The 57,671-nt window shown below is 44.1% G+C and carries 45 protein-coding genes and 1 tRNA gene (2 of these 46 running past the window's edge); 21 read left to right on the top strand and 25 right to left on the bottom strand.

The features are described 5' to 3' along the window. From MHB56_RS15625 to MHB56_RS15645, 5 genes are all read left to right on the top strand, one after another. A tRNA-Leu gene (locus MHB56_RS15625) sits at nucleotides 1-26 on the top strand (it extends 58 nt beyond the left edge of the window). Nucleotides 27-144: 118 nt separating this feature from the next. Further along, a complete protein-coding gene (locus MHB56_RS15630) occupies nucleotides 145-1,539 on the top strand; it encodes an MATE family efflux transporter (RefSeq protein ID WP_076218289.1) in 1,395 nt (464 codons plus the stop codon). A gap of 165 nt (nucleotides 1,540-1,704) precedes the next feature. After that, nucleotides 1,705-2,805, top strand: a complete 1,101-nt coding sequence (locus tag MHB56_RS15635; protein ID WP_076101108.1) for a glycerol dehydrogenase — start codon at nucleotides 1,705-1,707, stop codon at nucleotides 2,803-2,805. 216 nt (nucleotides 2,806-3,021) lie between these two features. Further along, nucleotides 3,022-3,366: a hypothetical protein gene (locus MHB56_RS15640; protein WP_076179139.1), complete on the top strand. Its 345-nt coding sequence runs from the start codon at nucleotides 3,022-3,024 to the stop codon at nucleotides 3,364-3,366. Nucleotides 3,367-3,762: 396 nt separating this feature from the next. After that, a complete protein-coding gene (locus MHB56_RS15645; protein WP_341143732.1) occupies nucleotides 3,763-8,046 on the top strand; it encodes a glycosyl hydrolase in 4,284 nt (1,427 codons plus the stop codon). A 99-nt stretch (nucleotides 8,047-8,145) separates the two neighbouring features. Here the strand turns inward: MHB56_RS15645 and MHB56_RS15650 are convergent, their stop codons facing one another. The 3 genes from MHB56_RS15650 to MHB56_RS15660 all read right to left on the bottom strand — a co-directional run bounded on the left by MHB56_RS15650 (nucleotide 8,146) and on the right by MHB56_RS15660 (nucleotide 11,694). Further along, nucleotides 8,146-8,901: an SDR family NAD(P)-dependent oxidoreductase gene (locus tag MHB56_RS15650; RefSeq protein ID WP_339189136.1), complete on the bottom strand. Its 756-nt coding sequence runs from the start codon at nucleotides 8,899-8,901 to the stop codon at nucleotides 8,146-8,148. A gap of 725 nt (nucleotides 8,902-9,626) precedes the next feature. Beyond that, nucleotides 9,627-10,979, bottom strand: a complete 1,353-nt coding sequence (locus MHB56_RS15655) for a sensor histidine kinase (protein WP_076192593.1) — start codon at nucleotides 10,977-10,979, stop codon at nucleotides 9,627-9,629. Beyond that, nucleotides 10,957-11,694: a response regulator transcription factor gene (locus tag MHB56_RS15660; RefSeq protein ID WP_076126944.1), complete on the bottom strand. Its 738-nt coding sequence runs from the start codon at nucleotides 11,692-11,694 to the stop codon at nucleotides 10,957-10,959. The genes MHB56_RS15655 and MHB56_RS15660 overlap by 23 nt, the downstream gene beginning before the upstream one ends. A 160-nt stretch (nucleotides 11,695-11,854) precedes the next feature. On the opposite strand from MHB56_RS15660, the gene MHB56_RS15665 reads away from it, so the two are divergent. Then, nucleotides 11,855-12,502, top strand: a complete 648-nt coding sequence (locus tag MHB56_RS15665; RefSeq protein WP_312150771.1) for a hypothetical protein — start codon at nucleotides 11,855-11,857, stop codon at nucleotides 12,500-12,502. 96 nt (nucleotides 12,503-12,598) lie between these two features. On the opposite strand, the gene MHB56_RS15670 is transcribed toward MHB56_RS15665, so the two are convergent. Next, nucleotides 12,599-13,522: a DMT family transporter gene (locus MHB56_RS15670; protein WP_076303201.1), complete on the bottom strand. Its 924-nt coding sequence runs from the start codon at nucleotides 13,520-13,522 to the stop codon at nucleotides 12,599-12,601. A 142-nt stretch (nucleotides 13,523-13,664) separates the two neighbouring features. Between MHB56_RS15670 and MHB56_RS15675 the strand changes: the two genes are divergently transcribed. Further along, the gene (locus MHB56_RS15675) at nucleotides 13,665-15,005 is read left to right on the top strand and encodes an aminotransferase-like domain-containing protein (protein WP_248549185.1); all 1,341 of its coding nucleotides are present in this window, start codon (nucleotides 13,665-13,667) and stop codon (nucleotides 15,003-15,005) included. Between the two features lie 549 nt (nucleotides 15,006-15,554). On the opposite strand, the gene MHB56_RS15680 is transcribed toward MHB56_RS15675, so the two are convergent. From MHB56_RS15680 to MHB56_RS15705, 6 genes are all read right to left on the bottom strand, one after another. Next, a complete protein-coding gene (locus MHB56_RS15680; RefSeq protein WP_076186244.1) occupies nucleotides 15,555-16,865 on the bottom strand; it encodes a 6-phospho-beta-glucosidase in 1,311 nt (436 codons plus the stop codon). 6 nt (nucleotides 16,866-16,871) lie between these two features. Next, nucleotides 16,872-17,867 carry an N-acetylglucosamine kinase gene (locus tag MHB56_RS15685; protein WP_341143733.1) on the bottom strand — a complete coding sequence of 332 codons (996 nt, stop codon included), beginning with the start codon at nucleotides 17,865-17,867 and terminating at the stop codon, nucleotides 16,872-16,874. Nucleotides 17,868-17,897: 30 nt separating this feature from the next. Continuing rightward, complete coding sequence (locus tag MHB56_RS15690) at nucleotides 17,898-18,887, bottom strand: LacI family DNA-binding transcriptional regulator (protein ID WP_036687224.1); 990 nt, start codon at nucleotides 18,885-18,887, stop codon at nucleotides 17,898-17,900. 135 nt (nucleotides 18,888-19,022) lie between these two features. Continuing rightward, nucleotides 19,023-20,408, bottom strand: coding sequence for an ABC transporter substrate-binding protein (locus MHB56_RS15695; protein ID WP_341143734.1), 1,386 nt, complete (start codon nucleotides 20,406-20,408; stop codon nucleotides 19,023-19,025). 52 nt (nucleotides 20,409-20,460) lie between these two features. Further along, the gene (locus tag MHB56_RS15700) at nucleotides 20,461-21,339 is read right to left on the bottom strand and encodes a carbohydrate ABC transporter permease (protein WP_038568194.1); all 879 of its coding nucleotides are present in this window, start codon (nucleotides 21,337-21,339) and stop codon (nucleotides 20,461-20,463) included. Next, a complete protein-coding gene (locus MHB56_RS15705; RefSeq protein ID WP_036687229.1) occupies nucleotides 21,336-22,229 on the bottom strand; it encodes a carbohydrate ABC transporter permease in 894 nt (297 codons plus the stop codon). The genes MHB56_RS15700 and MHB56_RS15705 overlap by 4 nt, the downstream gene beginning before the upstream one ends. A gap of 362 nt (nucleotides 22,230-22,591) precedes the next feature. Here MHB56_RS15705 and MHB56_RS15710 point away from each other — a divergent pair, with 362 nt between their 5' ends. Continuing rightward, nucleotides 22,592-23,389, top strand: coding sequence for an ATP-grasp domain-containing protein (locus MHB56_RS15710; protein WP_076192579.1), 798 nt, complete (start codon nucleotides 22,592-22,594; stop codon nucleotides 23,387-23,389). On the opposite strand, the gene MHB56_RS15715 is transcribed toward MHB56_RS15710, so the two are convergent. The 3 genes from MHB56_RS15715 to MHB56_RS15725 are packed head-to-tail and all read right to left on the bottom strand — an operon-like array spanning nucleotide 23,384 to nucleotide 26,512. Further along, entirely contained in the window at nucleotides 23,384-24,733 is a 1,350-nt protein-coding gene (locus tag MHB56_RS15715) for a bifunctional folylpolyglutamate synthase/dihydrofolate synthase (protein ID WP_076192577.1), read from the bottom strand. The two genes, MHB56_RS15710 and MHB56_RS15715, sit on opposite strands and share 6 nt — an antisense overlap. A 14-nt stretch (nucleotides 24,734-24,747) precedes the next feature. Beyond that, nucleotides 24,748-25,896 (bottom strand): hypothetical protein, encoded by a 1,149-nt coding sequence (locus MHB56_RS15720; RefSeq protein WP_143762751.1) that lies wholly within the window; start codon nucleotides 25,894-25,896, stop codon nucleotides 24,748-24,750. Beyond that, nucleotides 25,862-26,512 carry an N-formylglutamate amidohydrolase gene (locus MHB56_RS15725; RefSeq protein WP_076192573.1) on the bottom strand — a complete coding sequence of 217 codons (651 nt, stop codon included), beginning with the start codon at nucleotides 26,510-26,512 and terminating at the stop codon, nucleotides 25,862-25,864. Before MHB56_RS15725 ends, MHB56_RS15720 begins: the two co-directional genes overlap by 35 nt. Nucleotides 26,513-26,845: 333 nt before the next feature. Here MHB56_RS15725 and MHB56_RS15730 point away from each other — a divergent pair, with 333 nt between their 5' ends. From MHB56_RS15730 to MHB56_RS29865, 5 genes are all read left to right on the top strand, one after another. Beyond that, a complete protein-coding gene (locus MHB56_RS15730; RefSeq protein WP_076186229.1) occupies nucleotides 26,846-28,228 on the top strand; it encodes an ABC transporter substrate-binding protein in 1,383 nt (460 codons plus the stop codon). 160 nt (nucleotides 28,229-28,388) lie between these two features. Beyond that, the gene (locus MHB56_RS15735; protein WP_036687240.1) at nucleotides 28,389-29,231 is read left to right on the top strand and encodes a carbohydrate ABC transporter permease; all 843 of its coding nucleotides are present in this window, start codon (nucleotides 28,389-28,391) and stop codon (nucleotides 29,229-29,231) included. Further along, nucleotides 29,231-30,064 (top strand): carbohydrate ABC transporter permease, encoded by an 834-nt coding sequence (locus tag MHB56_RS15740; RefSeq protein ID WP_076192570.1) that lies wholly within the window; start codon nucleotides 29,231-29,233, stop codon nucleotides 30,062-30,064. The genes MHB56_RS15735 and MHB56_RS15740 overlap by 1 nt, the downstream gene beginning before the upstream one ends. A 164-nt stretch (nucleotides 30,065-30,228) precedes the next feature. Beyond that, nucleotides 30,229-31,260 carry a LacI family DNA-binding transcriptional regulator gene (locus MHB56_RS15745; RefSeq protein ID WP_076126967.1) on the top strand — a complete coding sequence of 344 codons (1,032 nt, stop codon included), beginning with the start codon at nucleotides 30,229-30,231 and terminating at the stop codon, nucleotides 31,258-31,260. An 88-nt stretch (nucleotides 31,261-31,348) separates the two neighbouring features. Next, nucleotides 31,349-31,624 (top strand): ArsR/SmtB family transcription factor, encoded by a 276-nt coding sequence (locus tag MHB56_RS29865; RefSeq protein WP_367946839.1) that lies wholly within the window; start codon nucleotides 31,349-31,351, stop codon nucleotides 31,622-31,624. A gap of 30 nt (nucleotides 31,625-31,654) precedes the next feature. Here the strand turns inward: MHB56_RS29865 and MHB56_RS15750 are convergent, their stop codons facing one another. The 5 genes from MHB56_RS15750 to udk all read right to left on the bottom strand — a co-directional run bounded on the left by MHB56_RS15750 (nucleotide 31,655) and on the right by udk (nucleotide 36,838). Continuing rightward, the gene (locus MHB56_RS15750; RefSeq protein WP_256717203.1) at nucleotides 31,655-31,885 is read right to left on the bottom strand and encodes a hypothetical protein; all 231 of its coding nucleotides are present in this window, start codon (nucleotides 31,883-31,885) and stop codon (nucleotides 31,655-31,657) included. 176 nt (nucleotides 31,886-32,061) lie between these two features. Then, nucleotides 32,062-33,261: a Ger(x)C family spore germination protein gene (locus MHB56_RS15755; protein ID WP_280753365.1), complete on the bottom strand. Its 1,200-nt coding sequence runs from the start codon at nucleotides 33,259-33,261 to the stop codon at nucleotides 32,062-32,064. Nucleotides 33,262-33,311: 50 nt separating this feature from the next. Then, the gene (locus MHB56_RS15760) at nucleotides 33,312-34,424 is read right to left on the bottom strand and encodes a GerAB/ArcD/ProY family transporter (protein ID WP_341143735.1); all 1,113 of its coding nucleotides are present in this window, start codon (nucleotides 34,422-34,424) and stop codon (nucleotides 33,312-33,314) included. A gap of 48 nt (nucleotides 34,425-34,472) precedes the next feature. Further along, the gene (locus MHB56_RS15765) at nucleotides 34,473-36,065 is read right to left on the bottom strand and encodes a spore germination protein (RefSeq protein ID WP_076126974.1); all 1,593 of its coding nucleotides are present in this window, start codon (nucleotides 36,063-36,065) and stop codon (nucleotides 34,473-34,475) included. A gap of 146 nt (nucleotides 36,066-36,211) precedes the next feature. Continuing rightward, the gene (udk, locus tag MHB56_RS15770) at nucleotides 36,212-36,838 is read right to left on the bottom strand and encodes a uridine kinase (RefSeq protein WP_036687251.1); all 627 of its coding nucleotides are present in this window, start codon (nucleotides 36,836-36,838) and stop codon (nucleotides 36,212-36,214) included. A gap of 157 nt (nucleotides 36,839-36,995) precedes the next feature. Between udk and MHB56_RS15775 the strand changes: the two genes are divergently transcribed. Beyond that, nucleotides 36,996-38,096, top strand: a complete 1,101-nt coding sequence (locus tag MHB56_RS15775) for a threonine aldolase family protein (RefSeq protein WP_076305119.1) — start codon at nucleotides 36,996-36,998, stop codon at nucleotides 38,094-38,096. On the opposite strand, the gene MHB56_RS15780 is transcribed toward MHB56_RS15775, so the two are convergent. Genes MHB56_RS15780 through MHB56_RS15795 form a run of 4 tightly spaced genes read right to left on the bottom strand, consistent with a single transcriptional unit; the run spans nucleotide 38,082 to nucleotide 43,122 of the window. Then, a complete protein-coding gene (locus tag MHB56_RS15780) occupies nucleotides 38,082-39,398 on the bottom strand; it encodes a glycosyltransferase family 2 protein (protein WP_340394832.1) in 1,317 nt (438 codons plus the stop codon). The genes MHB56_RS15775 and MHB56_RS15780 overlap by 15 nt on opposite strands. 19 nt (nucleotides 39,399-39,417) lie before the next feature. Continuing rightward, the gene (locus tag MHB56_RS15785; protein ID WP_076126979.1) at nucleotides 39,418-40,965 is read right to left on the bottom strand and encodes a sugar isomerase; all 1,548 of its coding nucleotides are present in this window, start codon (nucleotides 40,963-40,965) and stop codon (nucleotides 39,418-39,420) included. Next, nucleotides 40,940-42,067, bottom strand: a complete 1,128-nt coding sequence (locus MHB56_RS15790) for a polysaccharide pyruvyl transferase family protein (protein WP_341143736.1) — start codon at nucleotides 42,065-42,067, stop codon at nucleotides 40,940-40,942. The genes MHB56_RS15785 and MHB56_RS15790 overlap by 26 nt, the downstream gene beginning before the upstream one ends. Then, complete coding sequence (locus tag MHB56_RS15795; RefSeq protein WP_339245773.1) at nucleotides 42,064-43,122, bottom strand: glycosyltransferase family 2 protein; 1,059 nt, start codon at nucleotides 43,120-43,122, stop codon at nucleotides 42,064-42,066. The genes MHB56_RS15790 and MHB56_RS15795 overlap by 4 nt, the downstream gene beginning before the upstream one ends. 220 nt (nucleotides 43,123-43,342) lie before the next feature. Between MHB56_RS15795 and MHB56_RS15800 the strand changes: the two genes are divergently transcribed. From MHB56_RS15800 to MHB56_RS15815, 4 genes are all read left to right on the top strand, one after another. Further along, entirely contained in the window at nucleotides 43,343-44,569 is a 1,227-nt protein-coding gene (locus MHB56_RS15800; RefSeq protein ID WP_076192557.1) for a Zn-dependent hydrolase, read from the top strand. Between the two features lie 281 nt (nucleotides 44,570-44,850). Then, nucleotides 44,851-45,984, top strand: a complete 1,134-nt coding sequence (gene ald, locus MHB56_RS15805) for an alanine dehydrogenase (protein WP_038568222.1) — start codon at nucleotides 44,851-44,853, stop codon at nucleotides 45,982-45,984. A 500-nt stretch (nucleotides 45,985-46,484) separates the two neighbouring features. Further along, complete coding sequence (locus MHB56_RS15810; protein WP_341143737.1) at nucleotides 46,485-47,747, top strand: PucR family transcriptional regulator; 1,263 nt, start codon at nucleotides 46,485-46,487, stop codon at nucleotides 47,745-47,747. Nucleotides 47,748-47,822: 75 nt separating this feature from the next. Then, the gene (locus MHB56_RS15815) at nucleotides 47,823-48,551 is read left to right on the top strand and encodes a hypothetical protein (RefSeq protein WP_076139027.1); all 729 of its coding nucleotides are present in this window, start codon (nucleotides 47,823-47,825) and stop codon (nucleotides 48,549-48,551) included. Nucleotides 48,552-48,707: 156 nt separating this feature from the next. On the opposite strand, the gene hflX is transcribed toward MHB56_RS15815, so the two are convergent. Continuing rightward, nucleotides 48,708-49,973 (bottom strand): GTPase HflX, encoded by a 1,266-nt coding sequence (gene hflX / locus MHB56_RS15820; protein WP_076192553.1) that lies wholly within the window; start codon nucleotides 49,971-49,973, stop codon nucleotides 48,708-48,710. A 527-nt stretch (nucleotides 49,974-50,500) separates the two neighbouring features. Between hflX and MHB56_RS15825 the strand changes: the two genes are divergently transcribed. After that, entirely contained in the window at nucleotides 50,501-51,301 is an 801-nt protein-coding gene (locus MHB56_RS15825; protein WP_076186200.1) for a hypothetical protein, read from the top strand. A 50-nt stretch (nucleotides 51,302-51,351) separates the two neighbouring features. Here MHB56_RS15825 and MHB56_RS15830 read toward each other — a convergent pair whose 3' ends face one another. Then, nucleotides 51,352-54,372: a DEAD/DEAH box helicase gene (locus MHB56_RS15830; protein WP_339170805.1), complete on the bottom strand. Its 3,021-nt coding sequence runs from the start codon at nucleotides 54,370-54,372 to the stop codon at nucleotides 51,352-51,354. Continuing rightward, nucleotides 54,369-56,015 (bottom strand): SWIM zinc finger family protein, encoded by a 1,647-nt coding sequence (locus MHB56_RS15835; protein WP_076282393.1) that lies wholly within the window; start codon nucleotides 56,013-56,015, stop codon nucleotides 54,369-54,371. The genes MHB56_RS15830 and MHB56_RS15835 overlap by 4 nt, the downstream gene beginning before the upstream one ends. 409 nt (nucleotides 56,016-56,424) lie before the next feature. On the opposite strand from MHB56_RS15835, the gene MHB56_RS15840 reads away from it, so the two are divergent. Together MHB56_RS15840 and MHB56_RS15845 are read left to right on the top strand one after the other, a co-directional pair. Next, entirely contained in the window at nucleotides 56,425-56,898 is a 474-nt protein-coding gene (locus tag MHB56_RS15840; protein ID WP_076220418.1) for an Hsp20/alpha crystallin family protein, read from the top strand. A 175-nt stretch (nucleotides 56,899-57,073) separates the two neighbouring features. Further along, nucleotides 57,074-57,671, top strand: the 5' portion of a protein-coding gene (locus MHB56_RS15845) for a DnaJ C-terminal domain-containing protein (protein ID WP_175618984.1). It continues 401 nt past the right edge of the window; the window shows 598 of its 999 coding nt (coding positions 1-598); its start codon is at nucleotides 57,074-57,076; its stop codon lies off the right edge, out of view.

The following is a 57,671-nucleotide window of genomic DNA, read 5'->3' on the forward strand; positions in this document are numbered from 1 at the left end:
TGGAGGTTCGAGTCCTCTCGACCGCATACCTAAGTGCATATAAACAGGCAATACTTTTGAATCGCTCTTCAACCTGAAGAGCCTTTTTCTATTTATACGCATAATTCAATTTGACAAACTCTATGTAAAAGAAGTGAAGCAAAGATGGAGCCTAATGTAGGTGTAAATACGAAGCAAAGTGTGCGGTTTCTAGAAAAGTATTTCTCTGGTGAATCGATAGATTATCGTCAGATGATTGCTTTATTCATCCCTATCCTAGTGGATCAGGCCTTTGTGGTGGGTCTTAATCTAGTGAATACAGCTATGATAAGCTCGTCTGGTGTGGCAGCTATCAGTGCGGTCAATATGATAGATTCTCTTAATATTTTTCTCATTAGTGTGTTTATTGCCGTCTCAACAGGTGGGACGGTTGTTGTTGCGCAGTATAAAGGGAGCGGCAATGACCTCATGGTGTCAAAAGCTACGGCAGGTGCTACGTCATCTGTTTCGCTGATGGCATTTGCTATTGGGATGTTCGGAATTCTTTTTCACAATCCGCTGTTGAATTTACTATTTGGAGCGGCCTCACCGGAGGTTATGGAGAACGCCCGAATATATTTAATCGGGAGCTGTATCTCTTATCTTGGTATAGCTGTTGTGGAAGCGGTATGTGGTGCTCTTCGTGGAATTGGTAGAACGAGGGCCTCGCTTGTACTTTCGCTAATTATGAATTTAACTTATGTCTTATTGAATCTCGTCTTTATTAACCTGTTGCATATGGGTGTTCTGGGGATGACCATTTCTATAAATATAGCTAGATACCTGGGGGCGTTCTGCGCACTTTATTATCTATTCCGATTGGACAACGATCTGCATATCCGTATTCGCGATCTTGTAGCGGTTAAGCTGTCTATGCTGAAAAAAATAATGTTCATCGGGATGCCGTTTGCGGCAGAGCAGATGTTCTTTAATGGTGGTAAAATTCTGACTCAGATCTTCATCGTTAGTCTGGGTACGTATGCACTTGCGACTAATGCGATTGCCTCCTCCTTTGCAGGGATTATGCAAATCCCGGGGAATGCGTTGTCCTTGACGATTATTACAGTGGTGGGACAATGTATGGGAAGCAATAATGTTAAGGATGCTCGAAAATTTATTAAATCATTCCTTGTCGCCTCTTCTCTTTCCCTGGTGGTGATGGGGTTGCTGATTATGCCTTTTTTCAATCCATTAGTGTCTATGTTCCATCCTCCTGCTGAGATTGTGGGTGATATCTTCCTGATTGTGCTCATCAATACGATTGCGCAAATTCCGTTATGGTCTATAAGCTTTATTACGCCTTCGGCGCTTAGAGCGGCAGGGGATTCCAAATTCACCTCCATGGTTTCGATGCTTACGATGTGGCTGTTCCGTGTAGTGCTCGGATACATCTTAGGTATTGTTCTGAACTTTGGTATACTCGGCGTTTGGCTGGCGATGAATTGTGAGTGGGGGATCAGAGGTTTGATTTTCCTGCGGCGATTTATGGGCAAGAAATGGGTTCAGCATCGTGTTATATAATAGATATAAAAAAATCAAAGGACGCCCTGAGGGATGTCTTTTTTTGCATGCTCTGATGAGTGCCTTTGGAGAATGCAGCTTGAGTATTTCTTGGGTAGCGGGGTAATAATATGTAGGAATTGCGTCTTTATGCTTACTAAAACACACAACAAGGAGTCTTGCACAATGTCACATTTCGTTAGATCCGTTACTTCACCAAAGAAATTTATCTCCGGCCATAACTTACTGTCAGATCTGAATGAGTATATTAAGGCGTTTGGCGATCATGCCTATGTGATCTGTGATGAGTTCATTTTGGAACGTGCTAAGAAAGAGGCGGGGAGTTCCATCGAAGGTGCGGGGAATAAGGCTACTTTTGAAAAATTCAATTATGAATGTACTCAGGAAGAGATTAATCGTAATCGGGAACTTGCCCGTAAAGCTGGGGCGAATATCATCGTCGGTATCGGGGGAGGTAAAACACTGGACACTGCCAAAGCTACTGCGTATTATGAGAAGCTGCCTGTAGTTATTTTTCCGACGATTGCATCTACTGATGCACCATGTACAGCGCTGGCTGTCATTTATAATAAAGATGGTTCATTTGATCAATACTTATTCCTCCCAAGTAATCCGGATGTGGTCTTGGCGGATACAGCGATTTTAGCTTCAGCGCCTTCCCGTTTTTTCGCAGCTGGAATTGGCGACGCACTGGCTACTTATTTTGAAGCCCGTGCTTGTTATGCCTCTAATGGCGACAATCTCGTACTTATGAAACCTTCTACAACGGGTCTAGGTATATCAAGACTTTGTTATGAAGCTCTACTTAAGAATGCGGTAAAAGCAAAACGTGCGGTTGATCAGAAGCTCTATACACGCGCGGTGGAGGAGACCATTGAAGCGACAATTTATCTAAGTGGTGTGGGTGCTGAATCTGGTGGTCTGGCTGCCGCGCATGCTATTCATAATGGGATGACAGCCGTTCCTTCACTACACAAAGCTCAGCATGGTGAAAAGGTTACGTTTGGTCTTTTAGCCCAGCTAGTACTGGAAAATGCCTCAAATGAGGAGCTGGAAACTGTCATTAAGCTTATCAAGGATGTAGATCTTCCGCTAACCCTCGCCGATCTGGGGTGCACGGAATTTATCGAATCCGAATGGCGCCAAGTTGCTGAAGCTGCTTGTGCAGAAGGAGACACAATGGGCAATATGCCGTTCCCGGTTACTCCGGAAGATGTGTACAATGCGATAGTGGTGGCGAACTCGCTGGCAGAGTCTTATAAATAACTAGCACAACTAATATGTAGTGATAATGAAGGCGCCCTTGGGGGTGCCTTTTGTTTTTATATAGGTTAAGCTGTTGAAGTAGAGTAGGGGTAAAATTATGCTTATAGGTATCGGCTTCGGCATACTTAATCACGGGATAGGGTGCCTACGGAAACGAGATTATTGCTAATCGCCCCGTTGCTGTGCCAATATCACTCTATGTAATAAGGAGGAAAGATGAGAAAAAAACATTTAGGTTATCTAGTCCTTATTATCATAATTATTGGAGCGGTAATAATAGCAGTAATTCACGGGAATTCGGAGCGTCAGAACAAGCAGGCAGCAGGAAGCCTTGGAATGGATTATGTGCGCAAAGAGTACACGGAAAGTGCGTCGCTGAGAGTTGCAACGATTTGCAAACCCTTATTTGGAGGGTCGGGTTATCAGGTAGTGCTCGAGGATTCAAGTGGGCAATCGTATTATGTCATTATCGTTCTCGGAACTACACGTAATCTTGTCACTATGGACGATCTGACGAAAGAGGTGCGGGAAGGTACAACTGTGTTTCCGTGCCACCAATAAAACATGATAAATGAATCGGATCTCATCTATATGATTATTGGGAGGCACTCCTGCGGGGTGTCTGTTTTTGTTATATTAAATTGAATTTTGTTATTTATTTTCGGAATTACTAACATTAATACTAACGTAAAGAATAAAATAATTATAACAAAAGGGAATATTTAGATTGTTTTATGCCAATGTAACCGCTATAATCTTGCATATACCGAAATATCTAACGAAATTAAAATATTTTGTTAGTGTTTGTTATTAATAACGAAGCTGAGTATGTGGAGGTGAATAGTTAGCGAGTAGGTCTGTAATTGTCTTCTATAAGGACAGATAGTTATTGGGTTCATAACAGCTGGTTGGCTATTCTTATTATCAAATCCATTCATTTTCGAAGGAGAATTAGGAATGAAAAAAGCGAAAAAGTGGCTGGGGAGTATACTTGCCTGTGCAATGATAATGTCTCCTTTCCCCTCTGTAATTTCTGCAGCAGCAGCGCCATCGACTGTGGGATTCGGTGATACACAGGGTCACTGGGCACAACAAAATATTGCGAAGTGGGTAGAAAATGGCGTATTAAACGGGTATCAGGATGGTTCTTTTCATCCCAATGAAGGAATTACAAGAGCTGAGTTTGCTACGATCTTGAATAAGGTATTTGGTTTCTATATGAAGTCAGATCAATCTTTTTCCGATGTAAAAGCGACCGATTGGTATGCAGATCAGCTTTCGTTGGCACGATATGCTGGGTATTATGAAGGATACTCAGAGAATAAAGCACAAGCTACTGATTATATAACGCGTCAGGATGCGGTGACGATGTTGGCTCGGATATTTACTCTTCAAGACATTGAAAGCGCTTCATCGATGAGCGGATTTAGTGATTCCGCTCAGATTCAGGCTTATGCTAAGGATGCAGTTCATGCGCTCTCAGGTTTGATTACAGGGTATGAGGATGGAACCTTTAAGCCGCTTGGAAGGATCACCCGTGCCGAAGTTATAACGTTAATTAATAAAATAGTGAAGAGTTATTACTCGCAATCTGGAAGCTTTGAAGGAGGAATAGTTTTTGGGAATGTAGTCGTTAATCAGGATGGTGTTGTGTTAAAAAATGCAACGATAAACGGAAACCTGTATCTAACTGCTGGGATCGGTAACGGCGAAGTGACCCTTGAGGGTATTAAGGTTACGGGCACCACATTTATTGCAGGTGGCGGGATAAACTCCATTCTTATTAAGAATAGCTCATTAGGCAAAGTAAATATAAATCGTAAAGAGGGTGAGGTTCGTGTCCTCACGAGTGGTACAACCCAAATTTCTCAGCTAACGGTAGATAGTCTAGCAAGACTGGAGTTTGGAACTGGGACGATGATCACCACGGGAATTCTAAATAGCACTGTGGGGCTGATCCTAGGTGAAGGCGCATCGATTGCTAATCTAAACGTAGCTGTCAAAGCGACTGGAACCACTCTTTCCGGTCAGGGCGACATTGCAAAAGCGGACGTTAAAGCAACAGGAGTAACGTTGAACGGTAAGCCCATTGCTCCTGGCACAATTGTCATTATCAAAGGCAATCAAGGTCCTGTAGCAACGACTACCCCAGCGCCTACCTCGGCATCAGGCTCATCAACAACGCCGGTAGGTCCGACTAATCCAACCGCGGCACCTACAGCGACACCAATACCAACGGAAACACCGACACCAACAGCGACACCGACAGACCCGACGGGTCCTGTGGGACGTATCGAGAATTTAGCGGATGTTGGTGCAAGTAGTGAGACTAAATCGCTATTCGCCTATTTACAGGATATCCGCGGCAGTGAGATCTTGTTTGGACATCAGCATGCTACTACAGAAGGACTTTCTATTACTGAAAAGGACGGAACGCAGTCTGAGGTCGAGAATGCAGTAGGCGACCTTCCGGGGCTGTTCGGCTGGGATACGCTTAGTCTTGAAGGTTTTGAGAAACCAGGCGATCTAGGCGCAACCCAGCTGGAGAATCGTGATAAATTAATCGGCGTGATGAAATCTGCTTATGAAAAAGGCGGCGTGCTTACATTAAGCTCGCATATGCCGAACTTCGTCACAGGAAAGGACTTTTATGACACCAAAGGGAATGTGCTTACGCATATATTACCCGGCGGTGACAAACATGCGGAATTTAATGCATTCCTGGATATGATTGCGGACTTTGCAAATAACTTAAAAGATGATGATGGTAAAGCTATTCCAGTCATTTTCCGTCCATTCCACGAGCAAAATGGTGGCTGGTTCTGGTGGGGTGCGCCTTACCGTACGAAGGAGCAGTATGCTGAAATTTATCGTTATACCGTTGAATACTTAAGGGACAAAAAAGATGTGCATAACTTCTTATATGCGTTCTCACCGGGAAGTCCATTTAACGGCACAGATGCGACATTCCTTGAGACGTATCCGGGAGATGACTATGTCGATATCCTTGGCTTCGATAATTATTATGACGGAACCACTGAGGGTTGGTTTGATTCAGTCGTGAAGGATGCTAAGCTGATCTCGAAGCTGGCGGATGATAAGGGGAAAATCGCAGCATTTACTGAGTTCGGTTATTCGGGTGTGAAGCCAACTGGAACGAAGGACCTGAAATTCTTTACCAAGCTAATCGCTGCACTGCAGTCTGATCCGGATGCTAAACGGATGGCGTACATGCAGACTTGGGCGAATTTCAATACAGATTCTATCTTTGTCCCTTATAGAAATGCTCCAAACGGGCTAGGGGATCATGAACTGCTCCCTGATTTTGTAGACTATTATAATGATCCGTATACAAGCTTCAGCCATGAAGTGGCTATTGCGGATGCGTATTCGAAACAGGTAACTACAGAAACCGAGCAACCTTTTTTACACATTGCCTCACCAACGGCAAACCAAACAGTGCCCACGACAAAAGCATCGACCCTTCGTGTTCGTGTGTTGAATCAGGATGTGGATAAAGTAACCTACCTGATTGGGGATGACACAACAGAGTACAGCATGGCAGCTGACGCAGAAGGTTTCTATTACTTGGCAGATTGGACACCAGGTGTAGCCTTCGACGAAACTGGCGTGATGCTTACTGTTAAGTCCTATGCAAAGGATGGTTCTGTACTTTCACAAACGATCCTAATCTTTGTAAGTGACGTAGAGGGCAATGGGGACCCATTGATTGTAGATACTTTTGAGAATTACAAAGGGAATGATGAATTACTTCGTGCGGCATTAAGTCCTGCGGGTGATCTAAATACGATCTCACTTGATGCGGACCATAAAAATGATGGCAAGTATGGCCTGAGATTCGATTATAATGTGGATGGCCAGGGTTATACAGGTCGTACCAAAAACATGAATAATGCCGACTGGTCGGACGCCAACAAATTGAAGCTCTGGATTGCACCTGATGGCAGCGACCACAAGCTTGTTATTCAGGTCAATGCAAGCGGCATTTCTTTTGAAGCTTATCCTTCACTGGCAGGTACGACACCTGGCTTGGTGGAAATTCCATTCAGCCAGTTCGCTCCAGCGCCATGGGATACAGGAAATGCCGGTAAAGTAATCACTAAAGAGAACCTTAAGGACATTCGGGCAGTGTCTATCTACGTAAATAAAAAGGACATAGTAGCAAGTACGTCTGGTACGCTGTACTTCGACGATATTGCAGCGTTTAATGATGGAACGGGTGGCGTTCCTAATGGGGGCGAAGGCCCTGGCAGCACGCCAGAACAGGCGAAGCTGTTGTATGGTTTCGAAAAAGATACTCAGGACTGGACAGTAGAGCAAAATAATGCGAGTGCAAGCGCGGCGGTAATCTCGACTGATGAGGCTGCTGAGGGAACTCATTCGTTAAGCACCTTGTTCTCACTCGATTCAGATGGAGCTTTTGAGCTCAGCAAAAATGGCAGTCTGGATCTGAGCGCGGTTGATAAATTAAGCGCACAAATTAAACTGTCGAACGGAACAGCGGATGCACGTTTGTATATTAAGACGGGATCAACCTGGTCTTGGGCTGACAGTGGAGCTGTGAAAGTAGATTCGAGCGGATTTACTACGGTTTCGCTCAACTTGGCAGGTATTGCAGATCTTAATAGTGTAAAAGCCATAGGTATCAAGCTCGAGGGATTCAGTGGTACGGGAACTTCTACGCTGTATCTGGATGATGTTCGGACCCTGAAGAATGGTACCGCACCTGAAGCTGTCGTCTATGGCTTCGAGGACAATACACTGCAAGGCTTCAGCATCAATGTGGATGAAAATAATAAATATAATACAGCGCTGGCTCAGAATCTATCGGTGAGCAATGCTGTGTATGCTGAGGGAACTCATTCGATGCAAGCGGACTTAACATTGAATGGAGGGCAATTCCAGCTGCGTCGTATGGTGGTTACCAACTTAGCGAATGCATCAACAATTACGCTTAAAATCAAGGTTGTACCTATTGATGCAAGCGATGTTAGCGGTGTAATGGCTCAGCTGTTCACCCAAAGTGGCTCAAGCTGGGGAACATGGACTGCTTCTACGGCTACACCAGTAGATGCCAATGGATTTACTACAATAACACTGGATATCAGCAAGGTAGCGGATCGTAATTTGACCCAAGCGATTGGCGTTCAAGTCATGACCACAGCAACTGATCCAGTAGGTAGTGCTACCGTATATGTGGACGAAATCACGATTAAATAGAAAGTAGTAAAGCCGGAAGCGAACATTTTACGATGTTCACTTCCGGCTTATTTATTTAGCATCAAATTTATTCATTTTAAGTCGAGTATCTGCTTGAAATTAACGAAGCTTAATAGACCCGCCATCTACCATGATAGTCTGGCCCGTAATATAATCGGAATCTTCACTCGCTAGGAATACCGCAACACGCCCGATATCACTTTCCAGTTCACCCAATCTTCTCAAAGGGATTTTCGAAATCATGTTTTGGTAATACTCAGGGTTTGCTTCTGCCCATTCAATCATGCCAGGGGAATTAGCAATTGGAGCAATGATGTTTACGTTGATTCCAAATGGACCAAATTCATTAGCGGCTACCCGGGTAATTCCACGGATGGCTTCTTTTGCAGCAGCATATGTTCCTTGATTGGTATCCCCGTTGAGGCCAGCGCCCGATGCAAAATTAATAATTTTACCTTGTGCTTCTTTTAAATACGGTAGTGCTGCTTGCATGAAATAGAAGGTTGGATAGAAGCCTGTATCAAAAGATAAATCGAAATCAGCCTGTGTAGTTTCTTCGATAGATTTCATTCTGGATGCGTGGGCATTGTTTACTAAAATATCTATTTTTCCAAATTTATCAGCTACTTGTTTAGCAAGGTGAGCTATTTTATCGTGTTCCTTGAGGTTCGCTTGAATAAAGATAGATTCAGGTTGATATTCTTGTAATTCTTTAATTGTTTCTTTGCCGGTTTCTTCATTGAGGTCAATAATAGCTACCTTAGCGCCTTCTTTAACAAAAGCCAGGGCCATCCCTTTACCAATACCGCCTGCTCCACCAGTAATAATAGCTACTTTTCCTGCAAGTCTGCTCATGTTGGTATCTCCTTTTTGTGAAAAAAATGTAGTATCTAACTCTTATCAGAGGTAAGGTGTAATTGTTACTTCGACTATATATTACCCAAAATAGTAGCTATATTTACCATGAAGTAGAAACGGCATCATTTACCAGTAAAAATATAGATGGTGACCGACGATGAATGTTCAAGTAGCTGATGAGGCCTGTTCCAGCTCTTATGTACATGTTGAGCGATTGAATTAAGCGGCGCACCAAGTGATGAGCAATTGATGATTCATGTGTCGCTCCAAGTGACGCTGCAAGTGATGCAATAGGTGAAGTATTTATAGAGTAATTAGGGAATTTCTCCCTGAAATTCAGAGATTTCTGTTCATCAGACTTATAATTAGGGAAAACTTACCTGATTTTCGGCCGATTTAGTAACTAATTAAGAAATCCCCTATTTATTAGGGAGGAAATCCCTGATTTCGTGCATTTAGAGCGAATATCGGCTATTTTCAGGGAGTTTTTCCCTAATTAGTTTAAACCCTACCGCAAGCCGTATGAAAAACTCACCTAATATATCGTTCACCGCTCACCGCCCACCATCCAACCGCCCAACCCAATATCAGAGAACGCTACGCGTGGTATATGGTCATATGGCACAGTAAAATCCATTACTTTTCTTTTCAATTCCATTCCATAAAAAAGAAGCTGCCCCCAAGTAGAATTCACTACTTTTGAGACAGCCTCTTATGGATATTTATAAAGGAAACCCCATCGAGATTACCGCACCGCCATTTCTTCGGTTGCCTGCGCTGATCTGACCTCCACAACGCTCGATGATTGCGCGGGAAATAGCCAGTCCAAGTCCGGATTCTCCGTCTTTTCCTTTTACAAAACGATGGAAGAGATAAGGAAGCAGATCGTCCGAAATTCCAGGGCCATCGTCACTTACGGATAACAGAGCCCGGCCCTCCTTGACTGAAACATGGATATAGATATGTTGATTAGCATAACGTGCTGCATTGGAAACTACATTAAGAAGCGCCTGTAGCAGCTTATCCCTATCCGCACGGATCGTAAGAGAATCTTGATGATCGTGGGAGATATGGAGGGTTAATTCTTTTTTCATTAATAGAGGGTTCATTCGTTCGATGGTTTCTGTCAGTAGATCTTTTAAACAAATAACCGTAGGCTTGAATATATCTTCCTCGCTGTCCAGCTTCGCAAGTAAAGTCATTTCGGACACGAGCTTCTTCAAGCGGCTGCTTTCGCTCATGATAATGTCTAGCCCTTTTACTACATTCTCACCTTCAAAAACACCATCCTTAATCCCTTCAGCGTAGCCGGAAATGGACATTAAGGGAGTTTTTAATTCATGAGACGCATTCTGGAAAAATTGTTTCTGCACATGGTTGAAACGATTTAATTCATCTGCCATGTCATATACCGATTGAGCGACAGATCCAAGCTCTCCACCAGCTTTAATTAATTTAACATCTGAGAAGTGCCGTTCTTTGACTTTGCGGAGTTCTTGTTGCAGCCTCATTAGAGGTTGAATCAGCTTCTTGGTGATAAATAGGCCAAATAGGAACATAAATGCTCCCGCTGCGCTGAAAACGATCAGCAGTCTTTTGAGCAAAGCTTGTTCAATAGCAGTGACTGCGCTCATAGGGGTTAGTAGAGTTAGCGTGCCTATAGGTGTAGCCTTCACTTCAGTAATATACCGTGTATCTGTTCCATTCCAAATGTTCTGGAGCTCAGTGGCTTGGCCTGTGACACTCTTGGCATCATAGTTTATTGCAATTGAACTCATCTCTGATGATGTGGACAAGACTTTTCCTGTCTCATCGCTAAGAATGGCTTCGACGCCTGCAGTGCTTAGAGAAGGTAAGGTCACCGGCAGAGCTTCCAGCTGAGTGCCAATCTCCCCGATGTATTTACTTTCTTCAGTCAATGTAACTGACATCGCCGCACCAATGGTTCTTAAATCCTCTTTTTGTGTTCCGACAAAATGGTTGAGTAGTACAAAATGGATCACGACTGCAGTAATAGATAGTAGCAATACCAATGCAATACTAAAGGCTAAATTAATCTGATGTGCTAGTTTCATTCGTATGCTCACCCCCATCTGTTCTCATGCGGTATCCGTGTCCCCATACTGCCTCAATGGGCAAATGCTCCAGTTTTTTGCGCATCCGTTTAATTAGATGATCCACGGCGCGATCACTTCCAAAATAGTCGTCCCCCCACACATAGCTCAGCAGCTCATCTCTTGTAAATGCCCGGTTAGGGGCATCGGCGAATACTTTTAGCATGGTGAATTCCTTGCTGGTCAAGTCCACCTCTTCACCACACCAGAATACACGTCTTTCTTCCGGCAATAGTAGAAGCTGGTCGATTTCAAGACGGGTGGAAGTGGTCTGACTGTTCAACTTTTCGGCCTGATTACTCATTTTGTACCAGCGTTGAAGCTGCCGTTTGATCCGGGCGACTAATTCACGAGGGCTGAACGGCTTGACTAGATAATCGTCACTGCCAAGCTCCAATCCTAATATTTTATCCACTTCATTATCTCTTGCGGAGATCATAATGATCGGTACTTCGGCTTCGTTACGAATCCTTTTACAGAACTCATAACCATCCATGCCGGGGAGCATAACATCAAGTACCCACATATCCGGGGGGCTTGTCTGCCACAAGGTCCATGCTTCCTCAGCGCTGCCAAGGCCGATGGTGTGGTAATTTTCTTTTTGTAAATAAGCTTCAACAAGATTGCGTATATGTTCATCATCGTCGACTACGGCAATGAGATATGGATTATTCATTTCGGGTTACCTCCAAATTATTCTCCTACAAGTATATCAATCCAGAGGTGGGTAAGGGCGGCTGCCATCGTTTTTCCACAAATTAACCAATGTTCTGCCACACCCATTATGTAAGCTTGGTCTTGTAAGATCATTCGAATCGACGAGGAGTGTTGTATTTATGAATCAACAGATGTTATTTAAAAAGTTAGCGCTGTCCGCCCTGCTAGTGTCCGCCGTTGCTGCACCATCTGCAACGAACGCAGCAAGTGGAGCGCAAGACGGAAACACGAAAACAACGGCTGCAGCCGTGGTTACTGCTGCCTCTAAAGGAACAATTGCCACTAAAGTAACCACTATTGATTGGGTAAATCCCCTAGAGTTGGCTAAGACCTACGCACCTAATACCCAAGAAGATTGGAAGAACACCTTGGATCAGTATTATAAGGTTGCTGGATTTAGTATAACCGCACTTGCCGAGCTTGTGCCTGCGGAACTGGTGGAGGGAGTTCAATTATCTAAAGAAATACTATCCACCGAAGCTCTACCTGCAGGATATATTGAAGCTGGTCGTAACCTTGAAGTAATACCTGTAGTCGATGATATGCAGGTAGATAGCAATATCACTACTTCAATTAAAGCTGTAGACGCGACTTCAATTGCTATTTCCATTCCAGATCTTAGCGACGCGGATAAAGCTTTTTTCAAAGCCCAAGATGATCTGAATAGTGCCGCTAAATCCAAAGATGCGACTGTGATCAAGGAAGCTTTAGCTAATCTGCTGGATCAATATAAAGAGAAAATCAAGGAGCTTGAAACAGCCAAATAACAGCGATTAGCGAGGCTTGCTACAGAATAGAGATACTGAAAAGGGTAAAGATAAAAGACACCTCGCGGGGTGTCTTTTTTGTATGCATATCAATCTTCACGCTTTGCCTGTGGCCCTTACTTGCTTCCGCCAGTTCACACCGATCACCCCGGCGATGATCATCACTGTACCGGTCCAATGGTACCATTCCAGTTGCTCATTCAGCAGAAGTACACCACCGAGAATAGAGACAACTGTTGAAAGACTGCCGAAAATGCTCACGCGTGAAGCTTCCATCCGTGATAAAGCATAGTTGGAGAGGAAGGAGGTTACGAGGGAGGAGAGTACGCCGAGATAAAGCATGGAGAATATAAATTTTGGCTCTTGAAAAGGTGTGAAATACTGACTCAAGGTTCCTGCCGAACCATGCTTAATGATCGACAGTCCATTAAAAAATATAAATCCGAACAAAGTAATCATATAGGTAAGTTCTTTGGGACTCCAGGTACGTGTCAGCTTTCGAGCTGCAACATTATAACCGGCAAGGGATAAAGCTGAGATTAGGATAAGTAAGACGCCCCAAAGACTAGAAGAAGAGATACTCAAACCTGGAATGGCAAAGATAAGAATAATGCCTGCAACTGAGATTAATGTAGAGATCTTTTGGAAGCTGCTCGTGGTTTCCTTCAAGAACATCGCCGCCAAAAGGATGGTGAAGATGGGCATTGTCGCCTGAATAATACCCGCTACAGCGGAAGTTGTATACAAAAGTCCATACGCCTGAAGGGTGAAATATAACGCTGGATACATTAAAGCCAGTGGGATTATCACTGCGGCCTTGGATATTCCAAACTTCACCCGCCCCCACCCTGGAAAAGTAAATAAAGAAGCGGCAAGGAAAGATAACGTGAAGCGATGAGCTAGCGTATCAAAAGGATCCGAGACGGTTAGGGCCATTTTTACAAATATAAAGGAAAACCCGACGATAATAGCATTCATGACAGCTGCTGCTATCGCTTTTTGAGTAGAAGATGTATTCATTAGTAAAGACCTCCAAAGTGTTGCGCGCATTTAGGTACCGGTCCTGTTCTGCTCTTTATTCTAAGGCTAGAGTAGCTGTGCTACAATGTAATTATTATTCATCTGTACCGGTACAGAATAAGCTTGGAGGAAGGTGAAAGGGATGTATAAGTATTCGGAGTTAATCAACGAGCTAGAAGCGCAAATTGCCGAGGATGCGTATCGTGAGGGAGATAAATTACCGTCTATCCGGGAGTTGTCCTTACGTTATGGATGTAGTAAAAGTACGGTTATTCGCGCGTTACAGGATCTTCAGGACAAACATTTAATCTATGCCGCCTCAAAAAGTGGTTATTATGTCATGAAACGAAGCGGACAGCGAAAAGACGAAGGTGCACATTGGATCGATTTTACGGTGTCTGCACCCGACCCGGATATTTTTCCGTATCTGGATTTCCAACATTGTATTAATAAAGCGATTGATATGTACCGCAATGACTTGTTCATCTATGGAACGCCGCAGGGGCTTCCTTCTCTTATTCGTGAAATGCAGCGGCATCTGGCTTCTTATCAGGTATTTGCCAATCCGGATCAGATTTTTATTACCTCAGGTGTGCAGCAGGCGCTTGGCGTATTGACCCGAATTCCTTTTCCGAATGGCAGGCAGCGAGTGCTGATTGAGCAGCCGGGTTATCCGCTTTTTATGGAATATCTGAAGACGTATGGCATTGAGACAGAGGGGATAAAGCGTTCGGATGCTGGGGTGGACTTGAATGAATTAGAGCGGTTATTTAAGACAGGCCAGTTCAAGTTCTTTTATACCGTCCCGCGATTTCATAATCCGCTCGGCGTCTCCTATACCCGTACCCAGAAGAAGGCGATTGCTCAGCTAGCAGCTAAATACGATGTGTATATCGTTGAAGATGACTACATGGCGGACTTGGAGCAGGATGCAAAAGAGGATCCGATCTACGCTTATGACGATGCTTCCCATGTGATCTATTTGAAAAGCTTTTCCAAAATTATATTTCCGGGTCTGCGTGTCGGTGTCGCTGTACTGCCAGAGGTCCTGTGTGACTCTTTTAACCGATTCAAAAGACTGATGGATATAGATAGCTCTATGCTGTCTCAGGCTGCCCTGGAGTTGTATCTGAAAAGCGGAATGTTCGAGCGCCACCGAAAAAAGATGCGTTCCTGCTACGAAAAAAGATCCACGCTGCTCCATGAATCGATTATGAGAGAGTTAGATACAGCGACAGCACAACATTATTCCTACCATCCAACCGGCCAGCTTGGTGTGCATACGTATCTGAAGCTTAGTGACAGCGTAAAGACAGAACAGATGATCAAACGTCTGCAAAAAAAGTTCATTCGCATCGAAATGGCGGACAGCGGGTATCTGCCCTCTTTTAATAAAGAGAAGATTCTAAAGCTCAATGTATCCAGTGTAAAAGAGCCGGATATTCGCTCTGGCATTGAACAGGTAATGCAAGAAATACGCTGAGAGCGCAGCAATAAATGAGTGGATGATAATGGTGGAAATGCTGGGAGCCCATTGGAGTAGAAACAAAAAAGCGTTCCTCCAGTAACAGGGATCGTTTTTTTGCGTTGTGGGTCGTCGGCAAATCTGGCAGCAGTGAACTGATGGACAGCAGATCTCATTATCGGTACAACTCGCAGTAATCTCTGGTTCTTCTATAAATATCCGAACACATTTTCTGTGCAATCTTCGGCCGAGTCATGCGGACCCAGATAACGTTATTTGCTAGTTTTTAGCCTTTGAAGCAGGTTTTCGGACACCAGCGCCGCTATTCAATTAGAAAGGGGTTATATTGGGTGGTTTTCATGCTAATAACGGCTATGGGGTCCGCTAGCACTCTAAAAATGTGAAAAAGCCGCTTTTAAGGTCAGCTGTGTCGGATAGCGAATTCGCTAAGTGCAAATTACCAAGATGCTTTATTCATTTTTGCTTCGGTAGCGAGTATCAGCAACAAGCGCAAAAAAAGAGACCGGGTTCGGTCTCTTTTAGTTATTTCTCGATAGGAGGTATGAATTAATTCGCAAAAAAGTTCGGCAGGAACTCTTTATTAGCTTCCAGCATTTCGTCCAGCATCCGAATCGCTACGTCCACGGACGGAACAAGCGGGTGATGTGCGAGCGCCTGAAGGGCAAGGGCGCGGTCTCCGGTGACAGCGGCGTCAATCGCCAGCTGTTCATAGGTTTTGACAGCATGAATGAGTCCTTTAGCCATGGTTGGAATTTTGGTCAGTGGCAGAGGTAGCGGGCCGTTTTTGGTGACCACGCAGTTCACTTCAATGCTGGCGTCATCTGGCAGGAAGTCCAATATGCCATGGTTAGCGACATTTAGGGTCTGAATGTCGTTTGATCCGTTATGAAGCGATCTCATGAGATTAACAGCTGCTTCTGAGTAAAAAGCACCGCCGCGCTGTTCCAGCTGCTTCGGCTTCTCGCTTAGCTCTAGATTGCCATAAAGCTCGAAGAGCTCTTCTTCTACACGTTTGACGACTTCAGCACGGTTAATGCCTTGCTTATGGGAGTCCATCTGCTCTTCGAGCATGGCATCGGTCATATAGAAATATTTTAAATAGTATGAGGGCAGTGCATGAAGGGATTGCAGGAATTCCGGGTTCCATTCTCTTGCCGGTACGTTCTTAGCGCTGTAGCTGGTTGTATCTGCAAGCATATCATCCAGCTTGTCTTCACCTTCAACATCGATACGAGTAATCCAGTGCAAGTGGTTGAGGCCCACAAATTCGGCATATACACGGTCTGCTGCTACATTATATTTGGCAGAGACTTGCTTGATCAGGCCGATAGGTGCGTTGCACAGGCCAATACTTTTTACCTTAGAATATTTCAGAACGGCTTCGGTGACCATCCCAGCAGGGTTAGTGAAATTGAGCAGCCATGCGTTGGGAGCCAGTTCCTCGATATCACGGCATACATCCAGAATAACAGGGATGGTGCGCAGTGCTTTCATCATTCCCCCAGGACCTGTTGTTTCTTGGCCAATAACGCCATATTTGAGCGGAATCGACTCATCACGAGCACGGGCATCAAGCATGCCGACACGCATCTGAGTGCTGACGAAGTCGGCGCCTTCGATCGCTTTACGGCGGTCTGTTGTCAGATGAACCTCAATCGGAAGGCCGGATTTCTCCACCATACGTTTTGCCAAGTTACCTACAATATTCAGCTTGCGAAGACCAGGCTCAATATCTACAAGCCATAATTCGCGCACGGGAAGTTCTTTATAGTGAAGAATGAATCCCTCTACTAATTCTGGGGTATACGAAGAACCTCCACCGATAACTGCAATCTTTAATCCTTGGTTAGCTGCCAAGATTAATCACTCCTGTCTTGTAGTTTGTTTGATCGATTCATAATCCTGAAATTTCCGCATTTTCTCATACACTTCACTACTAATGGTCAACCCATCTTGATCCATAGCTGACCATACTGCACCGACTACAGGCTCTGTGGCAAGGGTAACCACTGTTGCCTGAGGGGCTGCAGCGCGTACAGCTTTCTCGATAGGCTGGCGAATCCAACCGCGATCCCCCCGGGTTAGCAGACTTCCTGCCAGCACCACATCGAAGGTCTCCTGCTCCATGCCTAGCTTGTGAATGATAGCTGCCGCAGACTTACCTAGTTCAACCCCTTGCCGATGTAAAATCTCCAATGCTACGGCATCTCCTTCAGCTGCTGCTTCAAAGAGCAGGCGGGCAACATTTACAGGTACTTTTTTCCAATGATCGAGGAAATCGTGAAACATATGCCCAACTTCCTCATAACCTAACATTTTTAGCAGTAAGCCTGTTAATAGGGTGGGCTGTTCTCGGCCGTCCCAAGCTCGGATAACGGAACGAAACACCTCAATATTGAGTGCGCCACCCCCGCCAAAATCACCGTACATATAGTCAAAGCCGCCGCATTGATAATGCTCTCCCTGCAGGTTTCTGCCTGCTGAATTGGTGCCGGTGCCGCAGATGAGCGCGACACCATAAGGGCGATTCGTTCCGGCGCGTAGACCGATCATAGTGTCACAGTTAATGGTGTATTTGGTGAATCCTATCTGGCGTATCATCGGATGGAGAATAGCATAGTCGGCCTCGCGATCAGCACCGGCAAGTCCGAGATAGGTATGCTGGATGTCTTCCAACCGGAGTCCGGCTTCAGCCAGCGCCCCGAATGTGGCCTCTTGAATACTGTTGGCGGCCTCAAGGGCGCCTGTCTGGTGGTTGCCGTTACCACTCTTGCCTTTGCCAAGAACATTGCCATGTTCATCGCTTAGCAGAGTATAGGTTTTCGTGCCTCCCCCATCGATCCCCAAGTAGTAAGTCAATGGTCGTCACTCCTAGTGTATAAATTTAATCTACTCAGCTCCGGTAGATTCACGTACGATAAGTTCAGGATCAATCCGCATCCCGGCTCCACGTTTCATCTTTCCGGAGATGCGTTTGAGTAGCATATCCGCGGCTGCCAGCCCGATTTTGTCTGCAGGCTGACGTATTGTTGTCAGATGTGGATGAAGCTGTGAAGCAATATAATGATCGTCATAGCCGACCACTGCCACCTCTTCGGGTACCTGAATGCCCGCTTCCATCAGGGCATTGATGACTCCAAGCGCGATATTGTCATCCCCGGCAAATACGGCGGTGGGCAGCTTTCCTTCCTTCAGCCAACGTTTGCAGGTATCGTATCCCATCCCAATATCGAAATCACCAGGCACGATCTCAAAGGGGGCCAGTCCTTGTTCCTGAAGCGCCTGTAGAAATCCACTGCGCCGCTCCCGCGTACTCCGGAACATTTCCTGACCGCAGAGATGAGCGATTGAAGTGTGTCCCAGCTCCAGCAGATGACGCGTAGCTGCGTATCCCCCCTTGAAGTTGTCGATCGTGATGGAGTAGGTATCATTTTCGGGCTTCTGATTATCTATCAGCACATAAGGAATACCCCGCCGTTTTAACTCCACAATATAATTATCCTCTTCCATCGGAGAGAGCAGAATTAAACCGTCTACACGATCCTCCTGAATTAAATAATGGCTATCATCCGATTCGATGCCTGTTGAGATGGATATGGCTAAAAAATAACCATGCATCGCTAATATTTCATTCAGCTCTTTGACCACTGCGTCAAAAAAGGAATCTTGCAGGGTAGTGACAATAATGCCGATAATTCCCGTCTTACCGCTTGCCAGACTGCGTGCCGCAGCATTAGGGCGGTAATCCAGCTCTTTAATTGCCTCCAGCACCTTTTGGCGATTATTCTCGCGTACCGATTCGGCCCCATTTAACACCCGGGATACGGTTACAACGGATAATCCGGATTTTTTGGCTACATCAAAAATACTCACTTTCATCTTTAATTCTCCTCACGGCAGATTTTCCGATCCTGTTTTCTACTTTCAGTATACAGGGTTGGCAGACTGTCCGCTAAACGTATGATTTCACGCAGGTATACCGTCCCTAAAGGGGGCGGTATACCTGCCAAACAGTTATCGCTGAATGATCTCTGTAACCTTCTTCTGAATCGTCGCCATCACCTCTTCAACCGTCTTATGTCCAGTTTCTACTGGCTGCAATTCATTAATGAACATGTCATTAATTTGCGAGTAGTTGGTGATTAAGTGGTTATAGGATTCGAAGCCGTAGTTAACAGCACCCTCGTAGACATTTTTGATATCCTGTGGATCGATACCTTCAAAATGTTTATAGTAAGCTTCTGCAGCTTCGGTGTTGACTGGTGGGTTACCGCCACTAAGCTCAATGGATTTCTCTTGCACTTCGCTTGTGATCAGGTATTTGATCCATTCAAAAGCTTCCTTCGGATGTTTGGAGTCCTTCAAGATCAGCAGCGGATCGACATAAAGGGTGCTACGTACCTTATCGTTGCCTCCCCATGGTACAGCGGCTACGCCAATTTTGAAGGGGAAGTCATTTGCACCTGCAAGGTTCCATGAGCCTCCGATAGACATGCCGATTTTACCAGCAACAAAGGGATCGCCGTTCTGTCCAGCTACACTTTTGCTCCATTCGGAAGAAGGAGAGACTTTATCCTTAAAGACAAGATCAAAAAGCTTGTTGTAGGCAGCGATCACTTCAGGGGAGTCAAAATAAGTCTCGGAAGGCACGCCGCCATTAGTCCATGTATCTTCTGAGTAAGGCTCCGCTCCAAAATATAACGGCCGCATATCGCGTTCGGACCAAGTGAAGTCTACGCCATATTGAGTTTTGGCGATATCATCGGATACAAGCGTCATTTGTTTAGCTTCATCGACCATTTTTTCAAACGTCCAGCTCTTATCTTCATAATCGCTTGTTGGATAAGTCAGTTTGGCCGCATCAAACATGTCTTTGTTATAGAGCATTAAGGTGACATACATATTGACCGGGATGCCGTAAGTGTGATCTTTAACCTTGTAGATACCCATTAGATTCTCTGGGATACTATAATCCTCTGCCTTGAAACCATCCTCTTTCATAAGGTCGGTCATATCGAACAACATACCCTTATTGTAGTATTCTGCGAAACCTCCATACCCCCAGTGACTTGTCACGTCGGGCGATTTGCCGCCGGCAATTAGCGTTTGCAGCTTGCTGTCGAACTGCTCATAAGGTGCTTTTTCCACTTTCACTTTAATATTCGGATGCTGCTTCTCGAAATCAGGGATTAATTTTTCGACAAATGTGCGGTCTTCTGAATCTATTGTGTAATGGGTAATCGTTACCGTTTCTGCTTTGCCTCCAGAATTAGTAGAGTCACCGTTTCCTCCAGATAGGGCGTTACCCGCCGATTTGCCGCCGCTACAGCCTGATAAGGCTAGAACAACGAGCATGGTAGCTGCAAGTAAAAGCACAATACTTTTCCTGTTCTTGTTCATTAGCTAAACCCTCCATGATTTCAAGTATATTTGGCCGCCGGATGGCGGATTATTACTTAATCCCTGTAAGTACTATCCCTTCGACGAACTGTTTCTGGGCTACAGCAAACAGCGTAACGATTGGGACCATAGCTAGAACCGAAGCAACCATTAGCAGATGCCAAGGTGGAATGCGGAACCTCGATGAGGTAAGAGAAGCCATCCCGACGGGTAGCGTGAACTTATCTGATGAGCTTAAGTAAAGCACTGGCGTAAGCAGATCATTCCAGTTGTAGATAAAAGCAAAGATAGCTACGGTCGCAAGTGCAGGTTTGGAGAGTGGGATTGCTATGGTAGCCCACATCCGTATTTCACCACAGCCATCAATGCGTCCGGCATCAAACAGCTCTTCAGGCAATGTGGAGAAGAATTGGCGCAGCAGAAAAATATTATAGGCTGAGCCGAAGAAAGCAGGCACGATCAGGGGTAAAAAGGTATCTATCCAGTTCATTTGCGAAAAGAGTACAAATTGCGGAATCATAATGGCCGGATAGGGTAACATCATGGTGCTCAGCAGCAGGATGAACCACACCTGATTACCTGTACCTCTGAATCTGGCGAATCCATAGGCAACCAGCGCCGAAGAAATCAAGGTTCCCACAACACTAAAGCCGGCGATAATCAGACTGTTTTTATAAAGAGTACCGAACTGCAGGGTATCAAATATTTCTGTGTAATTGCTCCACTGCCAGCTCTCCGGAAGAAAGGTGGGTGGGAACTTCAGCATCTCGCGTTTGGACTTAAGTGAAGTGGAGACCATGAAGAACAAAGGAAGCAGCATCAGAAATGTTGTAACTACTAGAGTAATAAAGCTGAAAATCTTAACAGGCTCCGCTTTCCGGCGGCGTTTTGTTCCTTTAGTCCGGGGGCTTAGCGCTCTGACTGTACTCATTTGCGTCCGCCTCCTTCATAGTGAACATAACGGTTAGACAATTTCATAATTAGTGCGGTGCAGAGCATAACTACGATAAGGAGCACCCATGCCAAGGCTGAGGAATAACCGGCACGATATTCTTTGAAAGCGCTGGTGTAGAGATTATAGACATAGAACCAGGTAGAGTAATTCGGCCCCCCTTGAGTCATGACAAAAGCTTGGGTAAAGACTTGGAAGGAATCAATCAGTCCCATAATCAGTTGGAAGAGCAGCACGGGAGAGATCATCGGTAAGGTAATGTTCAGGAAGATTCTGAAGCGCCCGGCACCGTCAAGGTTAGCGGCTTCGATCAAGCTAGCCGGTACGCCTTGCAGACCTGCAAGGAATAAAATCATTCCTGAGCCTGCTGTCCAGAAAGTCATGATGATCAAGGCATATAGTGCAGTGTCTGGGTTCATCAGCCAAGCCGGTCCATGAATGCCGAACCAGGAAAGGATGTAATTGAAGAGCCCGATCTGCGGGTTGAAGATCCAGTACCACAGCAGGGACATGGCCACGCCGGATACCATGCTTGGGAAATACATTGCTGTTCTGAAAAAGCCGCGCAAAGGAATGGTCTGGTGGAGCAATAGCGCAAAGCCAAGACCGAGTGCAAGCTGGATAGGTACACCGATGAAGGTATATCTCAGCGTGACAACCACCGATTTCCAGAACAGGTCATTGTGAAACATCTCTGTGTAGTTAGCGAGCCCGATAAATTTAGGTGGGTGTATGATGTCATAATCAGTAAAGCTGAAGTAAAGCGATGATAAGATAGGATAAAGGGCGAATACTAGGAAGCCGATAATCCAAGGAGAAATGAACAGATACATATAGAACGTCTGCCGCCTGTTCTCGCGATTGATCATGACACACCAACCTCTCGTTTTAAAAGTATAAGCGCTTTAACTTTTGATCATACTAACACTATTAATTAGCAATAATACTAGGTACCTAGAGATTAAAGTTTAACCGCTTTAACTTTTTGATTCGCTTTAATAAGCATATCATAGAGGATGATCACTAAATAATCAACACTTATTTTAACTATAAAAGCGCTATCAGTCATTAAACGTAACATACAGTCTGTCATTTTTGTGAAAAAGGGAGCTGAAATAAGATTCGGGAGTTTATTGTGTTAACTATTATAACGCAATTTTATTATTTTTTATTAATATTCCTCATGCTATGATTAGGTTTGGTCATATTTTGTTAGAAATGAGGAAACTGAATGACGACTAGACCTTACTTAAAAATGATCCAGCATTCTGTTACAGCCTCAGGGATTAGCTTTGAGGAAATTACACCGAATTTCGTATATAGAGCGACAGATGGAGTGAAATCATTTGTGATGGTAGACGCTGAGATCGGACTAAACAACAGTGCTTCTACGATCATTGCCATGAGTAAATCTCTAACTTATGATGTTTTGCATAAGGCGAATATCCCAGCCGTAGAACATATTTATTTGCCGCATCCAGACTCCAAATTTAGCAATTTGAATCCTTATCCATTGGCTGAGCGTTATTTCCAAGCGTACAATGGGGAGGTAGTTATGAAGCAGGATAACGGGGCGCAGGGAAATCATGTGTACAAAATCAATGAGATAGCCGATCTGCATGAAAAGCTGGATTTATTATTTTCTTTACAGCTTAATGGGGCAATAGGTCCTTATTATGAAGCGGAGATTGAGTATAGAATTGTAACTTTTAATCATCAGGCGCGTGTATTCCTTGGCAAAAAAAGAGTTCGTTCGTGGAAGCACAATTTGATTAACGGAGCTGTTACGATTGAGGTGAAAGATCAGGTCAAACAAGAGGCGCTGGCGGAGCTTGCCTCCCGGACCTCTAAAGCGCTGGGCCTTGATTTCTGCTCAGTAGATATCTTAGAGACAAATCAAGGCTTGTTGGTGATCGAAGTCAATCATAAGGTAATGTTAGATGAATATTGCAAGCAAAATCCAAGTGAAGTACCTGGCCTCTCAGACCTTTACAGGGAAGTTATTCTTCAGCGTATGAATCAGTTATAAGCCGATATTCAGCAGCGATTGCCCGAATAATCTTTTGGCATTTCCGATTAGAGTTTGCGTACCCACGATTACAATAATCTCGGAAGGTGATTGTTCTTTAACATACGTGAGAGCGTCCTCTAAATAAGGGAATTCGGAACTTTTTTCGAGAAAACTTTTAGCGATAAGCGGAGCATCCGTAGGGAAAATTAGATGGCTTATATCGGGTTTGGTTACGATTAGTTGATCCGAGACTGTACTCATGACTTCGATGACCCCTGTGTAATCTTTATCCTTAGGGACACCGATGATGGATGTGACGGTACGGCTGCGCTCAGGATTCACTAATTGAATAAGTTCAGCCAGATAGCTTGCAGAATCTCTATGAATAGCTCCGTCAATAATCGTCAGTGGGTCATGACAGATAACTTCACAACGTCCCGGCCATTGTAATTGTTCAAAACAGTGATGTACGATCTCCTGATCAAGGGGTCCCCCTGTAATCTCTTCACAAAGTGCGACTGCGCTGGCAGCATTGACCGCTTGAAACTGTCCCAATAGCGGAAGGGTCAAGGCTGGATAAACGGCTGGCTTCGTCCGGACATCAAAAGTAGTTCCGACAGAAGTGGTTGTGATAGATTCAGCTAAAAACTGTTCTTCATAATATTGCACAGGGTTGGAGGAGAGGTTGTCCTTCATGATCGCAAGAACGTCGGATTTCTGTTTGCTAACATAGACGTTTGTTGTGTTGTTTTTGACAATCCCCAGCTTGTGCAGTGTAATGCTGTTCAGATCAGGTCCCAAATGGGCCACATGCTCTTCCATAATCGGGGTAATGACAGCCCAGTCATTGCTCAGGACATTGGTGTCATCAAACCTTCCTCCTCTACCGCATTCAATCACATTGATATCTGTACCCTTCTCCTTAAAGTACAAAGCCGCAATAGCCAAAGCAACCCCAACCGGACCTTGATATTCATCAGCAGCAAGCTGCTCTTCGATCTGGTGGAAGCCCCCGCGAATTACATTACCTAATCGCACAAAATCTTCTGTGGCTATTGCCTGCCCATTGATCCGGATTCTTTCGTTGAAATCTACCAGGTGAGGGGAGGTGAATAACCCCACTTTATATCCCAAGTGACTTAACAGAGAGGAAATAAATCTAGAGGTGGAGCCCTTACCTTTACTGCCTGTGACCAGTATGTATTTTTGATTGCGATCCGGACTTCCGACTGCATCCAGTAATACTCTGGTTAACTCCGGTTTTCTAACTTCTTCATCCAAAGTTTCTGTAATGTTGTTAATGGCCCTTAGGTAAGAGCTGTAGATCATATCTTCTACTTGGGATTGTGAAGTGAATTCCACGGAAATCCCTCCATTTAATTAATTTTGGCGCGTTCCTCAGATAGTGTTGTGTAGATGATAATCGGAAGTAACACAAGAGAAATGATGACGGTCAGAGCGATGCTCCAGTTCAAATCCTTATATAGCTGTACTATGGTGAACAACAAAGCGATAACAGGTAAGACTAGTTTATTTAAGTGCTTTAGGAATAAGGAGTACATACTTCTTTTTACGGTAACTGATGTGCCGATGCTTGGGATTTCTAACTCGTTACGCGATAAGGCGGTGATCCCGATAAATAAGTGGCCGTCGATAAATTTAAGCTGCTCATTATCCGCATGAAGCTTGACTGACTGGGCAATATGCTCCGTATCGATGTCTAAGATGGGGATGGTGATTTGTTTAGAATTATAGGAGATCACGATCTGATCTGTTTCTTCCATGCCTAGCAGTTTTCTAACATTCGGATGAATTCTGCATAAATTCTGGTGCTCATCAAAAGGGTAAGGATGACCCACTCTGAGGGTGAGCTCTCTTTTGCCAATAAAAAAGTTCCCTAATGCACTTAAGGGCCGTTGGATCAGTTGATTTATAAGTTTATGTATGCCTGGCTTGGGTTGAGAACGCGTCCTAGCGCGAGTAATGATTAATGGGTCATGCCCCTCGGAATGGGTTTCAAGCAATAACATAATGTATCTGTTGAAGTAAAGGGTATTCGGTTTGGCTGTGCTATCTTCTCGTAAAGTTAGGTTTACCCGGAAGCCATTTTTGGGATTGATAAGTTCTACTTGATTCGTATATTTACGGACGAGTGCTGGACAGGCTTTTACATAGGGTTTGGCAATCTCGTCCACTTTAGGAATTCCCCGAAGAACTGTGTCGTATTCTGGCTTCGTTATTGTTAATCCTGTAGTCAGGCAGTCCCCGAGCTTGTCCTTTGCCCGCTTGGATAATTGGATTGTACCTCTTGGCACCTCATCTGCCGATAAAATTAAACAGCTGGCTTTGACACCATTCTCTGCTGTAAGATCAACGAAGATATGCTGGACTAAACCTAATTCCTTTAACTCTTCGGAGTTCATTGTGATTTCTTCACGAGGTTGAAGGCTTTGTTTGTCTAGAATAGTAAAGGTTTGCTCGATAATAATGTCAGACACCGCCCAATAGTTTAATGATTTGTTCAAGGGAATGAATGGTTTTTTGGAATAAATCAAACGCATTCGGGTTACGATAATTTCGATTAATTTCAATTTGAATACTTTGAACTAACAATTCCTTAGCGCAATATGAAGTAATCGTTCCAGGATGGGATGCAGAAAATGTATGATTTTGTCGAACATTGGTAATACCATTATTGTTAAAGATGCCTATGACGTCATTTAAATTATTCTCTCGTATAGAGGTTCCGTACAGTGTCCCTAGGTCAATATCAAACTCTCGAAGTTTGGAAGCTCCGTGCAGATCGATCACAAACTGAATGCGATGTTCTTTGACAAGCGCTCGTAGCGCAGCCTTATATTCTCCACCTAAGATGTAATTTGGGTCTTCTTTGGAGAAGCTATTTGAATAAATACAGTAGCAATTAGTGAGCTTTTGTAACAAGAGGGCAAGGGAGCCTGTATACATGTCAGCTGGTTTTACAGCATGTTCTCGAAAATGATTAATGGCATGTGGAGCTGAGACTAGTACAGGAAGGGAGCCTTCTACAATGGAGTAAGAGGGATCTACCCCGATATCGCCAAAATAATTATTATTGGAGAATTGTAGCTCATACTGTTCGATCAGAGATAAAATATGCAATCACCTATTCATAGTTATTTAATGGGTCGTTAACCATTAGTATGTCCTAAGCATTCACCATTCATGAATAAGGATGAATCTATTATAACGCTTGCAAGGTTTGCCGTGGGCAGTTTTTCCATAAAATGATTCTAAAAGATTGGCTATTGAAAAGTTCAAAATGGTGTGCTAATATTTCAATTGAAAACGTTACCGATAAGGATACCGAGAAGGATACCAAAAAAGAAGCTGGGGATTACTTAAGCAAATGAAAACGCTGACATGATTTTCGCTAACAGCATCGGAACGTCTTCATGCGAAGTAATCTAATAAAAAGTACGAGGGGGAAGAAGAATGAAGAATATCAAAAAATATTTAGGGCTCATGTTAGTAATGTCTATGGTTGTTGTCTTAGCGGCAGGATGTGGGAATAAAGAAAATAATTCTGCAACCAATGATGGAAACGCTACATCTGGTAAAAAAGGGTCAGTTTATTTCTTGAACTTCAAACCTGAGATTGCAGAAATATATGAAAAGATCGCTAAGGATTACGAAGCAGAAACAGGAGTTAAGGTAAAAGTCGTAACGGCTGCTGCGGGTACTTACGAAACTAAATTGAAATCCGAAATCTCCAAGTCTGAAGCGCCAACTATTTTCCAAATTAACGGACCTGTTGGTTTTCAATCCTGGAAAGATTACACCTTGGATTTGAAAGATACTAAGCTTTACAGCTATCTGTCTGACAAAAGCTTGGCTGTAACTGAAGGTGAAGGCGTGTATGGTATCCCTTACGTAGTTGAAGGATACGGCATCATCTACAACGACGCAATTATGAAAAAATACTTCGCTTTGGCTGATAAAGCGGTATCGATCTCCTCCACAACTGAGATCAATAACTTCGACACTTTGAAAGCAGTAGTAGAAGATATGACGGCTAAAAAAGACCAACTGGGCATTAAAGGTGTATTCGCCTCCACTTCCCTCGCTGCTGGTGAGCAATGGAGATGGCAGACTCACCTTGCAAACTTGCCGCTGTACTATGAATTCAAAGACAATACTGAGTTTGACAACACCGTTCTTGCGGGTCTAGCTTCTAAAGAAGTTGAATTCAAATACAACGATAAATTTAAAAACATCTTCGATCTGTACATCAAGAACTCTGTAACTAAAGAATCCTTGCTGGGTAGTAAATCCGTAGCTGACTCCATGGCTGAATTTGCACTTGGTAACGCAGCTATGGTTCAAAATGGTAACTGGGCTTGGTCACAAATCAACGATGTTGACGGTAACGTAGTTAAAGCTGAAGAAATTAAATTCTTGCCTATTTACACAGGTATGGAAGGCGAAGAAAAACAAGGTCTGGCTGTAGGTACAGAAAACTATTTCGCAATCAACAGCAAAGTATCTGCTGAGAACCAACAAGCTTCTATCGCTTTCTTGGAATGGTTGTTCTCCAGTGAAAAAGGTAAAGCTTATGTGACTAACGATCTAGGTTTCATCGCTCCATTCAACACCTTTGAAGACAGCGAAAAACCAGCAGATCCACTTGCTAAAGAAGTATCTGCTTGGATGGAAAAAGATCTTACTTCTGTAGCTTGGACATTCGCAGCATTCCCAAGTGAAGAATTCAAAAACGTCTTTGGTGATGCGCTCTTGCAATACGCTCAAGGAAACAAAACTTGGGATGAAGTTGTAACCATCTTCAAGGACACTTGGAAGGCTGAAAAAGCAAAATAATAAATGCATGAAAAGATGCTTGAATAACTCTCAGTTGTCATACAGATAAAAGCTTAGTGCCACTGGGCTCCCTCGGGATTCAGTGGCACTAAGCAACAATTGGAGTGGATCTTGCTACATCTGTTTCATCATTTTCCATACTGAGATAGGAGAAGACTCCATGGAAAAATCGATAAAAAAATATTTTGCTCTTTTTGCATTACCGACCATAATAGCCTTTGGAATTGCCTTTGTGATCCCTTTTCTTTTGGGTATATATTTGTCTTTTACAGAGTTTACTACAGTCAATGATGCAACATGGATAGGGTTTGGCAATTACGCTAAAGCTTTTTCGAATCAAGAGTTTCTAAATGCACTAGGTTTCACCGTTAAATTCACAGTTTTATCTGTTCTTACTATTAATGTGTTCGCCTTCATCTTGGCGATGTTGTTAACTAGAAAGCTAAAAGGTACCAACGTATTTAGAACGATCTTCTTTATGCCTAACTTGATAGGCGGTATCGTACTAGGATACATCTGGCAGTTGATTTTTAATGGGATTTTGTACAAATTTGGTGTCACTTTGACCTCTGATGCAACGTATGGATTTTGGGGACTAATCGTTCTTATGAATTGGCAATTGATAGGGTACATGATGATTATCTATGTTGCAGGTATTCAGAATGTTCCTAAAGATATAGTAGAAGCCGCAAGAATTGATGGAGCTTCACGTTCTAAGATTTTGCGTAATGTGACTATTCCACTCGTAATGCCGTCCATTACTATTTGTTTATTCTTAACCTTATCCAATTCATTTAAATTGTTTGACCAGAACTTAGCGTTAACCGCTGGTGCTCCGTCTAAGCAGACCTCCATGTTAGCACTGGACATCTACAATACATTCTACGGAAAATCAGGATGGGAAGGTGTCGGTCAAGCGAAAGCCGTCGTATTCTTTGCTTTAGTAGCCTTAATCGCCTTAATACAACTTGTCATTACTAGAAGAAAGGAGGTTGAGAACTAATGCAAAAGACTAGAGCAAAAGACTACTCTATATTCACCATTTTGTTGGTCTTGGCCATTGCGTTCTTATCTCCTATTTTTATTGTTCTGATGAACTCCTTCAAGGGTAAGTTCTATATTAGTGATACGCCGTTCTTATTCCCTAATGAGACTACATTTGTTGGTTTAAAGAACTATACTAGTGGTGTAACAAAGATTGATTTCTTCAGTGCCTTCGGAATGTCCTTGTTTATCACGGTATGCTCAGTGGCTGTGATCGTGTTATTTACTTCCATGACTGCATGGTACATTACCCGGGTGAAGTCCAAATTTACAGGCATGATGTATTATGCGTTTGTATTCTCGATGATCGTGCCTTTCCAAATGGTTATGTTCACAATGACTAAGACCGCAAACGTGCTGCATCTCGACAATCCGATAGGGATTATCTTAATCTATTTAGGGTTTGGATCAGGGCTGTCTGTGTTTATGTTTAGCGGATTTGTGAAGTCTATCCCGCTTGAGGTTGAAGAAGCGGTAATGATTGATGGCTGTAATCCACCTCAGGCCTTCTTTAAAGTGGTATTGCCTATCCTGAAACCTATTGCTGTAACTGTAGCTATCCTTAATGTAATGTGGGTATGGAACGACTTCCTATTGCCAGACCTGCTGATTGGTACAGAATATAAAACGATTCCTATTGCGATCCAGTACCTAAAAGGTGGATACGGATCGATTGACATGGGAGCTATGATGGCGATGCTGGTCTTAGCTATTGTGCCAATCATCATTTTCTACCTGACTTGTCAAAAGTACATCATCGAAGGTGTCGTTGCAGGTGCGGTTAAGGGTTAAGCTTGATCTACCTCGTTAAATAAATTAATATTCATGTAAGAAGCGAGTAGGGTGTTTTTCTTGATGGGTGACCATCAGGAATCCCCTGCTTTCTTATTTTGACTATGAAGTTGAATAAGGATTAAGGAGTTTGATAGATACTAACAAGTAAAGGATAGATAGAAATGGAGAGACTGACTATTATAGACATCGCCAAATTATGCGGTGTTGGCGTGACTACTGTATCAAGGGCTATTAACAATCATCCGGATATTAATGAAGAAACAAAAGCGATGGTTATGAGGGTTATCAAAGAAAATCATTATGTCCCGAACAACAGTGCAAGAAATTTAAAACGTTCTGATTCGAAAACGATTGCAGTATTGATTAAAGGGATATCCAATCCATTTTTTAGCCCGATGATCAAAGTGTTCGAAAAAGAGATCCAACGCAAGAAATACTCCTTCATCCTACAACGAGTTGATGAGAATCAAGATGAAATCGAAGTGGCGATTGAGCTGGAGAAAGAAAAACGGTTGAAGGGAATTGTCTTTTTAGGAGGTTTATTCTCACACTCTCAAGAGAAATTACAGCAATTAACGGTTCCATTTGTCCTTAGTACGATCGGAATGACGGAAGAGTTTGATTTGAGCGACTATTCTTCTGTATCTGTAGATGACTTTAATGAGAGCTATAAGATTGTCGACTATTTATGTAATCTGGGGCATGAGAAAATTGCGGTCATTACTGCACCAGAAGAAGATGTAAGTATCGGTAAGTTAAGATATGAAGGTTATAAAAGGGCTTTAGCTGATCATGGAATCGCTTATAATGAGCGGCTAGTGCGGCGGATGAAAGAGGATATCGACAGTTACAGTATGGAAAATGGGTATGCGGTTACAAAAGAATTGCTAGAGTTAGGTGAAGAGTTCACCGCTATTTTTACCTTATCAGATAGTATGGCTATCGGCGCCTGTAAGGCAATATTTGAAGCGGGCAAGCAAGTCCCGGAAGATTACTCTGTGGCTGGTTATGACGGATTGGATATTTCCTTCTATTATAATCCTTCTATTACTACCATCAAACAGCCGGTAGTGGAGATTGCGGAAGCTACGATTAAGATTCTTTTTGATCTCATCAATAAGAAGGTTAAGCATGCGCATCAGATTTTCCCGGCAGAATTAATAGTTAGAGAATCTACAAGGTCTTTATTGTAGTTTCAACAAGTGAGTATGTTTAAGTTTATTTACGAATCGGGGTGGGGAGATAGAACCGCAAGAGATTAAACCTAACGATATCAACAGCATCACACGGTTTCTCACCGCATTTGGTGATCCTACTCGGATTCGGATTGTTACGTTATTAGGGAATAAAGGTCGGCTGAATGTTGGGGAAATTGCAGGTGAATTCGAAATAAGCAGGCCAGCGATTTCACATCATCTCAAAATCCTACGGGATGCCCGCATTGTTGACCATAAAAAGAGAGGCCAGGAAGTCTATTACTGGCTGGCGCGTGAACGGCTAGCAACAAACTTTAGGGCGCTTGCTGATTTGGCAACGTCGTTTAATCATGGGGACTAAGCCATCTCAAGCGAATGGTTCAGTCCCATTTTAGGATAACCAGGCATTTACCATATCGGAGATGGGTTTATAGATAAATATCATCCATCCCAATGGGTTAGAGACCGAAATATGTAACGCATTAATAAGACTGAAGAAGGTTCCCAGCAACAGAAGAAATGAGAAAACCCACATCTCCTTGATTAATTTTTTCCTCCACATCAGGGGAACTTCAATGGCTGCTATAACGGCTACAACTATGAGAATCACTACTATACCCAATATTCACAACCTCCCAAACCATCTAGTTTCGAGATATTAAGTCTTTGCTCAGTGCTCTTCTGAACATTACTGCAATTTCGCTGTAATAAGTGTAATTTGGTTAACACTCGATACTCTTTCAATTTTAATAGTTGGGCACCTTGCGATGTTATACATGGTTTTGTGACTCCAATTTATCACTTCGTCTCTTCTAGGAAAGAGTTAGTCACTTTCCCTAACAGGCGAATCTTAATATCCATCTTTACGCTTATTGGAAGGTTAACAAAGGTCTCATCCCAATTGTTTCGCAGTTTCTTCCACGCCTGCGGGTTAGAACGATGGATGATTTCGCCGAATCCAAAAATATCGCTTTTGTATTCATTCTGTACCTTTTTAATAGTAGTTTCGAATAAATTCTGTACTTTTTTATTGGCGATTTGTTCTAATTCGGTGATAGTTTTTGTGTCTGTCAGTTCTAGATTTCTACACTGAACCTCTCCTATATCTGATTCTATATGTTGCTCAATACTGATTTCTGGTTTGTCACTATGGATGCTGCCTTTCATTTTGGAACGGGCTTCAAATACATCCAGCGAAACCTTTTTACCTTCGGGACATTGGATATAGAAAACAGTGCTCTCAACTTTATTGGTTAAATAGTTATACACTTTTGATTCCTCTGGATTTAGCCAACCAATCAATTTGTCCTCCTTGAATACGGCCAATCCGGAGTATTTCAATTCTGTTGGAGAGTCTACCGTTTCAACATTATTCGGAGTTTCTCCTACATCTACACTTCCATCGATGACAACACCTGTTAAGACAGGATTCTTACCTTTACTCACAAGTTCTGTAATTAGTGTTCCTAATGTCACAGTAGATGTAGGTGCCCAATTTTTCTCCGAGGTTTCCAGACTGGAAAACAATCGCACGGCAGGTATCTTTTCAAGACTGGTTAATATTTTTAATGCATCTTCTGCCTTCGCATCCTTTGCCACCACTATAAAATAATCATTTCGCGTATCGGTGTCTCTTGACATGAAATCAAGAACATCGCTAATTCCCTCTTTAGCCAAATCCTCGCCGAGGACTAGGATTCGTAAATGAGAGATATAAATTTTACGTGGACTAAGGGTTGTGATTTTCCTAAGGGCTTCATATACGGTATTTCCCGTCGCTTTGTAAAGGTTGACTGGTGCCTGAGGAGAGCCTCCCTTTGAGCCAGCGATTTGGCTGGGTAAGACCACTTGCGCAGAAACTTGATATTGATCTCCAATTTTATCGATACCTATTCCTACAGCAATCGCAAGATCATTTAATTCTCGGCGGCTCCAGCAACCTGTTACAAATATTTGCATGAGAATAAGAACACAAATCAGAAGCGATCTTCGTTTCATGGTTTAATCCTCCGTTAGATCTTTCGGTATTCATGACCCCCAGCCCATCTTTAGCTTCGAGATTTTAAGTCTTTGCTCAATGCCCTTCGAAACATCCCCACACCCAACAACACCAAGGGTAGAAATAACCCGAAGGTTATAACATAGTACACCCAATAATTATCGAATACTTTGTTGTAATAGGTGTAATTTGGCGCAATAAGAGGTGCTAGTGTAACCAAAATCAATCCTGTGGGTAGAGTTAGCACCCGGTACTCTTTTAGTTTGAATAATTGAGACAACCCCAGAACGAAAGCATAAAAGTATAAGGTAACTTCTATAAACAAGGTTAACATCCAAAGTAGAGCTATCATGGCTTCTACCCGTTCGAAGAATCCGCCAACGGAGATCCGCCGTGCTATGTTATAACTGGGATAGATATCTCTGGTTGTCAGATCGGGACCTAGTACTAATATGGAAACAGTGATGGTCAGGAAGATAATAATACCGCCTAAGAAACAGCCCTGTAGTAAGCCTTTGGTTATCTTTTGTTGTTGGTTTACATAAGGGAGAAACATTAGAAAAACAACCGGTTCTAAAAAGGTGTAAGCCGTAATGGAAATAGACCCTCTCAACACTGGTTTTATGCCATCCTCCAATATGGGCAGTAATCTGACAATCTCCATCTGAGGAATAATTGCGACCGTCAGAATCAGAAATAGGATAATAATCATAGGTGTAAAGATCTCTCCAGCTCGTCCTATGACTTCTATACCTAGTCTTGTAGCCATAATCACGATCACCATGAATAAGATTAAAACAGCCGGAATAGGGGTTCTCGGTAATATTTCGGATGTAACGAACTCACTAAGTTCTCGCATGCTTCCAACGGTGACGATAAGAAAATACATTAAGGTCAAGAGTGATAGAATAGCCCCAATCCATTTTCCAAAAGCCTTTTGAATCACCTCAATAAGCGTTAGTTTGGGGTACAACTTTGCGAACTTGCTGTACATATAGATGGCTAGTAAACCTACGATCATGCCAATTAATGCGGAAATCCAGGCGTTTTGTCTGGCGTAGTGTGTAGTGGAGGGAGGGATTACGAGAATGGAATCCCCGATCGTAAGGAACATAACCAGTATGGTAAGCTGGCGAGTACTTATTTTACCTTTTTCGAGCATGGCTTTATTCACTCCAATTTATCACTTCATAGGTCAAGGTTTCAGGGGCTATTCCTCCGTGAGATCTCCCGGTTTCTCCGGTGGTGAACTCTTTTCCCGAACGATATTTTTTTTATTGATAAGTCTAGGGCGGGTAAACATAGCCCAATGCGGCATTCGGAAAAAGGTGTCCTTTTGATCGGCGAGATTATAGGGAGCAAACGGGCTCAAATAAGGAATTCCAAAGGAACGTAAGCTGCACATGTGAAGAACTATCGCAATAACGCCGATAATGATCCCAAACAATCCAAAGGATGCAGCAAGGAACATCATTGGGAAACGGAGCATTCTGATGGTCAGGGCAAGATCGAAGGATGGCAGCACAAAGCTGGAGATAGCAGTAATAGCGACGACAATAAGCATGGCAGCAGAAACAATGCCGGCATCAACTGCCGCAGTCCCAATCACTAGGGTGCCTACAATGGATACAGATTGGGCTATGGTTTGAGGCATTCGTACACTCGCTTCTCGTATAATCTCAAAGGCAAGCTCCATTAAGAGTGCTTCAATAAATGCTGGAAGCGGCACGCCCTCCCGTTGTGCGGCTAGACTGATCAGCAGGGTTGTGGGCAGCATCTCCTGATGAAAGGTAGTAATAGCTACATACAAAGATGGGGCAAGTAGTGAAATGAAAATACTGAAGTATCGAAGCATTCGTACTAAGGTGCTAACATCGGCACGTTGATAATAATCTTCCGCCGTCTGCATGAAGGAAACAAATAAGGTAGGCACCGTCATTACTATAGGAGTCCCATCTACTAATATGGCTACTTTTCCTTCCATAAGAGCAGCTGCTATAACGTCAGGGCGTTCCGTATGATGGATCGTTGGAAATGGGGTATAGGTTTCATCCTCGATTAATTCTTCGATATAGCCACTTTCCAGGATCCCGTCAATGTCGATCCGATCTAAACGTGAGTGTACTTCTTGCAGAATCTCATCACTAACAATGCCATTGATATACATGAGGGCTACGTCTGTCTGTGTTACACGTCCAATTTGCTGTGTTTCTAACCAAAGATTGGGGTCTTTTATTTTCCGCCGGATTAATGCGGTATTCGTGCGTAAGCTTTCTGTGAAGGCTTCCTTAGGTCCACGAATCACCGTTTCAGTGGCACTTTCCGTTACGCCACGGTCTTTCCAGTCACGCATGCCTATGGTGAACCCTTTGGTATATCCATTAAGTAAGAGGATCACATCTCCGGATAATAGAGAGGTGAATAAAGAATTGAACTCCGTCGCATCTTTAATATCCCCTACAGTGAGCATGTGATCTTTTAATAATTGATAGTTGGCTGTTTGTGTATCAAGACTTGGATCTGGAAGTTCTAAGATTAGTGATTCCAGAATGAAATCCTGAATAGCTTTACTATCCGCCAATCCATCTGTATAGAAAATAGCTGCTTTGATCTGGTGTTTGGAACCAATAAAGAATTCTCTAATCACGAGATCTGTACTATTGCCGAGTGTTGTTTTTATATATTGAATATTATCTTGAAGTTTTTCTTTAATAGGTTCCTTGGGTAATTCTTTAGTGGGGTTAGGGTGCCCTAATGAAGGGTTCTTAAAAACTTTTGTTATTGTTCTGTTCAGAAATCCCATAGTTGTTATCCCTCTTCCGCTGGTGCTGTAAATATAGCTATTACCAGAATGAGGTGGGATTATTCTGAACCATGGATGGGTCAACGCATATCAAAAAAGCCGCAGAGAGATTCTCTGCAGCTAGCTAGAAGCGCTTAATTAAGACTTTAAGACGTCCAATCGTTATATAGATGCTTCTCCGTTAGGATGGACAACAACTGAATACCAACCTCATTATGGCCACCTTCAGGGATGATCAGGTCAGCGTATTTTTTGGATGGTTCGATAAAAGCTTCATGCATGGGTTTAACTGTACTCAAATATTGATGATGGATCGACTGGATGCTCCGTCCACGTTCTTCAATATCTCTAAGGACCCGGCGGAGAATGCGTACATCAGGATCGGCATCCACGAATACCTTGATGTCGAGCATTTCACGGAGATTCTCGTCAGAAAGGACGTGGAGTCCCTCGATGATTACAATATTGTTTGGCTTCAGTTCTACCGTCTCTGTAGTGGAGCGGGCATGGACTGTAAAGTCATACACGGGAGCGAATGCGGTCTGTTCTTCGCGCAGAGATTTAAGATGCTCAATGAGCAGCTCGTTATCGAAAGCGAAAGGATGATCGTAATTAATGGATTCACGTTCAGCAAAGCTGAGATGTGAGTGATCCTTATAGTAGTTATCTTGAGATATGAAAGTTACCTTTCCCGTTCCAAGACGGTCAATGACGGAGCGGGCTACGGTTGTTTTTCCCGAGCCGGTGCCGCCGGCGATACCAATAATGAGCATGTGATTCAATAACCCTCCCTAAGATTGCCGTTGCAATTCCAATATTGTAGCACAGCGCTCATGTTTTTTCACCTTAGATCGGGTAAAATTAAGATGGGATTTTTGGAAATTCGTCTATATTAGGGACAAGGCAAATCCGGAAGGGGTTATCCAACGAATGAACGGAAAAAAAACCGTACAAGAGGCTTTTAATGAAACGGCCTATCGAATCGCAGGGAATGGGAATAGAGATGTGCAAGTGTTGAAGGAAGCCTTGGCAGCCGTAGAGAACAGTAAGGCATCTGATATTTATGGAACGGGCGAAGTGATTGAAGATTTCCAGACGAAAATGGCGAATATCCTGGGCAAAGAAACCGCGGTTTTCTTTCCGAGCGGAACGATGGCGCAGCAAATCGCTTTAAGAATTTGGTGCGATGAAAAAGAGGTGAAAAAAGTAGCCTATCATCCCTTATGTCACTTGGAGATCCATGAGCAGGATGGCCTGAAGGAATTACATCATATTGAGCCTATCTTGCTTGCGGACAAGAACCGATTAATCACTTTGGAGGATGTGGCGAACCTAAAGGAGGATATCGCCTGTCTGTTGCTGGAATTACCCCAGCGCGAGATTGGTGGTCAGCTGCCAGAATACACGGAGCTTGAAGCTATTTCTGCTCATTGCCGTGCATGCGGCATTAAATTGCATTTGGATGGGGCGAGATTATTTGAGATCCTTCCGTATTACGGGAAGTCAGCAGCTGAAATCTCTGCACTCTTTGATAGTGTGTATATATCCTTTTATAAAGGAATTGGAGGAATCGCTGGGGCAATTCTTGCAGGCAGTGAAGATTTTACGAAGCAATCAAAGATATGGAAACGGCGGCATGGTGGAGACTTAATCAGCTTATATCCGTACATCATTTCTTCTGATTATTATTACCAGCAAAGAGAAGGCAACATGCAGCAGTATTATGAAGGTGCAAAGGAGCTTGCTGCTTGGGTTAATCAATGTCACGACGTAACCACTCTGCCCGCTCAACCTGTCTCCAATATGTTTCACATGCATTTTCAAATGTCTAAGGAACAAATTGAACCGATTCTGTCAGCGGTGTATGAGGCGACAGGAATCGGTTTAAGCGCGGGTATAAGAGCTACCGGGGAACATACTTCTTATTGTGAGATCAGCATTGGAGACAAGTATGCCGACATCCCAAAAGAAAAGCTTAAAGAGTTTTTTCTGCTGCTCGATAAGCTAATGAGCGAATCATCTGCCGAGTAGCGTGCGGAGTAAGGAGATTCGTAATAGTTGTTTTTTAATAAGCTTCATGCGAAACTCATTTTTTAATTGATTGTAGATCAGCGGGCAATGGTTAAGCGCCCAATGGTACATGAATTTAAAGTCTGTAGCGTCTTTTGCAGAATTTAATAAATAGTATGAGATCGTATCGTAAGCATTGTGGTTGAACCATTCCGTCATTTCCTGTGCGTTATATCCATATTTCTGCACGGCCATATTCTTAATGAGTTTCTTTTCTTCCAGATTCTCAATTAAAAATCCTTGGCTCAGATTAAAGGTGATATTGTTCCCGTGTATTCTGTACACGCCAGCAATCACATCAATGAAGCCCGCATCACCTATCAGCAGGGAACGCAAATAGATGGAAGCATCGTTGACCATATTCATATCTAGGATATCCATAGCCATTAAGGCCTCTCGTTTAAAGACAGTAGTTAAAGTAGAGGCGGGTTTTGGATATCCTTTTTTCTCGAAATTCATGAAATAATCGCGTTTCTTAATAATGCTGCTAAGCTGCAGATTGGAGATTTTTAGTTGTTTGGCTTTGGAATACTCCAGAAACACATTCGCAGCTACAAATGATATTTCGGGATGAAGGAGATGGAAGCGGACAGCTTTACTAAAATAATTCATGTCGATCAGATAATCATCATCATCGAGAAAAAGAACATATTCCCCATCACCATGTGCAGCGAAAGCTTTTCGGCGATTATTTCCAGGTCCGCTATTGGTAGCATTGCGCATGTAAATGACCCGTGGCTCCGCCCCAAAGTGTTGCTGCATTAACTCTTCCGTGCCATCTGTAGAACAATCATCAATCACTGTAATCTCTTTATTGGGATAGTCCTGCATTAAGATACTTTGGATCGCTTGGTATAGGAATGCTTTTCTATTATAAGTGGTGATAATGACACTGATCTTGGGAGAATCGGATAAGGATTGGACTGCTGGGTAGGAAATTTCCGTATCCGAAATACGGCTTTCGATTTTAACCAACCCCTGAATTAAACCATCGATATCGCTGGCAACAATACTGAATTGTTCAGACAGGTAGAATTTCAAGGTATCCTCTGAAGCCCTCCCAGTCAGATAGGCATGAATAACCTCAGATAAGGTTTCCAGATAAGTTTTGATTTGTACATTTTGTTCTTGATCTATGATCTGGCGGCATCTTTGCAATAGTTCTGTATCCTCTATTTGGATGGCGGGTGAATGGTTTATTTCATCATTTAGGTCATTTAGAAAGACGTAACAGGCTTGCTGCAAAACCTCGCTATGATCCATTTCCAGTCCTCCTGTTGTGTTATTTGGATAAACCACTTACCTCAGGCTGAGCGTTAATTTTATTTTTGAGTTTGTATCGATACTTTTTGAGATGTTCCCATGTATAGAGGAAGACTTCCCGTTCCATTAAAGAGCCGATTACAAAATATACAGGCAAGATCACTAGTCCTAGAAGTACACCCCAGATCATAAGCCCCAGATAGGAATGGATCGGGATGTCGATGGCAGTCGTGATGAGAATAATGCCTACAAAAACTACTGCATTCGTAAGCCATCTTCTAAAAGTGACCCATGGACTGCGGTCCAGCAAATGTTTGCTGGCATAAATCACAATATCTATGGAGCGGTATAGGAGGGCAACTATCGTTCCCATCAGTACACCGTAAATTCCCATGAAGATTACGAAGACCACAGAAGCCACCAGATTTATGGCGGATTCCAGAATGGAACGGTTTTGTGTTTTTTTGAAATGTCCAGCGATGGTAATCACATTATTGGAAGACGTTCTGGCATTGGTTAATAGTTTGATGACTACGAACAAGACCGGCAGCCACATATCAATGTAATTCACGTCGTTTACCCCAGCGGTATACAATTTCATAAAGGGTAAAATCAAAATATAAGCCACCGTTAGAATCGAGAAGATAAGCCCCATAAAATACACTTCGTAAGCATCATAAAATTTAATAAATGCTTCTTTACTCTCATGGTAGCTTTGCCCGAGGGCAGCCTTCACACTTCCGTTTATGGTCTGGACGATATTATCCACGATCGTAAAAATCATATTGTACATAACATAGATACTGACGATTTTTAGATTCGTAAAGATGGTTAATATAAGTACGTCCGTATTTCTAAACACCAAATAGGAGATTTCATGGACTAATACGGAATTCTTTTGACCAATGGCTTCATAGTCTGGTTTGAGATTCAGGTTGATCCACTTGTAATTCTTATTCATATAAATATAGAAAGCGATGATTTGAAGTAAAGTTAAGATAAAATAGGAAGCTTGAACCGCAATAATGTCCACACCTTGCAGTAATAACAGAATCCGGATCAGGCTGTTCATAATATTAGCTACAGTAACAATAGAAGTCTCTACATAGCTTTTTCCCTCCGCAGCGAGCAGGACCTTGAATTTCCCCTGAAAATAATAATTGATTGCTCCGCCCATCCCCGTAAGCAAAATAATGACCATAATCGATAATTTATCGATCTCAGATGAGATCACTAGCGGGTACACGATGGCGAGTAGCAGTACGGCAAAGAAATAGTAAATACCTGTTTTTTTATAATAGCTGGAGGTGGCAGCCAGAATAGAGTTGATATTGTTTTTATTATCCGAAGCTACCGGCTTGTAAAGTGCTTGGATCGAGGCCGCCCCAACACCTGCTTCCAGCAGCGCCAAATAACTAATAATCTGCACAATCGAAGCGATCAGCCCATTGGCCTCAGAGCCATAGTTGACCATTATCAGTCTGGGTATAAAAAAACCGAGGATGATCGTGATGAGTTGACTTCCCAGTCCAAAGGATAAGTTAAGAATGCTCCGCTTGGCTTTCATAACGAATCCCCCTTTCGTAAAGCGGTAAATACGTATCTAGATGCTCGAAATGTCTTTCGGCTTGTTTTGCTTGCAGTGTGACATCCATAGAGCAGGTGATCATACTTTCAAAAATCTGTTCAGGCTGGACCTGTTCCAGCGTGTTGAAATCGGCATACAGACCTGTGAATCCAACATCTTCCATTACATTGACCATTTTTTTGCTGTAGGCTACAGGGAATACCGGTTTATTAAATACCCAGCCCAGAATCATTGCATGGAATCTTGAAGCCACAATAGAACTGGCATTAGCTAACACGGACAACACTTCTTCCATGTTCGTTTTATATAAATGCACTTGAATAGCATCGTTGTAGGAGGGACCGATAAGGCGCTGAATCTCTTCAATCGCCAGTTGATCGCCTTCGTGTTCGCAAAATGACATGAAATGAACCGCGTAACCTTTTTCAATGAAATAAATTGCGAGTTCTTTCATTTTTTCATAATAGAGGTTGTCAAAACCGTTCAGACCTTTCGCTGAAGGTTTAATAACGGATAAGACGATGTAATCCTCCGGTTCGTTTGGAATATCTGGCGGGTCTAGCTGAAAAATAATATCTGGGGCTAAGCGGACATTATCCAGATCCTTAAATAAATCATAAGAGTACTGTTCTCTGAAACATATATCTGTATAATCCTTGAAAATCCGCTTGTGCTCATCATAGTATTCTTGATTTGTAAAAGGGCCAAAATTAGATCCTAACAGATAGTAAGGCTTATTTTGATTACGAATGACTTCTGCATTCTTGAAATGCTCTGCCCAGTGGTCTGCTTCCATGAAAATCGAGCCGCCGATATGAACGACGCCATCTGAGTGATCTGCCAGATATTTGTGAGCTACATTATGTATCTTTAGCTTCCTGCAAATATAGCCAATGCCTCTTAGAAGAAGGGAATCGGAAGGATACACTTTGAGGTTAGGGAGCTCTTTGAAACATTGTTTATAGAGGCGTGGTGCGCAAATTCTGAATTTGGTATCCGGATATCTTTCGCACAGCACCTTAATGAATAGATCATCGCCCAGATTAAATTCGGTATAGGCGTATATCAGCATCTTTTTCATATTCTAGATTCCTTTCGGGTTCCGTTCCCTTTAAGTAGGTTGCGCTTGAACCGGGATAAGCCTCTCTCCACAGAGATGAATCTGTGATATAGAAGCGGGGAGATTAAAAATGTTCTGATATAAAGGGTTAATCTGCGATTATCTCCTCTATAACGTCTTATGAGTTCATCCATTTCTTGATTGAGCTTGGGATAGGTATGGTTGATGTCACGAAGTAATTCCTGAATGCTTACCCCTTCCGTACCATTTAGACAGGTTTTGAGGTTGAAAAAGTAGTTCTCGATCAGCTCCCGGTTCATTAACAAAGGTGAGATCGTATCTAGTTCAGCAAAGGGATAGGTTTTGAAATATTCATCCACTCTTTTGAAAGCATCCACTACATCGAATTTATTCACGTTATAGCTGTTGGAGATGGAGGAGTTTCTCTGTAAATAAAATGATAGTATATCCGGGATTGAGATGACTCTGGCCGCTCTGGACAAGGCTTTGTAGATGAACTCTTGATCCTCTCCATTCACACAGCGTTCTGTATAACCTAACCCGTGGAGAAGTAAGAATTCTCGCTTATAAGCGATACTCCCTGTCCATATTCGCAAGCTTTTGTACACGAAAATCCGCGCCAGTGCTTCGCTTCCCGTCACGTCGCTGAAATCAGAGGTACAGCTTAATAGAGTTTCTCTGCCTTCTGAGACATGATTATAACCCCAGCAAATAATCTCGGGTTGTTCATCTTGAGTATAAGAATGAATGGTTGAGACCAAGTCTGCGGAGACATAATCATCTCCATCGACAAAAAGAACATAATTACCTGTGGCTTCAGCTAATCCCCTATTTCTAGCCGCGCTTACTCCATGATTCTCCGTTCGAATGACTTTACAGAAAAGGGCGGGATTACGCGAAAGAATCTTTTCTATAACGTTGTAAGTGTTATCCGTAGAACCATCATCTACGATGATGACTTCGAAATGCGGATCGCTTTGGTCAAGCAGTGAATTAAACATAGGGGTTATATACTGCTCTATATTGTATACCGGGATCACAAGGCTTAGATTCATGGGCTCGCTCCTTTCCTGTGGAAAACTGGATGATAAGCTATCTTAAGCTTACCCCTCGTATGAAAAGATTGTATATACTACTTTAGTTTACTTATTGCTGGCTCTACTCGTTGTAGCATCATGTGAATAATAGTTATTACAATATGTAAAATGAAAATATTATGGTTTGGTTTAACATAGATAGAAAGCCAACAAAATGCTCGAAGCGGAGGGATCTGGGATGCAGCTGCAAAAAATATTCGTGAACGGTGAGAGACTGAAGAATACAATCGAGGCATTTGCCGATTATGGGCGTACAGATAAAAATGGCGTGACCCGATTATCGCTGACGGAAGAGGATCTTAAAGTTCGGGATTATTTTCGTGCCTGTTGTGAAGAGCTCGGAATGTCTGTGAAGATGGATGATATGGGGACGATGTATGCCACACTGGCAGGCGAAACTTCCGGGCCTCCGATTGTGATTGGCTCGCATATGGATACTGTGAAAAAAGGGGGCAGATTCGATGGCGTCCTGGGGGTTATCGCGGGTCTAGAGGTGGTGCGGACGCTTGTAGATTACGGGATTAAGCCGAAGGTTCCGGTGACGATTATGAATTTTACGAATGAAGAGGGGGCACGTTTTGAGCCATCGATGATGGCCTCTGGTGTGTTGTCCGGAAAGTTTGATAAAAGTGTTATGTTGAACAAAAAAGATCCAGCAGGCATCACCTTTGGTGAAGCGCTGGAGAAGAGTGGATATAAGGGAGAAATGAGCAATCGTATCACCGAAGCCACCGCTTATTTGGAGCTTCATATCGAGCAAGGGCCTGTTCTTGAAAAAGAGGAGCTGACGATTGGGCTGGTTGACTGTGTAGTTGGTATGGCCTGTTACGAGATTGAGGTGACGGGAGAATCCGATCATGCGGGCACAACCCCTATGGCGATGCGCAAAGATGCTTTGTTTGCTGCCACAGATATGATTATTGAGCTGCGGAGCAAGCTGGGGGCGCTCGATTCCGAGCTTGTGTATACCATGGGCAGAATGAATGTGCTTCCTAATATCCATACCGTCATTCCCAATAAAGTGATTTTCACCATTGAAGCCAGACATAAAGAGATGGAGATTGTGCGTGAAGTGGAAGCCATTATCAACGGTTTGCCAGAGCAACTGCTGGATTGTGAAGTAAGCAAGACTAAGCTTTGGGGCCGAGATACGGTGTGGTTTGATCAGAATGTGTGTGATTTGGTGGAGCAAGCGGCTCAAACCTTGGGTTATTCCAGTCGAAAGATCGCAAGTGGTGCAGGGCATGACGCACAATTCGTAGCCAGCTTTCTGCCATCCGCAATGGTGTTCGTGCCTAGCGTGAAGGGTAAAAGCCATTGTGAAGAGGAACTAACCTCTTATGAAGACTGCGAAAAAGGGGTAAATGTAGTGTTAGAAACAGTGATGTTGTTATTATCAAGATAGGTAATGTCACTTAATATAACATAATGCGATAAGGTAGTCGCTTTAATTTCATACAAAATCGTCAAAAAGGCACTCTATAGGGTGTCTTTTTTTATGAGATAATAAAGATGGTTGTGTTGAGTACCAAAATGGTTAAAGATTAATGGGCAGTTAAGTCTGATCCTTTGTGTAAAAACACAATCATGGTAGATAATATTTTAATTTTTTAACAAAATGGGAATGCTAATCATATGTTATCATTCTTTACATAAGGGATCTACATTAGATGGGAGAGATGAATGATGATTATCGGAGTACCTAAAGAAATTAAAAACAATGAAAATCGTGTTGCCATAACCCCTGCGGGTGTAGTTAGTTTAATTACTGAAGGTCATCAAGTGCTCGTAGAAGCTGGAGCCGGTGTGGGCAGCGGATTTCCTAACGAAGAGTATGTCTCTGCCGGAGCACAATTGATTGAGGATGCAGCAAAGGTCTGGAGCTCTGCTGAAATGGTGATGAAGGTAAAAGAACCATTAGCAACTGAGTACCCCTATTTCCGTCCAGGCCTTATTCTATTTACGTATCTTCATCTTGCTCCAGAGCCTGCCTTGGCTGCTGCGCTAAAAGACAAAGGCGTCTTTGCGATCGGATATGAGACGGTTGTTCATGGACGCACCTTGCCGCTGTTAACACCGATGAGCGAAGTAGCTGGCCGGATGTCCGTCCAATTGGGCGCGCAGTTCCTGCAAAAGAACTACGGCGGACAAGGTATTCTTCTTTCCGGAGTTCCTGGCGTTAGTCGAGGTAAAGTGAGTATCATTGGCGGCGGTGTAGTAGGTACTAATGCAGCTAAGATGGCTATTGGTTTAGGCGCAGATGTTACGATAGTTGACCTCAGTGCGGAGAGACTACGTCAATTAGATGATATTTTTGGAGCACAGATTAATACGTTGATCTCTAACCCTTATAATATTGCCAAAGCAGTGGCTGAAGCGGATCTGCTGGTAGGTGCCGTGTTAATTCCGGGTGCTAAAGCACCGAAGCTGGTTACTGAAGAAATGGTCAAGACCATGAAGCCGGGATCAGTGATCGTTGACGTGGCCATTGACCAAGGTGGTATTGTAGAAACCATCGACAGAGTGACGACACATGATAATCCCGTGTTTGTGAAACACGGCGTGCTGCATTATTCCGTGGCTAATATGCCAGGCGCTGTTCCTAAGACCTCAACTATTGCCTTAACAAATGTTACAGTTCCATATGCCCTGCAAATTGCCAATAAAGGTGTGATCAAGGCGATTCAGGATAATGACGGCTTAAGAAGCGGCGTGAATGTAGCCAATGGCAGAATCACCTGCCAAGCTGTTGCCGAAGCGTTGGGTGAGACACCTTATTCGGTTGAGCAAGCCATGGAGCAGACATTCACATTGATCTAAAATAGACACGTTCCATAATGGAATGAGCCAAACAGCAAGCTCTCTGCGGGGAGCTTGCTGTTTGGCGTTTCTTGCGGTGGAGACCGGGTGGAAGTTGGTCAGTACGATGTTAAAGTAAATAGATTGTGTTTCAGAGTAATTAGATACAGTAGTTGTTTGCTCGTGTGGTGTGATGGTGGATAGATTACGTAGTGAAGTTGGATGGATCGGGTGAAAGCTTTGATGGAGATTTCCGGGGGTTATTCCCTAAAAACCACTTATAACATTTGGTAATCACCAACAACTATTAAACCTTCCCAAATACCCCGACAAAACTCCCCACAAAACTCTCAACAAAACCCCCACCAAACATCCCCGTCCCAAACACCTTCCTCACCTAGCCGATCTCGTCCCTCACCTACACCAGCTATTTATCTTATAGTCAGCTAGGGGGATGCATACTATAATGAAATCACTCTAGAGTACAGGATTTGGTTATTCTTCAGGTGGGAGTGAAGCTAGTGACAGATAAGGATCCAGTATTTGATCGTTTCTTCGACAGTATGGAATCATTGGCAGATGCGATAAGTGAATCGCTCCAGTCTCAAGTTACCATTGAGGACAGCAATCATCATGTGATTGGCTACAGCTCGCATGAATTTGAGAGTGACTCCGCGCGGATTTCAACGATTATCGGGAAGCGTGTACCTAACACTGTGATTATTGGCTTGCGCAAAAAAGGGATTATGCAGCAGCTGGAGAGCGCGGCACATCCCATTCGAATTCCTGCAGTGCTGGAGGTGGGACTTGGTCCCCGGCTGGCCATTTGTATCAAACATCAGAAGGAAATTCTCGGGTACATTTGGGTAGTAGATACAGGCAACCTGGTAGAAGGGCATGCCGAAAATATCGTTGAGAAGGCGGCAGGTATCGTAGGCCGTTATTTACTTAAGCAGCGAGGCTGGAAAACGAAGCAGGACAAAACGCATGAGGACTTTTTCTGGAAGCTGATTACCTCCCACTACGACAACGAAGCAAATATTAAAAAGGATGCGGAATTTTGGTCCATTCTTTTGCCGGAAAAATATTATATTAGCGTGTTTGAAAGTGACAAGGTAATCGATGATCATTTAATACTCCGGTTTCGGCAGGTTATGGCATCTTATTCCGGACTGCAATTACTATTTCTGACGGCTGAGCATAATCGGCTGATTATTTTGTTTTCCTTCAGCTTTGTGATCGAGGGGGCGGGTGGATTATCTTCATTCCTGCATAAAACAATGGAGGATATGTATAAGAGTGAAGGCTGCACACTGGCTGCTGGCTGTAGTCTCGATTACACTGAATATATGTCCGCGGCTATTGCCTATTGGGAAGCGGTGTCCATTGTGGAGATCAAAAAGCTGCTGCCTTTTCATGGGCGGGAGTTGCTATTGTACGAGGAGATTGGATTTTGGGCATATATACCGGCTATTATGGAGCAAAAGCGCAGTCGAATTCGTAAAAGCCCGTTGCTATATCCGCTAAAAGAACATGATCGCGAGCATAAAAGTGATTTTCTCAAAACCATCGCTGTCTATTTATCATTAAGCGGCAATTTAAAGGAATCCGCGGCTTTTTTACATATACACACTAATACATTGCTTTATAGATTAAACCGAATTGCAGAGATTACGGGCAAAAGCTTGAAGGATACGGGTTATCGCACTTCTATTTTCCTGGATATTTTGACGGAAGAGACACGGCAGCTTAACCAGTGGTTCGTGGATGCCAGGGAATCATGAGAATTAAGCACCAACCCGGTGACGAACACGTACAATAACCTATATTTAGAACCTATAACATTGGAGGGACTAAGCATGGTGAAGGAAGTTCGTTCACCCGATGCCCTTGACTTTGAGCGCAAAATGAGAGAAAGCATCGTGGAATCGGCTGAAGCTTTAAATGAAAGTGGAGTGGATTTTGCAACATTTGATGATTCCCGCTGCAATCCGCAGTTTTGGACACGTACAGAGATTGGTGGGCTTCAGCTGAACACTGGCGTGGAACCCACAGTGGGGATTAAAGATATTTTTCGGAATGGTCATTTATATGCCTTTGAATGCGCGACAGCCATGGTCATTGTTATGTATCGGGCGACGATTGAAGCTATAGGTGAGGAAGCGTTTAATCAGTATTTCAAGGATTTGTTCTTATGGGACTGGAATTACGATGAGAATCTACGCTTAATTACAAACTACAACAAGGAACTAACGCAGCGGGGAGACGTTGTATATTTCAAGAATCCCGATCATGCTCCGAGCAAGCCAGAATGGCAGGGCGAGAATGCAATTAAACTCGAAAATGATCTGTTCTACGGCCATGGCATAGGGATTACTACTGGAGAGATCATCATAGACTCTCTGAATCAGGAAAGAGTATATGGGAGTGATATCTCGGCCTATTTAACGGATGAATCGGTGCATCCAGACTTTAATTACTTACAGCGGTTATCTGCAGGAACGGTTTTACCGGCAGCCAACAATAGAAGCTTCCGATACACTGTATGTTCAAGGATAGGCTCTAGAAACTATATTTATAAGATCTAGCGTCTGCCTATTTTATACTTACTGAGCAATGCAAAGAGGGGGCTCTTTTGTATTGTTCATTTTTTTATTCACAAAGGAAAGGGATAGAGCTTCAGATAACTCTGAAAACTCTATCCCTCTTTTTTAATTAAGGATTACCACGTCGTTTCTAATTTGTTATAGCTCAATAAAATCGTTGCGGAATTTCTCGAAATCAGATTTTCTGCATTCCAGCTCAAGGCGTGTGCCTGTTTCTTCATAGCTAGTAGATTGAACATGGGCATGTTCATTGAAATAAGAGACTACATTACCCCGATCAAATGGAACCAGAATCTCACACTGGACATAGTCCGTAAAAACATGGCTGCGGATCAGAGCGGTAAGTTCAGCCATTCCGCTATTTTGCTTGGCGGAAAGGTAGACGTTGTCACCTTCAATTTGCGGGTAAGGCAAATCAGTCAGATCAGCTTTATTATAGGCATAAATCGTTGGAAGCTGGTCAGCGCCAAGTGCTTTGAGCGTCTCATCTGTAACCGCCATATGCTGTTGATGCTGCGGATCGGAAATATCGACTACGTGAATCAATAAGTCCGCTTCGGTAACCTCTTCAAGAGTGGAGCGGAACGCTTTGACCAGATGATGGGGAAGCTGGCTGACGAATCCGACAGTATCTGTTAATAAAAAGGTTTTGTGATCAGGCAGCTCAATGCTGCGAACCGATGTCTCTAGTGTAGCGAACAGCATATCCTTGGCGAATACTTGTTTATGGGAACCTGGATGGTAAGTCTCTACCATGACATTCATTAAGCTGGATTTTCCGGTGTTCGTATAGCCTACAAGGCAGACGACGGGAACTTCATTTTTATGCCGTTGTTTCCGCTGGATTTGGCGTCTTGCTACTTGTTGTTGCAGTTCAACCTGTAAAGCAGTGATCCGCTCTTCAATTCTTCTGCGGTCCAGCTCTAGCTTGGTTTCACCAGCACCTCTGTTTTTAAGTCCAGCTCCGCCACCTTGTCTGCCCAGCGACTCACGAAGGCCTGTGAGGCGCGGCAGCATATATTGCAGCTTGGCTACTTCAACTTGCAGCTGTGCTTCCTTGGTCTTCGCTCTTTCCGCAAAAATATTCAAGATCAGAATGGTCCGGTCAATGACCTGACGGTCCAGTGCGGACTCCAAATTGCGGATCTGTGAAGGTGACAGTTCGTCGTTAAAAATAACAATAGGAGCATCGTGTGCTTCTAAAAGTGCCGATAATTCCTCGATTTTACCTGTCCCGATATAATGGGAGGGGTTAATTCGACTTGCCTTTTGACTAAGCTCTCCTACGACTTCAAGGTCACAGGCAGCTGCCAGATTGCTCAGCTCTTCCATCGAATAGGCGAAATTCGTTTCGTTCTGAAGCTGGACACCGACTATAATTGCTTTTTCTCGTATTTGTTCCATATATTTATTCATCCTCCAATAGTAAATAATAAACGCAAAAAAACACAGGCAATCTGCCTGTGCTTACGGTTCGTTAGAGGACGTCAGAGTTAGGGCCTTCCATAGGTAGAATGAATTAAACAACAGTCCAGTCGCAGGGAAGAGACACTTTGATCCCTTGCGAGCAGCAGTTGGCTAATCGGCTTCTATGGATGTTCAATTCTTAAAGGAATGGAGGTGAAGAGAATCCCCCCTACACGCTGTTGTTAAATTATCGGGTTACCTTTAAAAATGGGTAGACCAATCCTGAGTCCTCTGCACATGGGCAGAGCTTTAGCGCTATTCAATTAGCCGCGCAAAGTTCTAACTCGGATAAAGTCTATCACACGTAACCCTCCGTTCATAAAAAGTTAAATCGAGTTTACCACATTCGTTATTTAGTGGCAAATCTCTATTTATGCTCTGGAACATCTCTTGGATTTTAATTACACCCAATAATTCTAAACAATGTTTACATATCATATATGAATTGATATATAGGAGGTGTGATGACATTGCCTGTTCTGTCCACAAACACCATTATTAATTTACCAGTCGACGGTACTCGGCCAATAGATCAAGTAGTGATCAAAGTTGTCAACAATGGATCGGCTGGCGCGTTTTGTTATATTACGGGCTTATCCAATAGTGTCAGTCCCCAGGCCATTTTTGTTGAAGAGTTATTTGAGCTGCAATATCAGGAGACCTTAAGCAAGACCTATGTCATGGTAGAGGATTTATTCCAATTTAATTTTGTATATTCGCAGGAGCAGATGAAGATTCAGGTTTTCCTTGTTGATGTGGACGGTGTATGGACGGCCGTTGATCTTGAAGTGTTTCAAGTGAGCCGAATAACCTCGGAAATACGTGATAACGTGACCGTTACATCGACTGACTTCGCAGCGATCAGCTTTATGAGACGTCCTGGCTTTGCTATTCCACAAGGTCTTGCGGCTGAGATTCGACCGGCAGCTTTAGATGTTATGTCCAAAAGACCTGTGCGTTATATGGTCGTTGCAGGCGGGACCCTTGATGGGACCTTCGAGAATTATCCTACACCGACTACGGCTATTCCTGTCACGGACACGGCACTGCTGGTGAACTACACCTGCACTACGGTCACGGGTGGAAAAGTTATTATGCAAGGTACAGGATCAGGGATTTCTGGTGCGTATGCGAATCTGGCGGTTAATTTGCTTAATGAGCGACTCTCATACGAGTTCCATGATGAACCGGTCACATTGGTGGTAAACTCCCTCTCGGGCGGGGACGATCTCGCAGTCACCTTTAAAATGTCCGAGCAATGGTAATTATTCTTGAGAAAAAGGAACATTCGCATTTACGCGAATGTTCCTTTTTGCTAGTCATTTAAGTCTCTACGCAAGGTAAAGAGATCTTTCAGAGCCTCAGTGGACAGCTCGGTAATCCAGCCTTCCGAGCTGGAGATCACATTATCGCTGAGCTGCTGTTTATTCTCCAGCATCTCATCAATCCGTTCTTCGAGTGTGCCCAGGGCGATGAATTTATGCACCTGCACATCACGAGTCTGGCCCATGCGGTAAGCGCGGTCAGTTGCTTGATTCTCGACCGCTGGATTCCACCAGCGGTCGAAGTGGAATACGTGATTGGCTGCAGTTAAGTTCAGGCCAACTCCCCCAGCCTTGAGTGAAAGGATGAATACATTCGGCTGATCAGACGGCGGTGTGTCTGGGCGTGTAGACCCATCTTCCGCCGAAGGGGCTGGTGTCTGAAACCGCTCGATCATGCGGTCGCGCGCCTGTTTGGAGGTGCTTCCGTTCAAATAAAGGACGGGTTCGCCCAGCTCCTGCTGGAGAACCGCCTGAAGCATTTTTCCCATACCCACATATTGAGTGAAAATCAGGCAGCGCTCGTCTTCCGCGCGCAGCTCCTTAACCATGTCCAGCAGTCTTTCGAGTTTGGAGGAACGGTTAATAAGAAAGCTGGTATCCAGTTTATTGTCCGTATCAAGCTCAGGGATAGCTTCTTTTGTCACAAGCATCGGGTGATCGCATAGCTGCTTAAGCCCGGTCAGAGCCCCGAGAATTGCCCCTTTGCGCTCAATGCCTTCCAGCTTCTTCATCCGTTCCAACAGTCCGTTTACGGTTTGATCGTAAAGCGCCGCTTGTTCGGCTGTCAGATGAACATAGGTTTTCATTTCATTTTTATCAGGTAGATCGAGCTGTATATTAGGGTCTTTTTTCTTGCGGCGCAGCATGAAGGGTTTCACTAGATTTTGTAGGTCCGCTGTACGTTTCGCGTCGCGTTCCTTCTCAATAGCATTCGTGAATCGGTCATTAAAAGACTTGGCGCTGCCCAGATAACCTGGGGTTATAAAATCATAAATGGACCACAGCTCGGATAATCTGTTCTCTATCGGCGTCCCTGTTAAGGCGACCCGGTGTAGAGCTGGAAAACTACGTACAGCTGCGGATTGTTTGGTTTGGGCATTTTTGATATTTTGAGCTTCATCCAGGCAGATCGTCGCCCAAGTGAATTCCTTCAGCAGCTCTTGGTCAAGCGCAGCAGTTGCATAAGAGGTCAGTACCACATCGGCTTGCGAAGCTGCGCCATAGAAGAATCCCGCGTCCAGACGGCGGCTTCCGTAATGAAGCATAACATTCAACGAAGGCGCGAAGCGTTGCAGCTCCTTCTGCCAATTGCCTAACACAGAGGTCGGGCAGATGATCAATGAAGGCCAGCCTGGTGGGTCGGTCTGCCGCCGGGCTGAGCTTGCATCCGTGTTCTCTTGGATGTGTAGCAGATAGGCGATGAGCTGTACTGTTTTGCCTAGTCCCATATCATCGGCTAGACAGGCCCCCAGCCCAAAGCGGCGCAGAAAGGTCAGCCAGGCGAATCCTTCATGCTGATAGGTGCGCAGTTCCGCTTTAAGGCCTGCGGGTACGGGCGGCTTAGGCCATTCTGAGCGCTGGCCCAGCTGACCGATAAGGCTGATCAAATGCTCGTTCAGCTCTACCTCCAGACGCAGACGCGCGGCATCTTCTTGCAGCTGCTCTTCCGTAGCTTCAGCGTCTGCCTCTTCACCAGCTCCTAGTAAGTGGAGCTGAAGCACGTCTTGGAAGGACAAGCCTTGCGACTTGTCCATTCCCGCCATGGCTCTTTGGATTTGCGCCAGCAGAGCCGGATCGAGTGAGACCCATTTGCCCTTGAAGCGGACGAGCCGTTCCCCTCTTGCGACCAGCTCGGCAAATTCGGCTTCAGTGAGATCCGCATCGCCGATGGAGATTCGCCAATCGAAATCGATGATCGAATCGAGACCAAACAGCGACTCGCCGCCGCTGCGTTTGTCTTCGCCGGAGCTGATCTTTGCGCGCAGGCGCGGCTTTTTCCGGCTGGCGGCTTCCCACCACGCCGGCAGCAGCACTTGCCAGCCTGCTTCCAGCAGCCGCTGGCTCTCGGCCGTCAAGAACCGCCAGGCGATGGCATCGCTCAGCGGTTCGGCCAGCACATCGCCGCCCGCCGCGAAGCGCTCGGGCGGCAGACTGCCGCGGAGGCGCTCCAGCCATCCCGCGGCCCGTTCATGCACGTGAGCCGACCACGCGGTCGGCCACAAGCCGTACGGCTCGCCGTTATCGGCGAGCCTGATGGGAACAAGCGCGGATTCATCGCGCTTGTCCTGAAGGATCAGCTGCAGCCGCCAATAGGATTCATCCTCATCGGGCTCCAGCAGCTGTAGAGCGGGCCGGAAAGGCGCGGTGTCCGCCTTCCAGCCAATGGCGATAAGCCACGCGGCGGTATCCATGCCCGCTGCAAGTGCTCCGCTTCTATCGAAGAGAAGCGGAAATTCGCTGCGGAGGTCGCCGGCCTCGGCCTCCGTGCTGTAATAGCGCTGCGATACGGCGGCAGAGAACGCCGCACGTAATCCACGGCTAAATTCGCTGCCGCCATTTAGCGCCTCAAGGGCTCCTTTAGCAGTGTCACTGTCCACTGCCACCTGCGCAAGAGCCCCCTCGTCCCAAGTCCATTGCAGCCTCCCGGCGCGGTAGGCGGAGATGTCGGGAATATACTGTTTGTGCTCCAGACATATAGCCAGAAGTGGCGCCAGTTCTGTGAGGTGGGCGGCATCGCCCTCCCAGCTCCATTCGATATGCGCCAAAAGCTTCTGCTCGGCAAAGAAGGGGATGACCTGCTCAGCAGGAAGAATCACTAGCTCCACGCCTTCGCCAGCGGGCTGCACGGTTAACTCCGTACCATAAAAAGACGCCTCATGCCAGGCGAAAAGCCGCTGCTTAAGCTGCAAGCCCGGCACGAGATCTTCGCGCTCATTCATTCCAAATATTAAAGCATCGCCATACTGGCTTAATGCAAGCCGGATGGTTAGCGTGCGTAAATGCATGTTCATGGTATTAGCTTTCCTTTCCGAAGCTCCTCTTGCAGCGCACGGAGCCTGCTATGCCTAATGGCGAAGGCAGTGAGGAACTCTTCCCAGCGTTCTTCTTGTTTCAGCTTTTTATACAGCTTGGATAATCGTTTCAATAATTTCACAGCCGCTTTGTAGCTATGTCTGTTCTTATCCAGCACGAATCTTTCGGCGGCCTGATGGTAAAAGGGCAGCAGAACCTCAGGTGCATTCTTTTCCACCGGTTGGAGGTCTTTGACACGAAATTCGGAGGGCTGTTTACCGATGGACAGCTGATAATCCATCCAGGTCTGCCATTTCTCATAGGTGATTAGCTTCTCTTCATAGACTTCGCCAGAGATAGGTAACATGGTGGCTAGTGTATCCCACATTTGTGGCTCAGCTTCAGGCAGGTGGCGAACAGCTTCTTCCCAACTGGTTGAATAGCTATTGAGATTATAGAGTCTGCTGCTCAGCAGTGGACCGATCTGAACAAGCCAACCCACCAACCGGGACCAATCCCCTGCATCCAGCAGCGGAGAGGTGAAGCTCATGAGCTCATCGGGATGGAGACCCGGGCGCTCGGCAGCCTTATTCAGTAAGTCCCAAGCCTTCTGGTCATCCATCAGATAGTAATACATGCGGCTCTGAGCTAACAGCCACGCATGTTGTGACAGGGAAGCGCCTAATTCACCTTCTGCTTGCTGCAGCTGTTCGATTTCATTCAGGTAAAGCTTAGTTCCACCTGTATTCGGATAAATCCAATTTCTCCACAGCAGATCATAGCTAAGAGAAAAAGAGGGTTGATCCCGTGAGCGATCCCGCGACTCCGTCAACATCTCGCGCCGCAGATACGATAAAGTATCGATGACGTATGGCCATAGATCCTGCTCTTGCTCGGGGGACAGCGGAAGTGTCTTTTTTAAAAGACCTGTGATTACTTCCTGTAGCTCTGAGACTGCTACCTGTGTGTAATAACCAAGAGAAGGGGCGTAAGCGGCCTGACCGACGGATTGCGTGGAAGGCTTAGCGAGCTTTTCCAACAGATAAAGATGAGCATGCAGAGTGAACAGCTTCTCCGTTTCCGGAAGCATTTTTGGTTTGAATTTATTAATTGCAGACAAGGCCCGACTCACATATTCAGGATTTCGGGTAGTATGGGCTAGAGGGGAGATACAGAATTCAAAATACTCCCGCCACTCCATTATTTTTCCGCTAGCGATGCGGTTGGCCATCTCTTTCATTTGCTGCTGACGAGTTGCATCGGCTCCAATAGAAGTACTTGTTGCTGTACTTGATATTTTAGGCAAAAAGGATGCAGCTTTAGCGTTAGCCAAAACCTGTACAGATCTATTTTGTTGTTCGGCATAATTCAACAGCACGGCAGCCATATGCTTGCAATGACCTGATACTGGACAATTACAATGACAATTGGTGAAGCCGTCGAGATCAATGGTGACGCGGTAATCCTCTCTACCTTCAACTAGAGCGTTAATCTTACGAGGCTCCGTCATAGTAAACGGCTGCACTCGATTTTGTTTATAATATTGGAACCCCCGCTTGAGGGTAAGATCATCGAAATAATAGGCGACATTTTGGATGAGCTTACTCCACTGCGTATCATCCATAGGATAGGTTGGTTGCATACAATTGGTCTCCTGTAACGAAAATGGTCTTTAGTTGTCTTTCATTATATCACTTCTGCTGGCTTCATCTTTAAATCGTTAAATTTTGATAGATCGTAAGAAAACTCTGTTTAAAAGCTGGCGTGAAGATGATTAGAAGCTAATGGCTTGTATTGAACGGAAGGTCTGAACATATAATAATCGTACTGCAAGTTGGATCATGATTATATAGGTGTCATTTACGAAAGATCAAACAAAGGTCAAAATTGGTCAAATAAATAAAAAGAACTAATTTTGTTGTGGAAAATCAGCTAATTCGCCTGAATTTGAGCGATAATCGGCTTAAATCGGTTTTGTTATTCCTCGGGTAGGGGACTATAATAAGGTCATAGGTCAAATAAAGTCAAAGTCAATGAGAGGAGAATGGATAATGTTTGATATGGTTCCTTTTGGTAAACGTAGAGATGATGCTTTTGGTGTGCTGGCTAAGTCCTTGAATGATGTTTTTAATGATGATTTTTTTGCACCGATTAAGAGCTCCACGATGTCCTTCAGAACAGATATTCGTGAGAGTGAGCAGGCTTACCTGATTGAAGCTGAACTTCCTGGTTTGAAAAAAGAAGAAATCGACATTGATTATGCCAGTCCTTATTTGACGATTAAAGCGGTACGTAAGGAAGAAAATGCCGAGGAGAACAGTGAACATCAGATTGTACGCAGAGAACGCCGATATGGTGAATATGTGCGCAGATTCTATGTTCAAGATATTGCCGAGGAAGAAATTCGCGCGTCTTTGAAAGATGGAGTGCTGAAGCTGGAAGTTCCCAAACGGCAAAAAATGCAAGGTAAACGCATCGAGATTCAAGACGGAGATTCTAATTCTACGGGTTCGCAGTCTGAATAAGCATAAATTAAGCGGAATGAACTTCCGCTCAGTCTTTTAGAGATGGCAGCGGGCTTTTAATATAGTGTTATGAATAGAAGGCGCATTGTAGTGGAGGATTCCGGCTATGGTGCGTCTTTTCTCGGAGTGCAATGGTGGTCAATATGAGAATAGGGATGGAAAGGAGGAAGCGCGAGTGGCTAGTAAAAGCTATTATGATGCTTTGGGTGTGAGCAAAAAAGCTACTAAACAGGAAATTAAAAAGGCTTATCAGAAGCTTGCCAAGAAGTGGCATCCCGATGTTAACAAAGCCCCTGAGGCAGAGGCGAAATTCAAAGAAGCAGCTGAAGCCTATGAAGTGCTTGGTAATGAGGATAAACGGAAACTCTATGATGAAGAGCTGCTTTATGGAGCTCAACGTGGCAGAGCTAGTGGAGGGGCGGCGAGTGGAGCCTCCTCTTGGGATTCAAACTTTGGTGGAAGTGGAAGCTGGAACGGTGGAACTTATTCAACAGGAGGTTCTGGTATTTCGGAGGAAGATTTATTCGGGATGTTTTTTGGGAATCGGGGCTCGGCGGATCGGGCTGGCTTTGATTTTTTCTCGGGAAGTGGAACGGGGCGTGCGAATGGCAATCCGTGGGGCGAGGCCCGTAGTACCATGCAGGCGCAGCTGGATATTACCTTGGAGCAGGCTTATAAAGGTGCCACTGTAAGAGTACAGGTCAGTGACAAAACGGTGGATGTGAACATTCCGCCTAGATCCTATGAGGGTACAATTATTAAAATCGCGGGAA

Source organism: Paenibacillus sp. FSL H8-0315 (assembly GCF_038005365.1).
Taxonomy (GTDB): Bacteria; Bacillota; Bacilli; order Paenibacillales; family Paenibacillaceae; genus Paenibacillus_AQ; species Paenibacillus_AQ odorifer.

Coding starts and splice junctions, on each gene's coding strand:
- udk (WP_036687251.1), bottom strand. CDS start 36,838: ATGCTCATTATTGGTATCGCCGGCGGCACCGGCTCGGGAAAAACAACC.
- MHB56_RS15670 (WP_076303201.1), bottom strand. CDS start 13,522: ATGAATACATCTTCTACTCAAAAAGCGATAGCAGCAGCTGTCATGAAT.
- MHB56_RS15830 (WP_339170805.1), bottom strand. CDS start 54,372: ATGAACATGCATTTACGCACGCTAACCATCCGGCTTGCATTAAGCCAG.
- MHB56_RS15640 (WP_076179139.1), top strand. CDS start 3,022: ATGAGAAAAAAACATTTAGGTTATCTAGTCCTTATTATCATAATTATT.
- MHB56_RS15630 (WP_076218289.1), top strand. CDS start 145: ATGGAGCCTAATGTAGGTGTAAATACGAAGCAAAGTGTGCGGTTTCTA.
- MHB56_RS15635 (WP_076101108.1), top strand. CDS start 1,705: ATGTCACATTTCGTTAGATCCGTTACTTCACCAAAGAAATTTATCTCC.
- MHB56_RS15675 (WP_248549185.1), top strand. CDS start 13,665: ATGTATAAGTATTCGGAGTTAATCAACGAGCTAGAAGCGCAAATTGCC.
- MHB56_RS15705 (WP_036687229.1), bottom strand. CDS start 22,229: ATGATCAATCGCGAGAACAGGCGGCAGACGTTCTATATGTATCTGTTC.
- MHB56_RS15840 (WP_076220418.1), top strand. CDS start 56,425: ATGTTTGATATGGTTCCTTTTGGTAAACGTAGAGATGATGCTTTTGGT.
- MHB56_RS15660 (WP_076126944.1), bottom strand. CDS start 11,694: ATGAATAATCCATATCTCATTGCCGTAGTCGACGATGATGAACATATA.
- MHB56_RS15765 (WP_076126974.1), bottom strand. CDS start 36,065: ATGGGATTTCTGAACAGAACAATAACAAAAGTTTTTAAGAACCCTTCA.
- MHB56_RS15795 (WP_339245773.1), bottom strand. CDS start 43,122: ATGAATCTAAGCCTTGTGATCCCGGTATACAATATAGAGCAGTATATA.
- MHB56_RS15815 (WP_076139027.1), top strand. CDS start 47,823: ATGGTGAAGGAAGTTCGTTCACCCGATGCCCTTGACTTTGAGCGCAAA.
- MHB56_RS15825 (WP_076186200.1), top strand. CDS start 50,501: ATGACATTGCCTGTTCTGTCCACAAACACCATTATTAATTTACCAGTC.
- MHB56_RS15650 (WP_339189136.1), bottom strand. CDS start 8,901: ATGAGCAGACTTGCAGGAAAAGTAGCTATTATTACTGGTGGAGCAGGC.
- MHB56_RS15655 (WP_076192593.1), bottom strand. CDS start 10,979: ATGAAACTAGCACATCAGATTAATTTAGCCTTTAGTATTGCATTGGTA.
- MHB56_RS15695 (WP_341143734.1), bottom strand. CDS start 20,408: ATGAACAAGAACAGGAAAAGTATTGTGCTTTTACTTGCAGCTACCATG.
- MHB56_RS15690 (WP_036687224.1), bottom strand. CDS start 18,887: ATGAAAGTGAGTATTTTTGATGTAGCCAAAAAATCCGGATTATCCGTT.
- hflX (WP_076192553.1), bottom strand. CDS start 49,973: ATGGAACAAATACGAGAAAAAGCAATTATAGTCGGTGTCCAGCTTCAG.
- MHB56_RS15785 (WP_076126979.1), bottom strand. CDS start 40,965: ATGAAAGCCAAGCGGAGCATTCTTAACTTATCCTTTGGACTGGGAAGT.
- MHB56_RS15755 (WP_280753365.1), bottom strand. CDS start 33,261: ATGAAACGAAGATCGCTTCTGATTTGTGTTCTTATTCTCATGCAAATA.
- ald (WP_038568222.1), top strand. CDS start 44,851: ATGATTATCGGAGTACCTAAAGAAATTAAAAACAATGAAAATCGTGTT.
- MHB56_RS15735 (WP_036687240.1), top strand. CDS start 28,389: ATGGAAAAATCGATAAAAAAATATTTTGCTCTTTTTGCATTACCGACC.
- MHB56_RS15645 (WP_341143732.1), top strand. CDS start 3,763: ATGAAAAAAGCGAAAAAGTGGCTGGGGAGTATACTTGCCTGTGCAATG.
- MHB56_RS15710 (WP_076192579.1), top strand. CDS start 22,592: ATGACGACTAGACCTTACTTAAAAATGATCCAGCATTCTGTTACAGCC.
- MHB56_RS15780 (WP_340394832.1), bottom strand. CDS start 39,398: ATGGATCATAGCGAGGTTTTGCAGCAAGCCTGTTACGTCTTTCTAAAT.
- MHB56_RS15775 (WP_076305119.1), top strand. CDS start 36,996: ATGAACGGAAAAAAAACCGTACAAGAGGCTTTTAATGAAACGGCCTAT.
- MHB56_RS15745 (WP_076126967.1), top strand. CDS start 30,229: ATGGAGAGACTGACTATTATAGACATCGCCAAATTATGCGGTGTTGGC.
- MHB56_RS15730 (WP_076186229.1), top strand. CDS start 26,846: ATGAAGAATATCAAAAAATATTTAGGGCTCATGTTAGTAATGTCTATG.
- MHB56_RS15835 (WP_076282393.1), bottom strand. CDS start 56,015: ATGCAACCAACCTATCCTATGGATGATACGCAGTGGAGTAAGCTCATC.
- MHB56_RS15700 (WP_038568194.1), bottom strand. CDS start 21,339: ATGAGTACAGTCAGAGCGCTAAGCCCCCGGACTAAAGGAACAAAACGC.
- MHB56_RS15800 (WP_076192557.1), top strand. CDS start 43,343: ATGCAGCTGCAAAAAATATTCGTGAACGGTGAGAGACTGAAGAATACA.
- MHB56_RS15740 (WP_076192570.1), top strand. CDS start 29,231: ATGCAAAAGACTAGAGCAAAAGACTACTCTATATTCACCATTTTGTTG.
- MHB56_RS15760 (WP_341143735.1), bottom strand. CDS start 34,424: ATGCTCGAAAAAGGTAAAATAAGTACTCGCCAGCTTACCATACTGGTT.
- MHB56_RS15790 (WP_341143736.1), bottom strand. CDS start 42,067: ATGAAAAAGATGCTGATATACGCCTATACCGAATTTAATCTGGGCGAT.
- MHB56_RS15665 (WP_312150771.1), top strand. CDS start 11,855: ATGAATCAACAGATGTTATTTAAAAAGTTAGCGCTGTCCGCCCTGCTA.